Below are 55,718 nucleotides of genomic sequence, written 5' to 3' on the forward strand. Positions count from 1 at the left end.
GGTGAACCGTGCCTTCCCGGCCGCCTCGGCGGGCAGGGAGGCCGCGGTCCCCCCGCTGAGCAGGGACTCCACGGTCCACTCCGTCGTGGTGAGCGGGGCGTCCGTGGCCGCGGGCGCCGAGGTCATGGCGATGGTGCTCCCGTCGGCGGTCTTCAGGGTGAGCCGGTCGGGCCCCCGGTCGATCGCCAGCTTGCCCTGGAACAGCTTGGCGAAGGCCGTCTCGAACTCCATGTCCGCGCAGGCCATGGTGGTCGAGGCGCCGGGCGTGACGGTCACCTCGGAGGAGCCGGCGAAGGCCGCCACCGCGGTGAAGCCGTTGCAGCCGTAGTTGCCCTTGACCTGGTTGCGGCCGATGTCGAGGTGGGCCGTCTCGGGCGCGTGCAGGGTGCGGCCGCCCGTGGTCAGGGACTCGACGGCCCAGGAACCCACGGGATCGGGCAGCCGGGCGCTCCGGCCGTCCTCGGCCCGGCCGCAGCCGGCCAGGGCGAGCGCGAAGGCGAGGGCCAGGCCCGCGGAGGCGGGGACGTGCCGGAAGGTACGCATGCCACTGGGACGGACCGGGCGTCGCGGTGGTTCCACCATGATTCTTCTCCTCAGCTCATCAGCGGGAGCAGCGCCGACAGATCGGCCCGCTCGCCACTGGCCCGTACGTGCGCCTCGTCGACGGCCTCGGCCCATCCCGTACGGCCGGTCGCGAGCCGGATCCACGTCAGCGGGTCGGTCTCCACCACGTTCGGCGGGGTGCCGCGGGTGTGCCGCGGGCCCTCGACGCACTGGACCACCGCGAAGGGCGGGACGCGGACCTCGACGGAGCCGCCCGGTGCCTTGAGGGCGAGGGCGTCGGCGAGCAGCCGGGTACAGGCGGCCAGGGCCTGCCGGTCGATCGGGATGTCCAGTCCGGCGGCCCGGTTCAGGTCGTCGGTGTGGACCACCAGCTCCACGGTCCGGGTGACCAGGAAGTCGGCCAGGGTCATGTCCCCGATCCACAGGTCGAGCACGCGGTCACCCGAATTCGCCGCGAGCGCCCGCTCCATCCGGGCGGCCGCCCGGTCGTACAGCTCGGGCAGCGGCGCCCCGGTCAGGGTCTCGCGGGCCGCTTCGGAGATCTTCCCGGCGAGGGAGGCGGTGGCGAAGGGCCACTCGACCGCCGACAGCTCGGGGACGGCGGCGGGCGGCCGGGCCAGGCCCCCCGCCAGCGAGTCGGCGATCCAGGCGACGTGCCCGGCGAGTTCGGCCACGGTCCAGTCCCCGAGCCCGCTGGGCCGTGCCAGCTGTTCGGGTCCGAGGTCCGCCACGGCGCCGACGACGTGCGCGAACTGTGCGGTGACGGCCGCGCGGATCTTCGCGGGGTCGTACGTTCGGGTGCGGGTCCTGGATGCCATGCGGCGAGTCTGCCGGATCAGTCGCCGCCGCCGCAGCCGCCGCCGCAGCTGCTTCCACAACTGCTGCCGCAACTGCTGCTGCCGCAGCCGCTGGAGGAGGTCCCGCAGCCCGAACCGCCGGAACCGCTCTCGGCGGCCTTGGCCCGCTGCGCCGCCCGCTCCTCGCGTTCCTTCAGGACGGCCGAGCGCCCGGCCGCGCGCCACCGGTGGAGGCCGTGCCGGCGGCGCGGGTGCAGCGGTACGGCCAGCACGCTGGTGGTGATCCGGGTGTTGCCGTAGTAAGTCGCGAACTCCAGGACGACCTCCGCGCCCTCGAAGGGCGCGCCGTACAGGACGGCCTCGAACGGCTCGCAGAACCGGTTGATGTCGTGGTGCTCCGTGCGGAGCCGCTCCTCGGAGCCGCCGAGCAGTGTCCGTACGCCGTCGACGGTGTTCTCGATGTGGTCGCGGAAGGCGATCAGGGGCTTCCCCGACGTGTCCCGGACGTCCGCGTACAGCCAGCTGTACGTGAGGGAGTCGCCCCGGATCCCGACGCGGAGGGCGGGCTGCGGTCCGGCGTGCAGGCGCCGGGCGGCGCGGCGGGCGCCGATGCCCCGGCCGAGCAGCGCCGTCGCGGGCACCAGCAGCAGGAGGGCCAGGACCTGTTGTCCCGTGGCGTCGTACGGGTGCTCCGGGTCCGCGCCGAGGTCCCGGGCCAGCGCCCACCAGAGGAGGGCGGCCGCGGCGAGGCAGAGCCCTCCGCCGGTCAGGATCATCGGCAGGCCGCGGCGTCGGTGGCGCCGGGGCAGTTCTTCGGGGAGTTCCCGGCGGCTGTCCCCGGCGGCGGCGAGCGCGAGGGCGCACTGCGCACGGCGGGCCCGCAGCCGCAGCAGCGCCCCCGTGAAGGCGGCGCCGCAGAGGGCGACGACCAGCCAGGACCCGGCCCGGCCCGGACCGTCCGACTCCGGCAGACCGGCCAGTTCGAACAGCGTGTACCCGGCCAGTGCGGGGGTGGCCACGACGGTCGCGGCCGGGATCATCCGGTACCAGAGGGGCAGGCCGACCAGCAGAAGGGCGGCCGGGTATCCGTCCCAGGAGGTACCGCGGTCCGGCACCTGCGGATCGCTCCACCCCAGCAGGACGAGCGCGACGAGCACCGGCAGGGCCAGCGCCCACGCGCCGAAGACCGGCCCGAACACGGCCGGGACGGCCGCCTTCCGCCATCGCCCGGCGTCCTCGGCGCGCCAGACGGGAACGTCTCCGTCAGGTACGGCGGCCTCTGGCAGGTACTTCACCATGTCGCTCACGGCGTCAGTATGCGGGCGGGCTCCCGCAGGTCAGAAGGGGTTCGCGGGCCACGGAATCGCTACGGCCGCTTCCCCGCCGACCCCAACGCCGAAGCCCCGCACGGCGTTCCGTGCGGGGCTTCGGCAGGACTGTCGCCGGGGATCAGGCCAGCAGCGCCGGGATGGTCGCCTCGTGGGCCTCGCGGAGCTCGGCCAGGGGGAGGGTGAACTCGCCCTGGATCTCGATCTCCTCGCCGTCCACCACACCGATGCGGGCGACCGGCAGGCCGCGCGCACCGCACATGTCGGTGAAGCGGAGCTCCTCGCTGCGCGGGACGGCCACGATGGCGCGGCCCGCGGACTCGGAGAACAGGAAGGTGAAGGCGTCCAGGCCCTCGGGCACCACGATCCGGGCACCGTTGCCGCCGCGCAGGCAGGACTCGGTGAGCGCCTGGATCACGCCGCCGTCGGACAGGTCGTGCGCGGCGTCGATCATGCCGTCGCGCGAGGCGGAGATCAGGATCTCGGCGAGCAGCTTCTCGCGGCCCAGGTCCACCTTCGGCGGCATGCCGCCGAGGTGGTCGTGTACGACCTGGGACCAGGCCGAACCGCCGAACTCCTCGGCCGTGTCGCCCAGCAGGTACAGCAGCTGGCCGGCCTCCTTGAACGCCATCGGCGTACGGCGGTTGACGTCGTCGATCACACCGAGGACCGCCACGACCGGGGTCGGGTGGATCGCGGTGTCGCCCGTCTGGTTGTAGAGCGAGACGTTGCCGCCGGTCACCGGGGTGCCCAGCTCCAGGCAGCCGTCCGCCAGACCGCGGCAGGCCTCGGCGAACTGCCACATGACGTCCGGGTCCTCGGGGGAGCCGAAGTTCAGGCAGTCGGAGATGGCCAGCGGCTTGGCGCCGGTCGCCGCCACGTTGCGGTACGACTCCGCCAGCGCCAGCTGCGCGCCCGTGTACGGGTCGAGCTTGGCGAAGCGGCCGTTGCCGTCGGTGGCCATGGCCACGCCGAGGTTGGACTCCTCGTCGATGCGGACCATGCCCGCGTCCTCGGGCTGCGAGAGCACGGTGTTGCCCTGCACGAAGCGGTCGTACTGGTCGGTGACCCAGGACTTGGACGCCTGGTTCGGGGAGGAGACCAGTGCGAGGACCTGTGCGCGCAGCTCCTCGGAGGTCTGCGGGCGGGGCAGCTTGCCGGCGTCGTCCGCCTGCAGCGCGTCCTGCCAGGAGGGGCGCGCGTAGGGGCGGTTGTAGACGGGGCCCTCGTGGGCGACGGTGCCCGGGGGCACGTCCACGATCTGCTCGCCGTGCCAGAAGATCTCCAGGCGCTCGCCCTCGGTCACCTCACCGATGACGGTGGCGATGACGTCCCACTTCTCGCAGATCTCCATGAAGCGGTCGACGTGCTGCGGCTCGACGATCGCGCACATGCGCTCCTGCGACTCGCTCATGAGGATTTCCTCGGGCGAGAGCGTCGCGTCGCGCAGCGGCACGGTGTCCAGCTCGACCCGCATGCCGCCGGAACCGGCGGAGGCGAGCTCGGAGGTCGCGCAGGAGAGCCCGGCGCCGCCGAGGTCCTGGATGCCCGCGACCAGCTTCTCCTTGAAGATCTCCAGGGTGCACTCGATGAGGAGCTTCTCCTGGAAGGGGTCGCCGACCTGCACGGCGGGGCGCTTGGTGGGCTTGGTGTCGTCGAAGGTCTCGGACGCGAGGACCGAGACGCCGCCGATGCCGTCGCCGCCGGTGCGGGCGCCGTAGAGGATGACCTTGTTGCCGGGGCCGGAGGCCTTGGCGAGGTGGATGTCCTCGTGCTTCATCACACCGATGCAGCCGGCGTTGACCAGCGGGTTGCCCTGGTAGCAGGCGTCGAAGACGACCTCGCCGCCGATGTTGGGCAGGCCCAGGCAGTTGCCGTAGCCGCCGATGCCCGCGACGACGCCGGGCAGGACGCGCCGGGTGTCGGGGTGGTCGGCGGCACCGAAGCGCAGCGGGTCCACGACCGCGACCGGGCGGGCGCCCATCGCGAGGATGTCGCGGACGATGCCGCCGATGCCGGTGGCCGCGCCCTGGTAGGGCTCGATGTAGCTCGGGTGGTTGTGCGACTCGACCTTGAAGGTGACCGCGTAGCCCTGGCCGACGTCGACGACGCCGGCGTTCTCGCCGATGCCGACGAGCATGGCGTCGTTCTGCGGGGCCTTCTCACCGAACTGCTTCAGGTGGACCTTGCTGCTCTTGTACGAGCAGTGCTCGGACCACATGACCGAGTACATGGCGAGCTCGGCGCCCGTGGGGCGGCGGCCGAGGATCTCCCGGATCCGGGCGTACTCGTCCTCCTTGAGGCCGAGTTCCTTCCAGGGCTGGGAGGCGTCCGGGGTTTCGGTGGCGTTCTTGACGGTGTCGAGGCTCATGCGCTGACCAGCTTCTTCAGGACCGAGGTGAAGAACGGGAGGCCGTCGGTGCGGCCCGTCCCGATCAGCGGCTCGACCGCGTGCTCGGGGTGCGGCATGAGGCCGACGACGTTGCCCGCGGCGTTGGTGATGCCCGCGATGTCGCGCAGCGAACCGTTCGGGTTGCCGTCCAGGTAGCGGAAGGCCACTCGGCCTTCGGCCTCCAGTTCGTCGAGCGTGCGCTCGTCGGCGGTGTAGCGGCCGTCCATGTTCTTGAGCGGTACGGAGATCTCCTGGCCGGCGGTGTAGTCGCCGGTCCACGCGGTCTCCGCGTTCTCCACCCGCAGCTTCTGGTCACGGCAGATGAAGTGCAGGTGGTTGTTCCGGAGCATCGCCCCCGGCAGCAGGTGGGCCTCGGTGAGGACCTGGAAGCCGTTGCAGATGCCCAGGACGGGCATGCCGCCCTTGGCCTGCTCGATGATGGTCTCCATCACCGGCGAGAAGCGGGAGATGGCTCCGGCGCGCAGGTAGTCCCCGTAGGAGAAGCCGCCCGCGAGGACGACCGCGTCGACCTGGTGCAGGTCCTTGTCGCGGTGCCACAGCGAGACCGGCTCGGCCCCCGCGAGGCGGACGGCGCGCAGCGAGTCACGGTCGTCGAGCGTTCCGGGGAACGTGACGACTCCGATGCGAGTGGTCACCGTCAGGCCTCGACCTTCACGGTGAAGTCTTCGATGACGGTGTTGGCGAGGAACGTTTCGGCCATCTTGTGGATGCGGTCGAGGGCGGCCTGGTCGACCGGTCCCTCCACCTCGAGCTCGAAGCGCTTCCCCTGGCGGACGTCGGCGATCCCTTCGAAGCCCAGGCGCGGCAGTGCACGCTGCACCGCCTGGCCCTGGGGGTCGAGGATCTCCGGCTTGAGCATGACGTCGACTACGACGCGTGCCATCGGGCACTCCCGTGTGTGGTTGGTGCGAAGGCGGTTCCATCAGCGTACCCGGCGGAAATTTCTACGCGGGTAGATATCCCGGGGGCGTGATCACCGGGCCGTTTCGGCTTCACCAACGCTTCGCAAAATCCGCCGGAAAACCACGCGCCCGGCATTGCGGCGGGACACGCGGAGAGAATTAACTGGGCTTCGCAATGCAATGAGAATCGCGGTACAAAGGAATCACTCCGGATTCCGGATGAAAGTTGCATTGCCCCGAAACATCCACACAGGCGACATCGCCCCACGTCAGCACGTGGCGACGTCGCACGAAGGGACCGATATCCGTGGCGCAGCGCGTAGTAGTCACGTTCTCCGACGACATCGACGGCGGAGAAGCGGCGGAAACGGTCGTGTTCGCTCTGGACGGAAAGTCCTACGAGATCGACCTCAATGCGGCGAACGCAAAGAAACTGCGGAAGGGCCTCGCCCCCTTCGTGGCCGCCGGGCGTCGCCAGTCGCGCTCGGGCAAGGCCTTCAAGCACACCGCCGTCGCCCCGGACCCGGCGGTCGTCCGCGCCTGGGCCCGGTCGAACCAGTACGACGTGCCGCCGCGCGGGCGCATCCCCAAGAAGATCTACGAGGCCTACAACGCGGCCCACTGAGCGTCGATTTGCCATGCACCCCCATCCATCGGCTAGTGTGTGGATCACGCCAAGGGGCCAGGCCGCAGGTCAAAGCCTCCGAGGTCGTGCGGGTGTAGTTCAGTAGCAGAACATCCCTCTTCCAGAGGGAAGGCGCAGTGTGCAATTCCTGTCACCCGCTCTGCATCACTTCCGGACCACTGCTGTGGATCGGGTAGAGTGATGCACGCATCGCCTCACGGCAATGCAGTGCATGCGGACGTAGCTCAGTTGGTAGAGCACCACCTTGCCAAGGTGGATGTCGCGCGTTCGAGTCGCGTCGTCCGCTCTGTATGCAGAAGGCCCCGATCATTGCGATCGGGGCCTTCTTCGTGTTCCCCGACCCGGCACCCGGGGCGCAGGCCCCCTGACAAATGTCATCGGCGGCGGTGACAGCGCGCACTGCCGGCCCGGCCCCGGCGCCGCGAGCCTTGGATCATGACTGACACCGTGATCGAAGCCGAGGGCCTGCGCCGCGGCTACACCGGAGGGTTCGAGGCCGTACGGGGCGTCTCCTTCTCCGTGGCCCGGGGGGAGATCTTCGCCCTGCTCGGCACGAACGGCGCGGGCAAGACCTCCACCGTCGAACTGCTGGAGGGGCTGGCCGCGCCGAGCGAGGGCCAGGTGCGCGTCTTCGGGCTCGATCCGTACACGCGGCGGGCCGAGGTCCGCCCGCGCACCGGGGTCATGCTCCAGGAGGGCGGCTTCCCCTCCGACCTGACGGTGACCGAGACCGTCCGGATGTGGAGCGGGGTCACCACGGGCGCCCGCCCGGCGGCGGAGGTGCTGGAGCTGGTCGGCCTGGCCGCACGGTCCTCCGTACGCGTCAAACAGCTGTCCGGCGGTGAACGGCGGCGCCTGGACCTGGCGCTGGCCCTGCTCGGCCGGCCCGAGGTGCTCTTCCTGGACGAACCGACCACCGGAATGGACCCGGAGGGGCGCCGGGACACCTGGGCGCTGGTCCGGGAGCTGCGCGAGCAGGGCACCACGGTGCTGCTGACCACGCACTACCTGGAGGAGGCCGAGGAGCTCGCGGACCGCCTCGCCATCCTCCACGAGGGGGAACTCGTCCTCTCCGGCACCCCGGCCGAGGTGACCGCCACCCGGCCGGCCCGGATCCGCTTCACCCTGCCGGCCGGGGTGCCAGCGGCCCGGCTCCCGCTGGGGCTGCGCGCAGCGGCCTACGGGCAGCGCGTGGAGATCCGTACCGAGCACCTCCAGGCCGACCTGGCCGAACTGCTGGGCTGGGCCCGGGAGGACGGCGTGGAACTGGCCGGACTCGACGCCCGGTCCGCCTCCCTGGAGGAGGCGTTCCTGGAGATCGCGGAGAACCGCCGCACCGCCGGCGGCCGCACCGAGGACGACGCGAAGGCGGGGACCCGATGACCATGCTCACCCTGAACCCCGGCCGGCTCACCGCGCTCGGCCGCTCGGAGCTCACCCTGCTGGTGCGCAACCGGGCGGCGCTCAGCCTGGCCGTCCTGATGCCCCTGCTGATGGTGTTCATCCTGCGCTCCTCGCTGAGCGGGGCCGAGGGCGCCGAGGCGGTCGGCGTGGCGACCCTGACGGGCGGGATCGGCATGGTGCTGATCCTCGTCGTCCACATGAACCTGGTGTCCGCCTACGTCGCCCGGCGCGAGGAGCTCGTCCTCAAGCGGCTCCGGACGGGCGAGGCGACCGACCTGGAGATCATCGCCGGGACCGCCCTGCCCGCCGCCGTCCTGGCGCTCGGGCAGATCATCGTCCTCGCCGTGGCCGGAGCGGCCGTCCTCGACGTGCCCATGCCGCGGAACCCCTTGCTGCTCGCCGTGGCCGTCCTCGCCGGCATCGTGGTGCTCGCCGGGCTGTCCGCGCTGGTCAGTTCCGTCACCCGCACCGTGGAGACGGCGGGCCTCACCACGCTGCCGCTGTTCCTGGCGACCGCGCTCGGCTCGGGGCTGTTCCTCCCGGCGGACGCGCTGCCGGACGTGGTGGCCTCGCTGTGCGAACTGCTGCCGCTGAGCGGCGTGATGACCCTCGTACGGGCCGGGTGGAGCGGTGCGGGGGACGCGGACCTGGTGGGGGCCTCCCTGGTCACGCTGGCCTGGACGGTCAACTCCGTGTTTGCTGTTCCGCGGTGGTTCCGCTGGGAACCGCGCCGGTAGGCGAGTCGGGGGACGGGAACCGTGTCGAAGATGACGGGGTGGTGGAAGAACCGCAGCAGTGCGGGGAAGGTCGAGCTGTACACGCGGTGGTCGTTCCACCTGTTCGTGCTCATCGAGATCACGTCGTTCGGACTGCCGGCGTTGGGCGCCGCCGCCGAGGACCCCTCCGACCTGGCGCTGCCCCTCTCGCTCTTCCTGCTGCTGTGCGCCCATGCGGTGCTGTGCGGGGTGCTCGCCTCCCAGGCGCTCACCTGGGTGGTGGGGCGGCGCGAACGCCCCACCCGGTCGGCGGTGACCACCGCCTCCCTGACGGCCGCGGCCGTCCTGGGAATCCTCGCCCTGAAGGCGGCCGGGAAGATCGACGAGCCGGCGCTGGCTCCGATGCTGGTGCTGGGGCTCACCTGTTTCACGACCGGATCGCTGGTGCTCTGCATGCAATCGGTGCGGAGCATGCGGTACGTCGCCCCGGTCGCGGCGACCGGGACGGGGGTGACGGTGCTCGCCCTGGGCCTCCCGGCCGCACATGCTCTGGGGTACTTCCTCGGGGTGCTGCTGTGCTGCCTGTTCTTCACCGCCACCAGCGGGTTCTCGGCCTGGCTGCTGAGGACCGTCCACGAGCTCGACCGGGCCCGCGAGGTGCAGTCACGCCTCGCGGTGGCGGAGGAGCGCCTGCGGTTCGGCCGCGACCTGCACGACGTGATGGGCCGCAACCTGGCGGTGATCGCGCTCAAGAGCGAGCTGGCGATACAGCTGGCCCGGCGCGAACGGCCGGAAGCGGTGGAGCAGATGATCGAGGTGCAGCGGATCGCCCAGGAGTCCCAGCGTGAGGTACGGGACGTGGTGCGGGGCTACCGGGAGGCGGACCTCGCGGTGGAACTGGAAGGCGCGCGCGGCGTGCTCGGCGCGGCCGGGATGGACTGCCGCGTGGACTTCCTGGCGGCGCCGGGCAGGCAGCTGCCGTCCGAGGTCCAGTCGGCCCTCGGCTGGGTGGTGCGGGAGGCGACGACGAACATCCTGCGGCACGGGGACGCGCACCACTGCCTGATCCGGCTGACCGCCGCGGAGACGGGCTCCGTCACGCTGGTGGTGGAGAACGACGGGGCGCCCGAGGCCCCGGCCGGGCCGCCGGGCTCGGGGCTGGCCGGGCTGCGGGAGCGACTCGCGGCCTTGGACGGGACGTTGCAGGCGGGGCCGGTCGGCGACGGCCGCTTCCGGCTGCTGGCACAGATACCGGACCGACGACTGCAAGAACTGGAGGTGCGGGCGTGAGCCCCGTACGCGTACTGCTCGCCGACGACGAGCATCTGATCCGGGGCGCGTTGGCGGCGCTGCTCGCGCTGGAGGACGACCTGCTCGTCGTCGCGGAGGCGGCCTCGGGCCCCGAGGCGCTGGCGATGGCGCGGGCCCACCGGCCGGACGTGGCGGTGCTGGACCTGCAGATGCCGGGGGCGGACGGTGTGAGTGTCGCCACATCCCTGCGGGCCGAACTGCCCGGCTGCAAGACCATGATCGTGACCAGCCATGGCCGTCCCGGGCACCTGAAGAGGGCACTGGCGGCGGGGGTGCGGGCCTTCGCCCCGAAGACCGTTTCGGCGCAGCGGCTGGCCGAACTGATCCGGACCGTGCACGCCGGAGGCCGTTATGTGGACCCGGAGTTGGCGGCCGACGCGATCAGCGCGGGGGACTCGCCGCTGACCGCCCGGGAGGCGGAGGTGCTCGAACTCGCGGCGGACGGGGCACCGATCGCGGAGATCGCGGAGCGCGCCTCGCTGTCGCAGGGGACGGTACGGAACTACCTGTCCTCGGCGGCGACGAAGCTGGGCGCCGAGAACCGGCACACGGCAGTGCGTCTCGCCCGCGAGCGAGGTTGGGTATAGTAGTTCTCGCGTTACGGCGCACCTGCGGACATAGCTCAGTTGGTAGAGCACCACCTTGCCAAGGTGGATGTCGCGCGTTCGAGTCGCGTTGTCCGCTCTGTAACGAAGAAGCCCCCCGGTCCTCGGACCGGGGGGCTTCTCTCGTCCCTACGACCAGGACTGGCCGGTGAGGCGCTCGAAGGCCTCGATGTACTTGGCGCGGGTCCGCTCCACGACCTCCGCGGGCAGGGCCGGCGGCGGGAGCTCGCCCTTGCGGTCCCAGCCGGAGGCCGGGGAGGCCAGCCAGTCGCGGACGTACTGCTTGTCGAAGGAGGGCTGCGAGCGGCCCGGCTCCCACGCGTCGGCCGGCCAGAAGCGGGAGGAGTCCGGGGTCAGCACCTCGTCCGCGGCGACCAGGGTGCCGTCCTTCGGGTCGAAACCGAACTCGAACTTGGTGTCCGCCAGGATGATCCCGCGCTCGCGCGCGATCTCCCGGGCGCGGCTGTACACGGCGAGCGTGGTCTGGCGCAGCAGCGCCGCCGTCTCGGGGCCGGCGGTGCGCGCGACCTCCTCGTAGGAGACGTTCTCGTCGTGCTCGCCGACGGCGGCCTTGGCGGCCGGGGTGAAGATCGGGGCGGGCAGCTCGGAGCCGTCCACGAGCCCCTCGGGGAGGGCCAGCCCGCAGACCGTGCGGGTCTGGTCGTACTCGACGAGGCCGGAGCCGGTGAGGTAGCCGCGGGCCACGCACTCGACCGGGACCATGTCGAGGTTCTTGCAGATCAGGGTGCGGCCGGCCCAGTCGGCGGGGGCGCCGGCGGGCAGGTCGGTGGAGATGACGTGGTTGGGGACGAGGTCCGCGAGCTGGTCGAACCACCACAGGGAGAGCTGCGTCAGGACGCGGCCCTTGTCCGGGATCTCGGTGGGCAGCACCCAGTCGAAGGCGGACATGCGGTCGCTGGCGACCATGACGAGGCGGCCGTCCTCGTCACGGTAGAGGTCGCGCACCTTGCCGGTGTGGAGGTGGACGAGGCCCGGAACCTGAACCGGCTCGGGCTTTTCGACGAATCCGGACACGGGGTCTCCCTGTAGATCTGTATGAGCGCACCCCGATTCTCGCGCACCGGGCCCGCTCAGGCGGACCGGGGTGGTCCGGCCCCGGGTCCGCGGCGGGTCCGCTGCGGGTCAGTCGTGCTTGCAGATCCGGTCGAGGAGATTGGCCGTGGCGCGCTGCACGCGCTCGTCGACGTGGCCGGGGCGGTCGAGCGCCGGGGACCAGGCGAAGGTGCCGGAGGCGAAGACCAGCGCCCCGCTGGGCGCCCGGTAGAGGGAGGTCTCCTGGTGGCGGCGGTGGCCCTCGCTGTCGAGGTACGGGGAGTGCGCCAGCAGGATCCGGTCCTGGTGCTCGGGGAGCTGGGTGCGCGGGAAGTAGCGGTCTGCCTCACCCGCGACCAGGCCGGGCAGCTCGTCGTTCTCGCCCGCGCCGGTGGAGTCCCAGAGCCAGTGGGTGGCGTTGCGCACGATCATGGGGGCCGGTTCGGGGACCCGGCCCGCGTACTGGATGCCGAGCAGCTGCTGCTCCGGGCGGTCGACCTCGCGCCACAGGCTGGGGCGGCCCGGGCCGCGTCGTTTTCGGCAGGTGAGGAGCCGGTCGTCGACCCCGGAGGGCGACGGGCCGAGCTCGACCTGCCAGTACATGGTGTTGGCCGAGAGGAAGACGAGCGAGGTGCCGTGCCGACGGGCGCGCTCGACGGTGCGGCGCATGGGGGCCGACCAGTACTCGTCGTGGCCGGGGAAGACCAGGCCGCGGTAGCGGGTCGGGTCGACGCGGCCGGCGTGCAGGTCGCGGGTGTCGGCGTAGGCGATGTCGTAGCCGTAGCGCTCGGCCCAGCGGATGAAGTCGTAGGCGTGGCCGACGTGCAGGGGCAGGCCCGCGCCCGCGTAGGGGCGGTCGAAGGAGACGGTGACGGCGGCGTCCTGCTCGCCGAGCAGCCGGCCCTCCTCGTCCCAGGCGTGGTAGAGGCTGGCGCCGCTGCGGCCGTCCTCCGGATAGAGGTTGTAGGCCTGCCAGGTGATGTCGGGGAGCAGGAGGAGGAGGTCGGCGGGGTGGTCGTCGCGGACCGTGAAGGGGATGTGGGAGCGGTAGCCGTCGGCGGTGGTGAGAACGGCGACGTACGCGCCGACGCTCCAGTACGAAGGGACCTGCAGGCGCCAGGACAGCCACCAGTGGTGGCAGGAGACGGTGCGGTCGGCGGCGAGCGGGGCCGGCTGGACGATGCCGGAGAGCCGCGGGCTGGTGGTGATCTTGGAGGCTCCGTCGCCGCCGTAGTGGCCGATCCGGTAGACGTCGACGGAGAACTGCTGGGGCGGGTCGACGGTGATGTGGAAGTCGATGGCCTCACCGGGGGCCACGCCGCCGGTGGAGGCGAAACCCTTGATCTGGCGGTGCACGTCGTCGGCGGTGCGGGGACCGCCGTTGCCGCGGGCGCGGGGGATCTGGCCGGTGCCGGCGGCCGCGGCGGCCGGGTCCACGTACCAGGGGACGACGTGGCCGGTGTCGTCGAAGTAGAGCTCACTGCCCCGGAACCAGGGCAGGGGGCCCTGTCCGAAGGGGTCGGACACCGCGTGCGCGAGCGCACCTGACTCCCAACGCCGGATCTGGTCGGCACCCATGACCGCTCCCCTCCCTCGATCCCCCCGAACGGGCGTGCATCGCCTCGGTACGCGGCTCCTGGCCGAGCTGAAACGGTGTTTCCCGGCATCCGATTCGGGACCGCCGGCCGCGACCGGTCCCAGCACATCACATAACGCACGCAGTCCGTCACTGTTCGTCGCGAATTGACGTGATCGGAACACCGCCTCAGACCAGGCGGACCGGCTTCTCCGGGCGGACGCCGAGGGCCGAGAGCCAGTCCCGCAGCGGCTCCGGGTTCCCCTCCTCGACCAGGCACAGCACGCGCGGCGCCAGGTCGGAGCGGCGGTCGCCGCCGACCAGCAGGACCGGACCGTCGAGCCAGTCCAGCCCCGGGGTGGCCCCGGCCGAATCCACGGCCGCGCAGCACACCATCGCCGTGACGTGGTCGGCCAGCAGGTCCCGGCCACTGCGCGGCGGCTGGAGCGGGAACAGCGGGACGGTGTCCGCGCCGCGCGCCTTCCCGGCCCCGGCGGCCGGTCCGGCGGCCCGCTCCTCGCGGGCCAGCTCACCGGTGATCCGGCCGGCCAGCGCCTCGCCGGCCGCGCCCCCGCCGCCGAGGTCGGTGAGGTGGCGCAGCACCCGCTCCAGGGTGGGCCCGGCGAAGGCGTCCGCGGTGGGGGAGGGCGAGTCGGCGGCCGCGAGCGTGGCGGGGCCCGCCGCTCCGGCCGCTCCCGAGGAGCCCTTCGCGTTCGAGGAGCCCTTGGAGTTCGAGGAGCCCGAGGAGCCGGGCCGGGCCGCGGGGGCGGCCGGAGGGGGCGCCGGGGCCGGTGCGGGGGAGCCCGAAGGGCCCGCGGGCAGCCCCGCCGGGACGGCCAGTGCGTCCAGCGCCGCGTGCAGGCGGGCCGCCTCCGTCCGCCATTTGCGGTCCACGACCTCCTCCGGATACGCCGCCCAGTCCACCGGGGACCAGTCCGGCCCGGCCTCGGCCGGACCTCCGTGGAAGAGCCGCGCGGCCAGCAGCGAGGTCGCCTCGTCGATCAGCCCGGGCTGCTCCAGCAGGTCGCAGGCGGGGCGCTCGCCCAGCCGCGAGGTGAACCCCTCGGCCAGCCGGTCCCGCCGGGACAGCTCGGTCAGCGCGGAGACCACCCCGGCGTCGAGGTGCGCGGGCCAGCGGCCCATCCGCCAGGCGGGCAGCGCGACCCGGGTCAGCAGCCGGTCCCAGCCCGCGTAGGCGAGGCCGACCTGCTCCTGGGCGACGATGCGCAGCCCGTAGTCCACACCCTGTGCACGCTCCGAGGCGGCCGCGGCCACCCCGCGCTCCATCTCGGCGGCGTCCGTCCGGCACAGCCGCAGCAGCAGCCGGGCCGGCGGCGCGATCCAGCCGAGGCCGCGCCGGCCGCCCACGTCCACGGCCGCGTCCAGACCGCGTACGAAGCCGCGCGCGTCGGCTATGTCCGGGTGCGCGGAAGGGCCCGTACCGGCGACGACGGGCGCGAGGACCGCCCGTAGCTCCGCGACCCGCATCCACCACAGGAACGGCGAGCCGATCACCAGCACCGGGGCGGCGCCCGGCTCGGACTCCGGCCCGACGGGTCCGGGCCCGGTGCCGAAGACGCGGGCGGCGCCGCGGCGGTGGGCCGCGTGGCTGCGGTCCTCCAGCCAGCTGTCGCAGTCCGGCGTCAGGGCTATCGCGGAGGGCGGCGGCACGTCCATCCGGTCGGCCAGGTCCCGCACCAGCCGGTAGAGATCGGGCGCGGCGGCCTCCGAGAGGGGCACCGTCGGCGTCACGGCGGGGCTCGCCCGCAGCACCACCGCGGCGAAGGCACCGCCGACGAGCAGCACGACCGCGGCGACCACGCACACGACGAGGGTCACCGTGGGCCAGGGATCACCGGCCAGCCGCCCCGTGGCCCGGGCGGCCACCAGGACCACCGCGAGGGCGGCGGGCAGCAGCCCGACGGCCGAGGCCCTGCTGCGCACGCGCAGCACGGCCAGAGCGCGGGAACGCGCGGACGGTACGCCCGCTTCCATGATCGAACCGGTTCCGGACACGGCCGGACCTCACCCCCTCTGCCCTGCGGCGACGTTGCTCACTCCCCCACTGTGACACCCGCCACTGACATCGCAATGCCGGTGGGCCAAGTGCCGGAATGCTTGCGCCGCACCCTAGTTGGGGCACGCGCGGGCGTCAGGCAGACGGCGGGACGATCACCCGATGGAATGGCTTTGGGTAAAGGTGGATGCGTTCGAACGCGGCCGGATGCAGTCGCACGCGGACATGCCCGCGGGCCCGGGCGCACGAGATGCGCACCGGGCCCGCGGGTCTGCGGAGCCGCTGGTCAGCGGCCCTCGGCCGCCTTGGCCGCAATATCCGTACGGTGCTGCGAGCCGTCGAGACGGATGCGCGCCACCGCCTTATACGCCTTCTCGCGCGCCTGCGCCAGGTCGGAACCGGTCGCCGTCACCGACAGCACACGGCCGCCCGCGCTGACCACGGCGTCGCCCTCGTGCCGGGTCCCGGCGTGCAGCACGTAGGCGTCCGGCCCGTCCTCGGCGGCCACCTCGGCCAGACCCTCGATCGGGTCCCCGGTGCGGGGGGTCTCCGGGTAGTTGTGGGAGGCGATGACCACCGTGACGGCCGCGTCCTCGCGCCAGACCAGCGGGGGTACGGCGTCCAGGGTGCCCTTGGCCGCGCCCAGCAGCACGCCGGCGAGCGGCGTGCGCAGCCGGGCCAGGACGACCTGGGTCTCGGGGTCGCCGAAGCGCGCGTTGAACTCGATGACGCGGGTACCGCGGCTGGTGATCGCGAGGCCCGCGTAGAGCAGCCCGGAGAAGGGGGTGCCGCGGCGGCGGAGCTCGTCGACGGTCGGCTGGAGGACCAGCTCCATGACCTCGTCGACCAGCTTCGGGTCGGCCCAGGGCAGCGGGGAGTACGCGCCCATGCCGCCGGTGTTGGGGCCCTCGTCGCCGTCCAGGGCGCGCTTGAAGTCCTGCGCAGGCTGGAGCGGGACCACGGTGACGCCGTCGGTGATGGCGAAGAGGGAGACCTCGGGCCCGTCGAGGTACTCCTCGATGACCACCCGGTCGCAGCCGAGCGCGTGCGCGCGGGCGGCGGCCAGGTCCTCGGTGACCACGACGCCCTTGCCGGCGGCGAGGCCGTCGTCCTTGACGACGTACGGGGCGCCGAAGGCGTCGAGCGCCTCGTCCACCTCTTCGGGGGTGGTGCAGACGTAGCTGCGCGCGGTCGGGACCCCGGCCGCGGCCATCACGTCCTTGGCGAAGGCCTTGGAGCCTTCGAGCCGGGCCGCCTCGGCGGACGGGCCGAAGACGGGGATCCCGGCGGCGCGCACGGCGTCGGCGACACCCGCGACCAGCGGGGCCTCCGGTCCGACGACGACCAGGTCGGCTTCGAGTTCGGTGGCGAGAGCGGCTACGGCGCCGCCGTCGAGGGCGTCGACCGGGCGGAGTTCGGCCACCTCGGCGATGCCGGCGTTGCCGGGAGCGCAGTACAGCGCAGAGACGGCGGAGTCGAGGGACAGAGAGCGGCACAGGGCATGTTCGCGGGCGCCGCCGCCGATGACGAGGACCTTCACGCTGCTCAGCCTAGCCGGGACCGAGCGGTCGTCTTCGTGCGGCCACCCAATCAGGACCGGTTACTCATTTGTGTATTCCTCCACAACGGTGGCTCCGAGCTCGCGAACGATCAGGTCGTGTCCGGTCAGTGCGCTCTCGACGAGGTCGGGATCGTCCTCCTCCGCGAAGTCGTCCTCGGGAGCGACCGGCGGGGGCGCCTGCTGTACGGGGGGCTGCGGGGCGGGAGCCGACTGCTGGGGCGGCTGCTGCGGCGTGTACTGCGGGGCGGAAGGGGCCTGCGGGGCGGGCGCCTGCTGCTGCGCGGGGGCCGACTGCGGGCTGTAGGCGGGGGCGGGCGCGGCCGGGGCGCCGTACGAGGAGCCGTACGAGGAGGGCTGGACCGGGGCCGGGGCTCCGCCGCCGACGACGGCCTCGATCTTCCAGTTGACCTGGAACTGCTCGGCCAGGACCGCCTTCAGGACGTCCTCACTGCCGCTGCTGGCGAAGTTGTCGCGGGCTCCGGCGTTGGGGAAGCCCAGCTGGAGGGTGGTCCCGTCGAAGCCGGTGACCTGGGCGTTCTGGCTGAGCAGGATCCAGGTGAAGCGGCGGCGGTTCTTGACGGCCTCCAACACGCCGGGCCACATCGCCTGCACCTGCCCGGCTCCGGCGGCCATGCCGGGGGAGGGCGCGGCGGCAGCGGCGGCCGGGGCGGGGGCGGCGGCCTGGGCGGCGGGCGCGGGAGCGGGGGCCGCGGCGGACGCGCCCGTGCCGGGCCAGGCACCCGCGGCGGCCGGTGCCGCGGCGCCGGGCCAGGCACCGGGCGCGCCGCTCCCGGGCTGCGCGGCGCCGGGCCATGCGCCGGGGGCGGGGGCGGCCGGAGCGGCGGGGGCAGGTGCGGGGGCCGGGGCGGCCTGGACCGGCTCGGGAGCCTGCACCGGGGCCGGGGCGGGCGCGGGCGTCGGCGCGGGGGCGGCGGCGCGCACGGCGGCCGCACCCCCACCGGGACCGGCGGGCGCCATGGCATGCGTCTCGGGCCCGGGCACGTACCCCATGGCGGGCGCGGCGGCCGGCGGCGCGTCGAAGGCCGCGGCGGCGGGCGGGCCGCTGCGCTCCAGCCGGTCGAGCCGGGCCTGGAAGGACCGCTCGTCGTCGAAGGCGGCGGGCAGCAGCACCCGGGCGCAGATCAGCTCCAGCTGCAGCCTCGGCGAAGTCGCGCCCCGCATCTCGGTGAGCCCGCTGTTGACCAGATCGGCGGCGCGCGACAGCTCGGCGGCCCCGAACACGGACGCCTGGGCCTGCATCCGCTCCACGACATCGGCGGGGGCGTCGATCAGCCCCTTCTCCCCGGCGTCCGGCACGGCGGCCAGGATCACCAGGTCGCGCAGCCGCTCCAGCAGGTCGGCGACGAACCGGCGCGGGTCGTTCCCGCCCTCGACGACCCGGTCGACGACCTCGAACGCGGCCGCCCCGTCCCCGGCGGCGAAGGCGTCGACGACGGAGTCGAGCAGCGAGCCGTCGGTGTAGCCGAGCAGCGAGGTGGCCATGGCATACGTCACACCGTCGTCGGCGGCGCCGGCCAGCAGCTGGTCCATGACGGACATCGAGTCACGCACGGACCCGGCACCGGCGCGCACGACCAGCGGCAGCACGCCGTCCTCGACCTTGGCGCCCTCGCGCCCGCACACCTCGCCCAGGTACTCCCGCAGGGTGCCGGGCGGCACGAGCCGGAAGGGATAGTGGTGCGTCCTGGACCGGATGGTCCCGATCACCTTCTCCGGCTCCGTGGTGGCGAAGATGAACTTGAGGTGCTCCGGCGGCTCCTCGACCACCTTCAGCAGGGCGTTGAAGCCCGCCGAGGTGACCATGTGGGCCTCGTCGATGATGTAGATCTTGTAGCGGCTGGACGCCGGCCCGAAGAAGGCCTTCTCGCGCAGGTCACGGGCATCGTCCACGCCACCGTGCGAGGCGGCGTCGATCTCGATGACGTCGATGGACCCCGGCCCGTTCCTGGCCAGGTCCCGGCAGGACTGGCACTCCCCGCAGGGGGTGGGGGTGGGACCCTGCTCACAGTTCAGACACCGGGCGAGGATGCGCGCACTGGTGGTCTTGCCGCAGCCGCGCGGCCCGCTGAACAGGTACGCGTGATTGACCCGGTTGTTCCGCAGGGCCTGCATCAGCGGGGCAGTGACATGCTCCTGCCCGATGACCTCGGCGAACGACTCGGGGCGGTAGCGGCGGTACAGCGCAAGGGACGACACGTATACGAGGTTATCCGGGCCCACCGACATCAGCGGCCCGCCGAAGCCCCGCGGGCCATCCCGTACGGCGCCCGGAACGCAAAGCGCCCCCCACGCACCCGCCAGAGCCCACTTACCCTTGCTGCCTTCCGGCCCTGGGGGAGTTGGGTGAGATAGCGCCACGTGAGGGGCTGGCCCCACCCTAGCGGATGGAAGGCCCCGGAATCGAGCCGGACCCCGACCGGCCCTCCGCCCGACGATCACGTTCGCGAGCACCCCTCAACGTCTTGTATTGTTTGCGGCGGAGGATTCGCCTAGTGGCCTAGGGCGCACGCTTGGAAAGCGTGTTGGGGGCAACCCCTCACGAGTTCGAATCTCGTATCCTCCGCCAGTGCCTCACCGGGCACGTTGTCGAAGGGCCCCACCGCTTGCGGTGGGGCCCTTCGACGTTGTCCGGTCGTGATGGTCCGCGTTCGCGCCCAGCGGGCCCGACCCGCACCGGCCGGAGGATCCCGAGGTTCCTGCAAGTCTCCGTCGGAGGAGGCAACCACGGGCCGCACGAAGGCGTCACTTGCGGTGACCGAGCCCCTGTCGCCTCCTTGGAGGGCCTCCGTTGCCACCACCATCTCAACCGCCTCTGCCGCCGTCCTTGCCACCGCTGCCCGGGCAGTCCGTGGCGGTGTGGATACGGCGTACGTTCCGCTCGCGCAAGGCACTGTCGGGCGTCACACAGTGGTTCATCGACTGGGGCATACCGATCGCCCTGCTCATCGGGGTCGTCTGGGTGTTCGGTGCCAGGCGGTCCGAAAAGGGCTGGAGCGGCATCTACAGGACGTTCACGCTCATCGATCCGCCCGCGCACGTGTCGTCGTGGGTCGCATCGGTACTCGGCTGGCTGCTGGTGCCCGCCCTCATCGGTGGAGTGGCCGGTCATGTGATCGCCGCCCGGATGCAGCGGGTCAAGGAGATCGCCACCAATCACCTCTTTCAGCAAAGGGGCCTCGGCCGCCGGCTCAAGCTGCCGGGAAGGATCACCTTTCTCGAGTCGCTGCACCTGAAGAGCGCCGAGGACCAGGAGTTCCTGGACCGCTATGTGAGGCGGGCCCACCGGGGAGACTGGAAGAAGGCCCAGGACCACTGGGAGGTCCTGGTCCGGGACGTGCTCTGCACGGTCGACCTCGCCGAACTGGACCGCACCGAGGCGCTCGAATCCGCCGAGAGCTTCGCCCGCGCGGTGATGTGGATGACCGGCTACCAGGACAAGTGCCTCGTGTGCACCGCGCGCACCGACCACCCGTGACCCCTCAGGAAGGACCCTGACGATGCAGACACGAAGCGCCGTGGAGATCGCTCGCGCCGCCCTGCGCGAAATCTTTCCCACCGCCCCCGAGGACGGCCTGGACGAGGGGGCACGTCACCTCGCCCGCTGGGGAGTCGAAGGTCACGGAACTCAGCTCGGCAGCTCGGCCGCCGCGCTCATGTACATCGATCTGGCCCGGGCATCCCAGGAGAGGCAACTGCCGGGCGACGTCACTGCGGCCGTCGAAATGAGTGCCGCCGAACGGACCTGGCGTGCGCCGTCACGGCGGGGCTGACCATGAACCGCGTGCGTTCCGAGCCGCTCACCGTCCTGGTCTTCGTCCGGTGCACCGACGGGCGCCACCGTTCACCGACGTACGCGCACTCCGTCTGACCTGCCCGAAGGACCCGGCCGCTCAGCGGCCGGGTCCTTCGGCGTTCCCGGGTCGCGGCGCCCGACCGGCATGATCGGGTCGCCTTTGGCCGGAACCTCCCTGGAGTTCGGCGGACCCGCTGTCTCCTTCGCCGTCCTCGGTGCGGTCGCCGCGGCACTCGCGGGCCTGGCCCACCTCTGCGACCAGCGCTTGCGGAGCAGGCAGACCGGTCTTCCCGCCGGGCGGGACGGACAGTTGGAGGCCTCGGGAGCCCCCCGCTGAAGACCGCGGTCGTCGGCGGCTGCGTGCCGGGGCGGGGGTGCCTCGGCCCGCAGGACGGCCGGAACACCCGCGCCACAATGGCCCGATGACGGACGAGGTGTTTCTGATACCGGCCCGGCCGACCGCCACGGCCGGGCTGCTCGCCGAGGCAGCCGCCCGCCGGGGGATGGCCGTCCGGGCCCTCGGCCCCGGCTTCGGCGAACTGGCCGGCCGGGCCGTGCACTGGTGCGGTGGTCCGCACGCCGCCGCGCGGGTGGCCGGGACGCTCGGGCTGGGGCTGCTGGAACCGCCCGACGACTGGCTCACGCGGCTGCCCGAGCGGTTCACGGGGCGTCGGATCGAGCTGACCACCCTGGGCCGGGCGGCGCGGGAACTGGCCGGCTCCGGACGGCCGGCGTTCGTGAAGCCGCCGCGCGAGAAGTCCTTCCCGCCCGCCGTGTACGGGCCCGGCGCGCCGCTGCCCCGGTCCCTGCCCGCCGCCACCCCCGTGCTGGTCTCGGAGGTGGTGGACTTCGCCGCCGAGTACCGGCTGTTCCTGCTCGACGGGGAGATCGCCGCCGGGAGCCGGTACGCCGTCCACGGGCGCCTGGACCCCGCCCCCCTCGACGAGGACGCGCACGGGGCGGACGTACGCGGCTTCGCGGCCGCGCTGCTCTCCGCGACCGGCACGGACCTGCCCAGCGCCGTCACCGTCGACGTCGGCCTCGTCGGCGCGACGGGCCGGTACGCCGTGGTCGAGGCCAACATGCCGTGGTTCTCGCACAGCTACGCCGCCCGGCCCGAGGCGGTCCTGGACGTGGTCCTGCGCGCGGCCGGACCGCTGCACCGCGTGCGCGCCGCCGACCTGCCGTACGTGACCCCGTAGGGGGAGGCCCCGGGCCGGCCTCCCCCGCTCCGCTCAGCCGGTGAAGCCGAGGGCCAGGGCGACGACCGCCGGAGCCGCGTAGATCACCGGGAAGGCCACGTGGGCGTAGGACTTCGCCCGCAGCACCGTGATCACGGCGCCCGCGAAGTACAGGGCGACCCCGATCGCCGCCGCGATGCCGATCGCGGGGACGAAGACACCCACCGCCAGGCCCACCGCGCCGGCCGCCTTCGCGGTGGCGAGCCAGGTCCACCACGAGCGCGGAACCCCGTACTCGGCCAGCGGCTCCACGACCCACTTCGCCCCGAGGAACATCGAAGCCGCCGAGAATCCGACCATGAACGCGCCGACCAGGGCGAAGACAACAGCGGTGGTGGACATCCGAGCTCCCTCTCGGGCGGGCGCCGGTGCGGACTCGCTCCGGTCTGTCTCCCGCCTGCTTCACTCCTCTGACCCGCCCCGCCGCACCGATGTGACAGGCCGCGCGGAAAACTTTCGCCCGCGCTCAGGGGCTGCCGGGGACGTAGACGTCGAGGGCCGGGAAGCAGACGGCGTTGTCCGCGCTGCAGATCTCCCGGTCGCCCGGCGAGAGTTGGCGGCCGGGACGTTCGTACGTGAGCAGGCTCAGCGTCCGGCCCGAGGCGAAAGCGGCCGTGGCATCGCGGACCGGGCCCATGCCCGGGCTCTGCGGCCCGGGTCCGGTGTACCCGTACGGGGCGTGGCCGCCGTCCACGACGGCGAAGTAGACCGTGGGCCCCTCGTGGTACCGGACGCCCTCGGTCACCAGCCGGATCCCGATCCGCGCCCAGGACGTCGGCAAGGGGTTGCAGGTGGTGCTCGCGCGGGCGTCACGGACGACGGCCAGGCAGTAGTTCCGATCGTCGGGCAGCCAGGCGAGCTCGCCCGCGTCGCCCGCCGGTTCGCGGTGGATCACGATGACGGATCCGTCGTCCGGAACACGGGCCCCGGAGTCCGCGCGGGCGGCCTCCAGCAGGCGGTCGTCGGCGGCCGTGACCCTCGCGTCCCCGACCGGCTCCGCGGGCCCGGACGATCCCGACGGCCCGGACGACCCCGACGCGCGCGGCGGCTCGGACGCCGACGGGGAAGGTGCCGCGGGCGGCGGCACGGACGACGACGCCGCGGGCGCCGGCGGTGTCCACGACGGCGCCGCTGCGGGCTGCGCCGGGACCGCGGGCGGCGAGAGCGCCGGCGCGGGCGGCAGGGTGCACGCTCCCGTCGCGAGAATCGCCACCGCGCATCCCGCGGCGGCCGCCATCGTCCCGTGTCTCATCGAAATCCGCCCCCGTGCAGCTGGAACCCGTGTGCCGGGGGCAGTCTGCCGTGTCGCCGAGTCCGGCAACACGGCAGGGGCGGCGCTCAGCCGAAGCTCGGCATCTCACCCACTGTTGTCGACATGTCGATCACTGCGAAAGCGGCGCCCTGCGGGTCCGTGACCGCCGCGAACCGGCCGAACGGGCTGTCCATCGGACCGAAGTGCAGCTTCCCGCCGTGCTTCTGAGTCTTCGCCACCGCATCGTCGCAGTCCGGCACCCCGAAGTAGACCTGAATGTACGGCGGCACCTCCGGCGGGAAGTCGTCGTTCATCTTCATCCGGCCCAGCACCGGGTTCCCGGCGCCGCCGACGCTGAAGACCTTGAAGTCCATGCCGGCCATCTCGGGGTCCTCGCCCGGGTCCATCTGCTGGGCGCCGTACGGGAAGACCTTCGGCAGGAAGGCGTCCGCCTTGGCCGGGTCCCGGGTGAAGACCTCCGCCCACGCGTACGAGCCCGCCTCGCCCATCTTCTCGAAGCCCTTGTGCTCGCCCGGCTGCCAGACGCCGAACACCGCGCCGCTCGGCTCCTTCGCGATCAGCATGGTGCCGAAGGCGCCCACCTGCATCGGGCCCATCAGCACCTCGCCGCCGTTGGCCGTCACCTTCTCGGCGGTGGCCGCCGCGTCGGACGAGGCGAAGTACAGACACCACTGCGAGGGTGCGTCGGCCCCCGGCATCGGCGGGACCACGGCCGCGACGGCCTTGCCGTCGGAGTAGGCCTGCGTGTAGTTGCCGTACTCGCTGCTGGCCTCGCCGAAGGTCCAGCCCAGCACGTCCGCGTAGAAGGTCTTGGCCCCCTCCACGTCGGCGAACATCGCGTCCACCCAGCACGGAGCGCCTTCGGGGAACTCAGACATGATCGATCGACTCCTCGTCTCGTACCTGCTGTCGTCGTAGACGGTCGTACTCACGCTAGGCGCGCGGTGCGGCGACCGCGCGGGGAGCGCGCCCAGGCGGGACGCTGGAGCCATGGACAAGGACATCACCATCCGGCTGGCACAGCAGCCGGAGGCCGACGCGCTGCTCGGCCGGAGCCCGCTCGCCGCACTCGTGGGAATGCTGCTGGACCAGCAGGTGCCGATGGAGTGGGCGTTCTCGGGGCCCTGGACGATCGCCCAGCGGCTGGGCGCCGACGATCTCGACGCGCACACCATCGCCGCGTACGACCCGGAGGCCTTCGCGGCCCTGCTCTCCGAGAAGCCCGCCGTCCACCGGTACCCGGGGTCGATGGCGACGCGCGTCCAGCAGCTGTGCGCGTACCTCGTCGAGCACTACGACGGGAACGCGGAGGCGGTGTGGGCCGACGCGGCCACGGGTCAGGAGCTGCTGAAGCGCCTCAAGGCGCTGCCGGGCTTCGGGGAGCAGAAGGCGCAGATCTTCCTCGCCCTGCTGGGCAAGCGGTTCGGCGTACGTCCCACGGGCTGGCGGGAGGCCGCGGGCGGGTACGGCCAGGCCAACGTCTACCGTTCGGCGGCCGACATCACGGGCCCGGAGTCCCTGGCCAAGGTGCGGGCGCACAAGCAGGAGATGAAGGCCGCCGCGAAAGCCGCCAAGGCCTCGGGCGGCTCGTGATCCCGGCCGGTCCCGGCGGGTCCGGGTGGGCCCCGGTCGGCCCCGGCCGGTCCCAGTCGGACCGGCCGCGGAATTGACCGGCGTCACAGGCCTTCGATTGACCCCTGATTTCGGTCGCTCAAGATCGTAGATTGGTGGACATGACAGAGATCGCGACCCGCGCCGCCACCGCCGAAGCCATCCACGACGCCCCCGGCAGCCTCATCACCCTGCTCACCGACACTGCCGAGCTCACCTGCAACACCGCCACCTTCGACGAGGGTGCGGCGGGCGCCCCGGTGCACTTCCACACCAAGGCCACCGAGTTCTTCCACGTCACCGCCGGCCGGCTCGACATCCTCGTCGACGACGAGATCCACACCCTGGGCGCCGGCGACTTCATCGCGGTCCCGCCGGGCGTGAAGCACGCCTTCGCCCCCGCCCCCGGCCACACCGCCGCCGTCTTCGTCGGCTTCACCCCCGGCATGGGCCGCTTCGACTACTACCGGCTCCTCGGCCGGGTCAACGCGGGCGAGGCCACCGTGCAGGACATCAAGGACAGCTCGGCGACCTACGACAACCACTACGCGGAGAGCCCCGTCTGGAGCGGCCGCCGCCGCAGCGCGGAGCCGTAGACCACGTCCGCGTCGAGGCGGCGCAGTTCCTCCGCGATCAGTTCGGCGCCGCTGCGGATCTTCAGGGCCACCTTGCGGTCGGGGCTCTCCGGCAGGCTCAAGGTGGCCAGCACGCCCGCGGGCCGGTCCACCCGGATCTCCCCGCCCGCGGTCTGCAGGCTGACCCCGGTGATCACCGGGCCCTCGGTCGCCACCCGGGCCACCGGCACCCCCAGCCGGTCCTCCAGCCAGCGCGCCAGCAGCTCCGCGCTCGCGTTGTCGGGCTCGCTCTCCACCGCCGCGCCGGTCACCGGCAGCGGCTTCTGGTCCAGGGCCGCGGCCAGCAGCGAGCGCCACGGCGTGAGGCGGGTCCAGGCCAGGTCGGTGTCGCCGGGCTGGTAGCCGGCGGCCCGCTCGTCGAGCACGCCGACCGGGTCGAAGGCGGCGGCCGCGTCCGTGATCCGGCGCTGCGCGAGCGCGCCCAGCGGATCCCGCGCCAGGTCGGTGGGCGCGTCGGCCGGCCACCAGGCCACCACCGGCGCGTCCGGCAGGAGCAGCGGCAGGACGACCGAGCCGGCCTGCTCGGTCAGCGCGCCGTGCAGGCGCAGCAGCACGATCTCGCCGGTCCCGGCGTCGGAGCCGACCCGCAGTTCGGCGTCGACGCGGTCCGCGCGGAGCTTGTGCGGGCCGCGTGAGGTCCGTCTGATCACCGCGATGATGCGGCAGGGGTGTTCACGCGAGGCCTCGGAGGCCGCGCGTACGGCGTCGTAGGCGTTCTCCTCGTCGGTGGCGAGGACGAGGGTCAGCACCAGCCCCATGGTCGGGCTGCCTATCGCCCGGCGGGCTTCGAGCAGGGCCCGGTTGACCTTGCTGGACGTGGTGTCGGTGAGTTCGGTCCGCATGCACCGAGTCTGTCACCGCGTCACCGGCGCCTGCGCGCCGTCCCGAAGATCGAGCGCGAGATCTCCCGGCCCACCTGTGTCCCGATCGACCGGGCCAGCGAGCGGAACAGCCCGCTCCCCACCACCTGCTCGGCCAGTGAGGGGTCCGGCTTCGGGGTGCTGCGCGCGGCCCGCGCGGCCTGCTTCTGCGCCTCCTCGGCCTGCTTCTCGGCCTCGGCTGCGGCCGCGGCGGCCTCCGCCCGCGCCTCCGCGGCGGCCTGTTCGGCGCCGATCTTCTCGTACGCCGACTCGCGGTCGACCGGCGCCGCGTAGCGCGACCAGAGCGGGGAGGACTTCACGGCCTGCTCCAGGTCCGCCGCCGCGATCGGTCCCATCAGCGACTGCGGGGCCCGCAGCCGGGTCGCCGCGACCGGGGTCGGGGCGCCGTTCTCGCTGAGCACGGTGACGACCGCCTCGCCGGTCCCCAGCTGCGTGAGCAGCTCCTCCAGGTCGTACGCGGAGCGGGGGAAGGTCTTCACGGCCGCCTTCAGCGCCTTGGCGTCGTCGGGGGCGAAGGCGCGCAGCGCGTGCTGCACCCGGTTGCCGAGCTGGGCGAGGACGTCCGACGGCACGTCCTTGGGGGTCTGGGTGACGAAGAAGACGCCGACGCCCTTGGAGCGGATGAGCCGGACCGTCCGGGTGATGGCCGCGAGGAAGGCTTTGGAGGCCCCGTCGAAGAGCAGGTGCGCCTCGTCGAAGAAGAAGACGAGCTTGGGCTTCTCCAGGTCGCCGACCTCCGGCAGGTCGTTGTAGAGGTCGGCGAGCAGCCACATCAGGAAGGTGGAGAAGAGCTGCGGCTTGTCCTGGACCGCCGGGAGTTCCAGTACGGAGACCAGGCCGCGCCCGTCGGCGGCCGTCCGCAGGAACTCGCCCGTGTCGAACTCGGGCTCGCCGAAGAACTCCGAGGCGCCCTGCTGCTCGAAGGCGGTGAGCGCCCGCAGGATCACCCCGGCCGTCACCGTGGACAGTCCGCCGATCCCCTTGAGTTCGGGTCTGCCCTGGTCGGAGACGAGGAAGGCGACGACCGCGCGCAGGTCCTTGAGGTCGATCAGCTCCAGGCCCTTGGTGTCGGCGTAGTGGAAGATCAGGCCGAGGGACTGCTCCTGCGTCTGGTTGAGCTGGAGCACCTTCGACATCAGCACCGGACCGAAGCTGGTGACCGTGGACCGCAGCGGGATCCCCGGGCCGATCCCGCCCAGCGAGTAGAACGCGCAGGGGTATCCGGTGGGCTCCCACGACTGGGCCACGTCCCGGGCCCGTTCGCCGACCCTGTCGCCCGCCGTCCCGGGCACCGAGATCCCCGAGAGGTCGCCCTTGACGTCGGCGAGGAAGACGGGGACGCCGCCTGCCGACAGCTGTTCGGTGATGAGCTGGAGCGTCTTGGTCTTGCCGGTTCCGGTGGCTCCGGCGACCAGTCCGTGGCGGCCCAGCATCGCCAGGGGGATGCGGATCTGACGGTCGGGCAGGCAGTCGCCGTCCCAGAGGAGGGCCCCGAGGTCGAGCGCGGGTCCGGTGAACGCGTACCCGGCGGCGATCTCCCCGGCCGGGCCCGCCGGGTCCGGCCGGTCCGCCGGAGGGGCGGGGTCGGTGCTCTCGCTCATGCTTCACTCCCGAAATAGCGCTGTTCATCACTTTTGCACCGCCGTCACGAGGCTGCGCCCGCACGCACCGGCCCGGTAGGCTTTCCGTGTGATCTTCAAGCGCATCGGAAGCGGACGGCCCTACCCCGACCACGGCAGGGAAACCACCCGGCAGTGGGCGGACGTCGCGCCGCGCCCGGTCCGGCTCGACCAGCTCGTGACGACCAAGGGCCAGCTGGACCTCGAAACGCTGCTCGCCGAGGACTCCACCTTCTACGGCGACCTGTTCGCGCACGTCGTGAAGTGGCGGGGCGACCTCTACCTGGAGGACGGGCTGCACCGCGCCGTGCGCGCCGCCCTCCAGCAGCGCCAGGTGCTGCACGCGCGCGTCCTCGAGATGGACTGACGGCTTCGCCCGTATTGCGCCTTTCGGGTCACCATTGACCTATCAGCAGATCATTTAGTAGGCATCGACACCGGGCCGCACTACGCTGCGCCCATGAGCATGCTCACTCCCCCCGGCATGGGCGGAAAGTACCGCGTCACGGGAGCCGCCTACCCCCGTATGAGTCGTAAGCGGAGCCGTACCCGGATCGTCCTCGCTGTGCTCGGCTCGATCCTTGCGCTGGCCCTGGTCGGCTACGGGGCCCTGCAGCTCATCGACGTGTTCCGGGGCGACAGCCCCAAGCGGAATACGGCTGCGGGGGCCAAGGACTGCCCGACGACGCCTCCCGGTACCGCCGCCAAGGGCGGCCCCGGCGCCGCCTCCACCGCCCCGGCCGCCGGCAAACCGGCGGTCGTCCTCCCCCCGCCCGGGGAGATCGCGGTCAACGTCTACAACGCGACCCCGCGCGCGGGCCTGGCCAAGGCCGTCGGTGACGAGCTGGCCAAACGCGGCTTCGTCATCGGCAAGGTGGGCAACGCACCGGCCGACTTCGACAAGAAGGTCCCCGGCACGGGGATACTGCTCGGCTCCCCGACGACCGACAAGGCGGTCTTCGCCGTACTCGGCACGCAGCTCGCCGGCACCACCCAGCAGACCGACACCCGCGAGACCGCGGACGTCGACCTGATCCTGGGCGACGCCTTCAAGGAGCTGAGTACGAAGGAGGACGCGGACAAGGCGCTGGCCCTGTTGGCCAACCCCGTGCCCGCGCCCAAGAACTGCTGACGTGCGAGGCGGTCCGGACGCACCGGACCGCCGCGCGGCCCTGCTGCGCCGAGCCCTACTCCGCCGAGCCGTACATCCGGTCGCCGGCGTCACCCAGACCCGGCACGATGTAGCCGTGCTCGTTGAGCCGCTCGTCCACCGCGGCCGTCACCACCGTCACCGGCGTGCCCGCCAGCTCGCGCTCCATGATCTCGACGCCCTCGGGCGCGGCCAGCAGCACCACGGCCGTGACGTCGTCGGCGCCGCGCTTGATCAGCTCCTGGATCGCCGCGACCAGCGTGCCGCCGGTGGCGAGCATCGGGTCGACGACGTAGACCTGGCGTCCCGAGAGGTCCTCCGGCATGCGCGTCGCGTACGTGGAGGCCTCCAGGGTCTCCTCGTTGCGGACCATGCCCAGGAAGCCCACCTCGGCGGTCGGCAGCAACCGCACCATGCCGTCGAGCATGCCGAGGCCGGCGCGCAGGATCGGAACGACCAGCGGGCGCGGGTGCGAGAGCTTCACGCCGGTGGTCGGGGCAACCGGGGTCTCGATGTCGGCCTGCTCCGTGCGCACGTCCCGGGTGGCCTCGTACGCGAGCAGGGTCACCAGCTCGTCGGCGAGCCGCCGGAAGGTGGCGGAGTCGGTGCGCTTGTCGCGCAGGGTGGTGAGTTTGTGCGCCACCAAGGGGTGATCGACGACCTGCAAACGCACAACATCCTCCAAAACTCAGCCTGCGACCTGCAAAAACGGTCGCACGACGCGACCTGCACCCAAAAGGCTACGCGCTGAGGCGGCTCCTTCGCGTCCGAAGCGGCGGCCGGGCCCGCCGCTCCCCTGCGGATGCGACCCGCGCGGACGCCCAGCAGGCTGGACGGATGAGCAATACACCGGTGATCGCGGCCGTCGACGGTTCGGAACACAGCCTGCGGGCCCTGGAGTGGGCTCGGAAGGAGGCCGTCCGGCACGACTGCGGGCTGCTGGTCGCCCATGTACTGCCCGACCATGCCCAGTTGTACGCCGGGCGCCGGGCCTCGCTGCACGACGCCTCCGAGCCCGAGGAATTCGCCGACCCCGTGCGCGACTGGGTCCGGTCCCTCCTGGGTGCCGACGGCCCCGGGCTGCCCGAGGGGGTCACGTACGAGGCCCTGGAGGGCTCCGTGCCCGAGGCGCTGCGGGTGATCGGCTCGCAGGCCCGGATGCTGGTGATGGGCTCCCGGGGCCGCGGCGGCTTCGCCAGCCTGCTGCTCGGCTCCAGCAGCCGGGCGGTGGCCAGCACGGCCGCCTGCCCGGTGGTCGTGGTCCCGCACGCGGAGCGCGGCGCCATCCCCGACGCCGATGCCGACGCCGAGCAGTCGGCCGGGCGGGTGGTGGTCGGGCTGCACGCCGCCGAGACGCCCGACGACGTACTGACCTTCGCGTTCACCGAGGCCGCCGTGCGGGCGACCACCGTCCAGGTGGTCTCCGCGTACGCCATCCCGCCCTCGCCGAACCTGGTGATCGACAGCCCCTTCGCGGTGATCCCGCCGGAGGGGCTGGCCGACGAGGGGGACGGCGTACCGGCCGAACGGGAGATGCTGCGGTCCCAGACGGAGCGGCTGGCGCCGCTGCGCGAGCGGTTCCCGGACGTCCCGGTCGAGCAGGCCGCGGTGCCCGGGGACGCGGCGGGCCGGCTGGTCATCGCCTCCAGGGCGGCGGCGCTGATCGTGGTGGGCCGCCACCACCCGCGGCGCACCGCCATGTCGCTGGCGATCGGCTCGGTGGCCCATGCGGTGCTCCACCACGCGCACGGCCCGGTGGCGGTGGTCCCGACCCTCAAGGACGACGTCTGACCTGCGGCGGGGTGGCATCAAACGCGCCGTCCGGGGGAAGGTGGGTGCAGGGGGGACGACCGACCAGCCAGGGTGGTGGCCGATGCCCGACAGGCAGCCGAAGGACGAGGTGCCGGAGACCGCGGCACAGCGCCGAGCACGCCGCGCGCAGTTCCTGCGCGACCTGATGGAAGCGCGCGAGCTGCGCGATCGCGTCCAGCCCCGCCGCGCCCGGGCGGCCCGTATGCGCCAGCAGATGCGCATGCGCACCTTCCGCTGGTGATCCGGGACCCCGGCACGCCGCGACACGTCCGGGACGCACCACCCGCCCCACACCCCTCCCCGCGACCCCGCCGCCCCCGCGCCGCAACCCCGGACAGCCCCCGCCGGTGCACGGCGCGGCACGACGCAAGCGCGGAAGACCTCTCGCAAAGCCGCTGTTTCTGCCACGATGCCGATTGGGCGGGGTACGGACGGCGAGCAGCACGGCCGCTGTGCCCCAACCTCCGGCCGGGGGGACCTCCAACCGGCACGCCTAAGACCAGTGGGAGAGTCACGGTGTATTTCGCCGCACTGCTCGCGCGCACCGAAGACGGGTGGGAAGCGAGCGACATGGAACTCGACGACGTCGAGTCCCTCAGTGATCTGATCGATCTCGCCCGGTCCGCCGCTGTCGACGACGACACGGTGGTCGCCCTCATCGAGCAGGAGGACGCCTGGTTCGGCGTCGTCCGCGTGGACGGGGAGGAGGACCCGCGGTACTTCGTGTCGAACGCCTCCGCGGCCGCCCGCAGCTCCTACGGCTCGATGCTGACCAAAGAGCTGCTGGGCAGCGACGAGGAGGACGACGAACTCGACGACCTGGACCTGGACGGCACCGAGGACGGCGAGGAGGATGCCGTCGCCGCGTTCGCGGACGAGGACGCCGACGAGGACGAGGTGGGCGGGACCGGTGCGGAACCGGTACCGGCCGGTCCGCTCGGTGACCCCCGGCTGCTGGACGATCTCGGGGTGACCAACAAACAACTGATGACCCTGGACGGGGACGCCCTCTCGGAGATCGCCGACTCCCTCGGCGCCACCGAGGTCCTGGAGGCCGTCCGCTAGTGCTCCCTGCCGACAACGACGAGCCCGATCCCGTACGGGACCCGTGGCGGGACTCCATGCGCCTGGCGCTCCAGGAGGCCGCCCGGGCGGTGCCGGCCGGCGATGTGCCGGTCGGCGCCGTCGTGCTGGGCCCGGACGGGCGGATCCTCGCCACCGGGTACAACGAACGCGAGGCGACCGGCGACCCCACCGCGCACGCCGAGGTCGTGGCACTGCGCCGGGCCGCCGCCGAGCTCGGGGAATGGCGCCTTCCGGGGTGCACCCTCGTGGTGACCCTGGAGCCGTGCGTCATGTGCGCGGGCGCGCTCGTCCAGTCGCGCGTCGCCCGGGTCGTCTACGGCGCGGACGACGAGAAGGCGGGCGCCGCCGGGTCGCTGTGGGACCTCGTACGCGACCGCAGGCTCAACCACCGTCCCGAGGTGGTCCGCGGTGTCCTGGCCGACGAGTGCGCGCGGCAGCTGACGGACTTCTTCCGCGACCTCTGAGCCGCCGGGTCCGGAAAAGGCCTGCGTACGGCCGCCGCGACGCCCCCGGGCATACCGATTTCAGCGGATGGGGTTCCTTAGGCTAGGATCCATCTCGGTAGTGTGTCCGAGTGGCCGAAGGAGCTCGCCTCGAAAGCGAGTATGGGGCAACCCATCGGGGGTTCAAATCCCTCCACTACCGCTTCGATCGAGAGCCCCGCCCCGCAAGGGTCGGGGCTCTCGGCGTATTCCGATCGCCTCTCCGGAGGACACCCGCGTGACCGCCCGCCCGTTCGGCCGTTGTCACGGCATGACCAAGACCCAGCGCATGCTCGCCGCCCTCGCCCTCGCGGGGGCCGCCGCGGGCCTCGCCGCACCCGCCGCATCGGCCGCCCCGGTCTCCCCCCTCACCCTGCCGGACCTGCCGGCGGCCGCCCCGGGGATGCCCGCCGGGGCCCAGCCCACGTCGGTCCAGGAGATCGGATCGAAGCTCAGCGCCGGGGCGAACCAGCTCAACGCGCTGATGGAGCTGCCCGACCAGCTGGCCCCCGTCATCGCGCCCGTACAGCCCCTCACGGACCTCGCCGGCGCCGTGCAGTAGCCGCGGGGGCCGCAACCGCCGCCGTACGCCTCCCGTACGCCCCCTGTGCGCCCCCGAGCGCGGCCGAGCCCCCGTACGCCCCGCGGCCCCTGCAGGCCCGCGTCGCGGGCGCCGCGGGGACAACGCGAAGAAGGCCCCGACCGGAGCCGGGACCTTCGACACGTGGCACGGGGGAAGTGGCATCGGGGGACAAGCCACTTCCCCCGACGAGGACGGGACCTGCCGGTCCGGAGCGCGGTCAGGGGGAAGCTCGCGGCCCGGACCCCGCAGTGAGGCCCTGTCCCTCACCCACCGGTTTCCTGCCAGAACCGGTGGGCTCACCCCCATCCTGCGCCCACCGCAACCGCACGCTCCACGGCAAAGGACCCGGAGTACCGGGCCATTGGTCCTTAAAGGACAGGTGAGTGTCCAATCTTGACCGGTTAGACTCACCCGACTTGCTCGGACCGGTTGGGGAGGCCGCCCGCACGTGGACACCAAGAAGCTCATCACGGGTGCCCTCACCGTGTTCGCCCTCTTCGTGATCATCACCCAGCCGAAACGAGCGGCCGAGATCGTGGAAATAGGCTTTCAGGGGATATCGGATGCCGCATCCGGCATCGGCGAGTTCATGACCGAACTGGTGCGCTGACCCGTACGCTGAAGCGGTTCCCGGACTTCCGACCCCCCACTCCGACGGGTGGGGGGCTTTTGTATACCCACCACTGGCCGTATTGCCCCAATATGCCCAACTTGCCGTCAACACGGCGATATACGGTGCTTGCACACAGTGCACATCTCTTGTGATGCTATGACCGCTTTTGATGGATGAGATGACTGAAGGGGTGGCGTGACCGTGCCGGCCAGTACTGCGCCTCAAGTGCCGCCCCAGCAGGACCCCCAGGTACCGCCCCAGCCGGAGCCCCAGCGGGAACACCGCCAGGAGCCGCCCGAGGAGCCCCCGGCCGCGCCGAGACCGCCGAGCAGGGGCGCGGACACCCGGGCGCTCACCCAGGTCCTCTTCGGCCAGCTGAAGGGCCTCCAGCCGGGCACCGGCGAGCACAGCCGGGTGCGCGGGGCCCTCATCGAGGCCAACCTCCCGCTCGTCCGCTACGCGGCCGCCCGCTTCCGCAGCCGCAACGAGCCCATGGAGGACGTGGTCCAGGTCGGCACCATCGGCCTGATCAACGCCATCGACCGGTTCGACCCGGACCGGGGCGTGCAGTTCCCGACCTTCGCGATGCCGACCGTCGTGGGCGAGATCAAACGGTACTTCCGCGACAACGTCCGCACCGTCCACGTGCCGCGCCGCCTCCACGAGCTCTGGGTCCAGGTCAACGCCGCCACCGAGGACCTCACCACCCTCCACGGCCGCACCCCGACCACCGCCGAGATCGCCGAGCGGCTGCGCATCACCGAGGACGAGGTGCTGTCCTGCATCGAGGCCGGCCGCAGCTACCACGCGACCTCCCTGGAGGCCGCACAGGAGGGCGACGGCATGCCCGGGCTGCTCGACCGCCTCGGCTACGAGGACCCGGAGCTGGCCGGGGTCGAGCACCGCGACCTCGTCCGCCACCTCCTCGTACAGCTGCCCGAACGCGAGCAACGGATCCTGCTCCTGCGGTACTACAACAATCTGACGCAGTCACAGATCAGCGTGGAGCTCGGCGTCTCCCAGATGCACGTCTCCCGACTCCTCGCCCGGAGCTTCGCCCGACTGAGATCCGCAAACAGGATCGAGGCGTAACCGGAACGAGTGGAGATCATTCACGCGTTTCCCGACATATGGGGCTAATCGCCCTTCGACCTCCTCTGTCGCTGGAGATATATGTCGACATGGCGCTACAGCGCGTTGCCGACATGTGACATTCTGCGTGAACCGCGTTTGCCGCAGCCCCGCCTCCGGTATTCAGGTGGAGGCTGCGTTCCTCCGACGGGCGCGCAGTACGCGACCGTCCGCGACCTCAAGGGGGTGGCATGTCCGTAGACCAGGGCAGCTCCAAGGTGCTCACGCTCGTCAAGAGCGCGCCTGCGCCCACAGCACCTGTAGCGTCCGACCGCTCGGAAGCCATCGACACCCGCACCCTCTCCCGCTCCCTCTTCCAGCGGCTCGCCGCCCTGGATGCGGACAGCCCCGAACGGGCGTACGTACGCGACACCCTGATCGAGCTGAACCTGCCTCTCGTGCGCTACGCAGCCGCCCGATTCCGCAGCCGCAACGAGCCGATGGAAGACATCGTCCAGGTCGGAACCATCGGCCTGATCAAGGCGATCGACCGCTTCGACTGCGAACGCGGCGTCGAGTTCCCGACGTTCGCGATGCCGACCGTCGTGGGCGAGATCAAACGATTCTTTCGGGACACCTCCTGGTCCGTCCGCGTCCCGCGCCGACTCCAGGAACTGCGCCTGGCGCTGACCAAGGCCAGCGACGAGCTCGCCCAGAAGCTGGACCGCTCGCCGACCGTGCCGGAGCTCGCCGCCGTGCTCGGGGTCTCGGAGGAGGACGTCGTCGACGGCCTCGCCGTCGGCAACGCCTACACCGCCTCCTCGCTCGACTCGCCCTCCCCCGAGGACGAGGGCGGCGAGGGCTCCCTCGCGGACCGCCTCGGCTACGAGGACACCGCACTGGAGGGCGTCGAGTACCGCGAGTCCCTGAAGCCGCTGCTGGCCAAACTCCCGCCCCGGGAACGGCAGATCATCATGCTGCGCTTCTTCGCGAACATGACGCAGTCGCAGATCGGCGAGGAGGTCGGCATCTCCCAGATGCACGTCTCCCGGCTGCTGACCCGCACCCTCGCGCAACTGCGCGTAGGACTCATCGGAGAGTGAACCGGCGCCTCGCGCTTCCCAATTGACGATCCGTCAGGAAAACTGGCGCGATGCGAAAGGGAGCGCGAGCGTCCGCCGCCACCACCCTGCTCGCCCTGTGCTGCACGGCCGCCGCCGGCCTCACCGGCTGCGGCGGCCCGGCGCGGGACGGCTATGTCGCCGTGGGCGCCGCGCCCCCGGGCCCCGAACGCGGCCCGGGGGAGAACGTGGCACCGCGGGGTCGGGTGGAGTTCCAGCAGCTCGGCGGCCCGGACGTGGCGGGCGGAGCCGGGCAGTCGTCCACGACCTCCAGTACGTCGACCGGTACCGCGGGATCCGGGACCCCTGGCGGCTCCGCCCCGGGCGGAGCCACGACCACCGGCCCCGGCGGCTCCGCGGGCACCCCCGGCACCTCCGCGGGGCCGGGCAGGACCCCGCCGCCCGGCGCGCCGGGTACGCCGACGACGCCCGCGCCGCCCGGCGCACCGACCTCGCCGACCCCACCGGCCTCGCCGGGCACCCCGACGAGCCCGCCCGGCAGGCCCGGGACGACACCGCCGGCCCCGCCCGCGTCCACACCGGCCCGGCTGACGCTGTCCGCACCGGTCAGGGCGGCCGCGGCCGACCGGTGGTGCGAGCGGGTCACCGTGACCTTCACCAACACCGGGACCACCCCGGCCCGCTCGGGCACGGTCGGCTTCGCGACGCACATCATCGGCGCCCTCGGCGTCGACTGGGCCACGATCTCCACGAGCCAGGCCCTTCCGGTGCCGCTGGCGGGCGGGGCCTCGAAGGCGCAGACCTACACGGTGTGCGTGGAGTCCTGGCGGGTGCCGCCGGGCATGCACGTGGACACCCGGCAGGTCACCGCGACCTGGAGCTGAGGCGCCCGCCACCCACGGCCCGCGCCGGGTGCGGGGCGGGCCGGGCGGCCGGGCGCCATCAGTGCAGTACGACCCAGGCAGCCGCGCCGATCACGAGGACGAGCGCGATGACCAGTGCGATCTTCGCGGTCGGGTTCGAGGACCCGGCCTGCTGCTCGGCGCGCCGCTGCTGCCGGGCGCCCGGACCCGCCTGGCGGGCGGGTGCGGCCTCCTCCACGAAGGCCTTGAACATCTGCGTGCTGCCCGCGGGGTCGTAGTTGCCCTCGGGGACCTGTGAGTTGCGGTTGTCAGCCATGGAGCAGGACCCTAGCCGGTTTTCCGATTCCTTTACCGCCCCACCCCCCGGATTCATTTGCCTGTAGCAACCATGCGCTTCTATGGTTGCCTCAAGCAACGAGATGGGGGACCCCGGTGACCGTGCAGACCGCTCCGACCCTGCAGAACACCCCTAACACCCCGAGCACCCCGAGCGCCCCGGCCGCTCCGTACGCGGAGCTGGCCCGCCAGCTGACCGGAATCGGCGCGGTCCGGCGCGAGCTCGCCCGCAGCCTGCCCCCGGACTGCCCGCCCGGCGCCGCCGTCGTCCTCACCCTGCTCGACCGGCACGGGGAGATGCGGCTGAGCCGGCTGACGGAGTTCATGGGGGTCGACATCTCGGTGACCAGCCGGCACGTCACGCACATCGCCGACCGCGGCTGGATCGAGCGCGAGACCGACCCGGGCGACGCGCGCTGCCGGATCCTGCGGCTCACCCCGGCCGGCCGGGCCCTGCTCGCCGAGCTCGGCGCCCGCTGCACGGCCTCACTGGAAAGAGCCCTCCACGACTGGTCCCCCCAGGACATCGACGTACTCAACACCCTGCTGGCCCGACTCCGATCGAGCTTCTAGAGGTAAGGAAAGACATGGCCCAGTCGGAGACGACGACCGACACCCCACCCGCGTCCACGGGCACCTCCGTGCCCATGACCCACCCACAGATCATGAAGGCACTGTCCGGGCTGATGCTCGGCATGTTCGTGGCGATCCTGTCGTCCACGATCGTCTCCAACGCCCTCCCCCAGATCATCAGCGACCTCGGCGGCACCCAGTCCTCGTACACCTGGGTGGTCACCGCCGCGCTGCTGTCGATGACGGCCGCCACCCCGCTGTGGGGCAAGCTGTCCGACCTCTTCAGCAAGAAGCTGCTGGTCCAGATATCCCTCGTGATCTACGTCCTCGGATCCGTGGTCGCGGGCATGTCCCAGAACACCGGCACGCTGATCGCCTGCCGCGTGGTCCAGGGCATCGGCGTCGGCGGCCTCTCCGCCCTGGCGCAGATCGTGATGGCCGCGATGATCTCCCCGCGCGAGCGCGGCCGGTACAGCGGCTACCTGGGCGCGGTCTTCGCCGTCGCCACCGTCGGCGGCCCGCTGCTGGGCGGTGTCATCACCGACACCGAGTGGCTGGGCTGGCGCTGGTGCTTCTACGTCGGCGTACCGTTCGCGATCATCGCGCTGATCGTGCTCCAGCGCACCCTGCACCTCCCGGTCGTGCGCCGCGACGTCAAGGTCGACTGGCTGGGCGCCTTCCTGATCAGCGGCGCCGTCTCGCTGCTGCTGATCTGGGTCACGCAGGCCGGTGACTCCTACGCGTGGATCTCCTGGCAGACCTGGGCGATGACGGGCGGCGCGCTCGTGCTCGGCCTGCTGTTCATCCTGGTCGAGTCCCGCGCGAGCGACCCGATCATCCCGCTGCGGCTGTTCCGCAACAAGACCATCAGCCTGGCCTCGGCGGCCTCCCTGTTCGTGGGCATCGCGATGTTCTCGGGGACCGTGTTTTTCAGCCAGTTCTTCCAGTTGGCCCGCGGTGAGTCCCCGACGATGTCCGGAATCCTCACGATTCCGATGATCGCCGGCCTCTTCGTCTCCTCCACCCTTTCCGGTCAGGTGATCACCAAGACCGGTAGGTGGAAGGCCTGGCTCGTCTCCGGCGGCGTCCTGCTGACGGCCGGTCTGGGTCTGCTCGGCACCCTCCGCCACGACACCCCGTACTGGCACATCGCGATCTACATGGCGGTGACCGGCCTCGGTCTCGGCATGATGATGCAGAACCTGGTCCTCGCCACCCAGAACCAGGTGGCCCCCGAGGACCTGGGCGCGGCCAGCTCGGTCGTCACCTTCTTCCGCTCCCTCGGCGGCGCCGTGGGCGTCTCCGCGCTGGGCGCGGTCATGGCCAACCGGGTCACCCACTACGTCCAGGAAGGCCTCGCCGCCCTCGGCCCGAAGGCCGCGGCCCTGGGCCACGGCGGCACCGCCGGGGGCGGGATCCCCGACCTGGACAAGCTGCCCGCGCCGTTCCGCGAGGTCATCGAGTCCGCGTACGGGCACGGCGTCGGCGACGTCTTCCTCTACGCCGCCCCGTTCGCGCTGCTCGGCCTGGTCCTGGTGGTGTTCATCAAGGAGGTCGCCCTGAAGTCGAAGCCGGCGGCCCACGCCCCGGCCGCGGTGTCGGACGAGGCGGCCCCCGCCGAGAGCGCCGTCAAGGCCTAGCCGGCGCCCGACGGGCCGCGGCCTTGGCCTCGATGCCCGAGATCAGGACGTCGAGCGCGAGGCAGAAGTCGCCCTCCGGCGCCCGCCGGACCGTCCCGCCGCAGCCGTGCAGGAACTGCGAGACGGCCAGGTGGGCGCCGGTCCGTGCGGCGTCCACCAGGCCGGTGGCGTCCAGCAGCCGCTGGAGGGCGGCGTCGAAGGCCCGCGCGTGCGGGCCGATGTTCGGGAACGCGGCGGTGAGCGGGGCCACCCACGGGTGGTCCGCCACCACCCGCCGGTAACCGCGGGCCAGCGCCTGCAGCTGGCCCGGCCAGCCCGCCCCGCCGCCGCCCTCCGCCGCGCCTTCGGCCGCCCTCTCCCCGGCACCCTCCGCCGCCGCGGTCGGCGGCCTCAGCTCGCCGAGCACGCGGTCGAGGGCGAGTTCGAGCAGATCCTGCTTGGTGTCCACGTACCAGTACAGGGACATCGCGGTCACCCCCAGCCCCGCGGCGAGCCGCCGCATCGAGAACCGGGCCAGCCCGTCGGCGTCGAGCAGCCGCACGCTGGCGGCGGTGATCCGGTCCCGGTCCAGCCCGGAGGATGCCTCGCTGCGGCGTCTGGCGGGTGCGGCGGGTCTGGCAGCCAGCCACACACTGGTCCGGGTCTCGCCGGGATCGGCCGCGGTCACCATGCAGGCACCCTCCTCACGACAGGTGGATCAGTCCGGAATGCCCGGTCCGCCCTCTTGATGCTAGGGGGTGTCCTGTCGATCGGGCCGGATCAGGCCGTCGGGGCCGTCGGGGCCGTCAGGTCGTAGAAGGTGGCTCCGCCGACCGTGGACTCCTTGAAGTTGGCCTTGATCCAGGTCTCGATCTCCGTACTGGTGCCACCTCCCGGACCGCCGGGGCCGCCCCGGCCGCCACCCCCGGGCATGCCGCCCTCGGTGTCGCCGGCGCCGGTGCTCTGGCCGATGAACCAGTGGATCTTCCCTTCCCGCACGTACTTCTGGAACTGCTCCAGGGTCGGCGAGGGGTCGCTGCCGTTGAAGCCGCCGATCGGCATGACGGGCACCCCGGAGGCCAGCTGGTAGCTCGCCGCGTTCTGGGAGCCGATCGCGGCCGCCGCCCAGGTGTACTCGTCGGCCCCGGTGGTGAGGGCCTTCTTGGCTGCCGCGCTCACCCGGGCGCCGTTCAGCAGGCCGCCCGGACCACCCTGGCCGCCGCCACCGAACCGCTCGCCGCCACGTCCGCCCTGCCCCTGCGGCATCCCGCCCGGAGCCATCCCGCCCGGCGCCGTTCCGCCCGGCGGCATCGCGCCCTGGGGCGGCATCCCGCCCTGCTGCCCGCCGCCCTGTCGGCCGCCGGTCGGCATCCCGCCCTGGCGGCCCTGCCCGCCCTGGAGCATCTCGCCGAACCGGCCCGTGCCACCCGGCCCACCGGGGCCGCCCATCATCCCGCCGGGTCCGCCCCGGCCGCCCGCCACCGCCGGTCCGGCGGTCACGATGGAGCCGGTGTGCGCGGTACTCACGGTGGTCAGGCAGTACGCGAACGGCCCGGCCAGCGCCGCCGCCACGCCCAGCGCCGCGGTGGCCTGCAGCGCCCGGCGCCCGGCCCGCGCGGCGAACGGCAGCGCGACCGCGGCGAGCAGCCCGCCCACCAGGACCGCCCAGCGCAGCCACGGCAGGTAGCCGGTGGCGCGGCCGAGCAGCACGAACGACCAGACCGCCGTCAGCGCGAGCGTCCCGGACAGGGTGAGCGCGGCGGCCTTGCCGCCCCGCTCCTCCCACAGCACGGCGGCCCCCATGCCGATCAGCGCCGCCACGAACGGCGCCAGCGCCACGGTGTAGTACTCGTGGAAGATGCCCTGCATGTAGCTGAAGACGACCGCGGTGATCAGCATCGAGCCGCCCCAGGCCAGGAACGCCGCCCGGGCCATGCCCTCCAGGGAGTCCGTGGCCCGGCGGGCCCGCCAGGTGATCAGCAGACCGGCCACCAGCAGGACGAGGGCCGCCGGCAGCAGCCAGGCGATCTGGCCGCCGATGTTCCCCGAGAAGAGCCGGTCGATACCGGTCTCGCCCCAGCCGCCGCCACCGCCCCCACCGGCGCCGCCCCGGCCACCGCCGCCGACGCTGCCGGTCTCGTTGCCGCTGATCCGGCCGAGGCCGTTGTAGCCGAGGGTCAGCTCCAGGAAGGAGTTGTTCTGCGAGCCGCCGATGTACGGGCGGGAGGAGGCCGGCCACAGTTCGACGACGGCCACCCACCAGCCTCCGGCCACCACCATCGCGAGCCCCGCCAGCAGCAGCTGGCCCAGCCGCTTGCGCAGCCGGGTGGGCGCGCAGACGGCGTAGAGGAGGGCCAGCGGCGGCAGGATGACGAAGGCCTGCAGGGTCTTGGTGAGGAAGGCGAAGCCGACCGCCACCCCGGCCCAGACCAGCCACCGGGTGCGGGCCCCGTCGAGGGCGCGCAGCACGCAGTACACGGTGACGGTCAGCAGCAGGGTCAGCAGCGCGTCGGGGTTGTTGAAGCGGAACATCAGCGCGGCGACGGGCGTCAGGGCGAAGGCGGCGCCGCTCAGCAGCCCGGCCCCGGGACCGAACTGGCGGCGCACGGCGGCGTACAGCACGCCGGTGGTCGCAACGCCCATCAGGGCCTGCGGCACGAGGATCTGCCAGGAGCCGAGCCCGAAGAGCCGGACGGACAGCATCATCGGCCACAGGGCCGCAGGCGGCTTGTCGACGGTGATGGAGTTGCCGGCGTCGGAGGAGCCGAAGAAGAAGGCCTTCCAGCTCTCGCTGCCCGCCTGCACGGCGGCGGAGTAGAAGGAATTGGCGTAGCCGGAGGAGCCGAGGTCCCACAGGAGCAGGGCGGCGGTGGCGATCAGCAGCCCGGCCAGGGAGGGAAGTTCCCAGCGGGGGCGGTCGGCCGCCGCGCGGCCGGCGGTACCGGCGCGGGCCTCGGGGACCGGGAAGAGCGAGGGTGCTGCCGTGGTCATCGGATGTCGTCCTTCGCGGGAGTGTCGCGCCGCTCGGGGAAGACCCAGGCGCGGAAGAGCAGGAAGCGCAGCACGGTGGCGGCGAGGTTGGCGGTGATCAGCACGGCCAGTTCGGTGCTGTGCGCGGGATCGGCGGTGGCCGCCCCGAGCGCGGCGAGGGAGCCGCTGGTGAGGGCCAGGCCGATGCCGAACACCACGAGGCCTTGGGCCTGGTGGCGCACGGCGCGGTCCCGGCCGCGCACCCCGAAGGTGAGCCGGCGGTTGGCGGCGGTGTTGGCCAGCGCGGAGAGCAGCAGTGCGGCGCCGTTGGCGAACTGCGGGCCGGTCCCGGCGCGGAAGGCGGAGTACAGGAGCAGGTAGAGCACGGTGGAGAGCGCCCCGACGGCGCAGAAGCCGAGCAGCTGGCGGGCGAGTCCGCCCTCCACTCCGGGCAGTGCGGCGCGGTCGCGCGGATCGTCGCCGAAGGGGCGGGCGAGCCGGTCCAGCGGGAGCGCGCCGACCGCCAGGGCCCGGCCCACGCGCCAGACGCCCTTGAGGTCCTCGGTGGCGGTCCGGACGATGTGGACGGTGGAGTCGGGGTCGTCGACCCAGTCCACCGGCACCTCGTGGATCCGCAGCCCGGCCCGTTCGGCGAGTACGAGCAGTTCGGTGTCGAAGAACCAGCCCGTGTCCTCCACCAGCGGCAGCAGCCGCTCGGCGACCTCGCGCCGGATCGCCTTGAATCCACACTGCGCGTCGCTGAACCGGGCGGCGAGGGAGGACCTCAGGAGGAGGTTGTAGGCACGCGAGATGAACTCGCGCTTCGCGCCCCGCACCACCCGTGAGGACCGGGCCAGGCGGGTGCCTATGGCGAGGTCGGAGTGGCCGGAGATCAGCGGTGCGACCAGCGGCAGCAGGGCGTTGAGGTCGGTGGAGAGGTCCACGTCCATGTAGGCGAGGACGGGGGCGTCGGAACCGGACCACACCTGGCGCAGGGCCCGGCCCCGGCCCTTCTCCTCCAGGCGTGTGCTGCGTACGCCGTCCAGCGCGGCGGCGAGCCCGCGCGCGACCTCAGGGGTGCGGTCGGTGCTCGCGTTGTCGGCGACCGTGATCCGGAAGGGATAGGGGAAGGTCCGGCTGAGGTGCTCGTGCAGTCTGCGGACGCACGGGCCGAGGTCCTTCTCCTCGTTGAAGACAGGGATCACCACGTCGAGGACGGGCTCGCCGGGCACGGGCGCGAGGGGCGCCCGTGCCGGAAGGGCTCCGGGAGAGGTGTCGGTTCGCATGGTCCGACCTTCGCCGGGCGCCCTGTCACCGCCGTGTGCTGAGCCTGTGCCCCGCCTGTGAGTCCGTACGGTCCGCCTGCGCGTGCGGCAGCAGGACCTCGAAGCAGGTCCGTCCGGGCTCGCTCCGTACGCCGACCCGCCCGCCGTGCGCGGTGACCACGGCCTGGACGATGGCCAGCCCGAGCCCGGTGGAGCCCGCCGCGCGGGAGCGGGAGGCGTCACCGCGGGCGAAGCGCTCGAAGACGCGGGGAAGCAGGTCGGGGGCGATGCCGGGCCCGTCGTCCTCGATCCGCAGCCGGACGGCGGATGTTTCACGTGAAACGTGCGCGGTGACGGTGGTCCCCGGAGGGGTGTGCGTACGGGCGTTGGCGAGCAGGTTCACCAGGACCTGCTGGATCCGGGCCGGATCGGCCCGGATCGGGGCCGGTTCCTCGGGCAGGTTCAGGCGCCAGTGGTGCTCGGGGCCCGCGGCCCGGGCGTCGCTGACGGCGTCGATGACGAGCGGTGCCAGGTCGGTGTCGGAGTCACCGGTGGGCAGCGGGCGTCCCGCGTCGAGCCGGGCCAGCAGGAGCAGGTCCTCGACCAGCCCGGTCATCCGGGTGGCCTCGGATTCGATCCGGCCCAGGGCGTGCCGGGTGTCGGGGCCGGGTTCCTCCCGTCCCCGGCGGGTCAGTTCGGCGTAGCCGCGGATGGAGGCCAGCGGGGTGCGCAGTTCGTGGCTGGCGTCGGCGACGAACTGCCGGACCTGCATCTCGCTCTGCTGGCGGGCGGTGAGGGCGGAGGAGACATGGCCCAGCATCCGGTTGAGCGCCGCGCCGACCTGGCCCACTTCGGTACGGGGGTCGGCCTCGGCGTCCGGGACCCGCTCGTGGAGGGCGGGCTCGCCCTTGTGCAGGGGAAGTTCGGAGACGCGGGTGGCGGTGGCGGCCACCCGGCGCAGCGGGCGCAGGGCGACCCCGACCAGGGCCTGACCGGCGAGGGAGGCCGCGATCAGCCCGGCGAGCGTGACGCAGAGCTCCACGCCGATCAGGGTGCGCACGGTGGAGTCGACGTCGCTCAGCGGGAAGCCGAGGGCGAGGCTCCCCTCGTGGGAGATCAGCACCCGGTAGCTGCCGAGACCCGGGAGCTCCGCATCCACCGGCCCGGGCGTACCCTGCGCGGACTTCCGCGCGGCCTGGGCGAGGGCTTTGCCCTGGGCCTCGGTCAGCGGCGGCGGCTGGTCGACCGACCATCCCTCGGCGCGGACGTTGCGGGCCGTCCCGAGGACGGTCCCGGCGGGATCGAGCCGGATCCCGGCAGCGTCCAGCGGGCTGCCGGGAGCCATGACGAAGCCGGCACCGCTCTCCCGGGCCGGCTTCCCGCCGGGCGCCCGGACGGCCATCCTCACGGAAGCCTTCAGCTGATCGTCGAGCTCGGTGACCAGGTACGAGCGCAGGGCGAAGGTGGTGACGGTCCCGATGGCCGCACCCACGACGGCGATCAGCGCCACCGCCGAGACGACGAGCCGGGTGCGCAGCGACCAGGGCCGGCGGCCAGGTGGTCGCCGGTTCCTGCGGAGTGCCACTACTCGCCCGGCTTGATCAGGTAACCGGCGCCGCGTCGCGTGTGGATCATCCTGGGCAGACCGGGGCCGCTCTCCAGCTTCCTGCGCAGGTAGGAGATGTAGAGCTCGACCACATTGGCCTGGCCGCCGAAGTCGTAGGACCACACCCGGTCCAGGATCTGCGCCTTGCTCAGCACGCGCCGGGGGTTGCGCATCAGGTAGCGCAGCAGCTCGAACTCGGTGGCGGTCAGGTGGATCTCCTGGGCGCCCCGCACCACCTCGTGGCTGTCCTCGTCCAGCCGCAGATCGCCGACGGCCAGCACCGAACCGCCGCGCGCGGCCTGTGCCGCGCCGGAGCGCCGGACCAAGCCGCGCAGCCGGGCCACGACCTCCTCCAGGCTGAAGGGCTTGGTGACGTAGTCGTCGCCGCCTGCCGTGAGGCCCGCGATCCGGTCCTCCAGCGAGTCCTTGGCGGTCAGGAACAGCACGGGGACCTGGGGGATCTCGCGGCGCAGGCGCCCCAGGACGGCCAGGCCGTCCATGTCGGGAAGCATGATGTCGAGGATGACCACGTCGGGCCGGAACTCCCGGGCCGCCCGCACCGCGCCCGCCCCGTCGCCGGCGCTGCGGACCTCGCAGCCCTCGTAGCGCAGGGCCATGGACAGCAGCTCGGAGAGCGAGGCCTCGTCGTCGACGACGAGCACCCGGCAGGGGCCGCCGTCGGGCCGCACCAGGGCCGTGGGGTGGTTGGTGGACGTGGACGCATGGGAGGTGGTCGTCGCAGTCATACCGAACACGCTGTCCCGGGCCTCTGAGAGCGTTCTTGTGCCTACCTGTGAATTTCCTGAGAAAGGGAATCCGCGGAGAGAGGCGGGGCGCCGGGGCCGGGGGGCGTCAGCCGTCGAGGCGGAACAGCCGGGCGCCGTTGTCGTGGCAGACCGCCCGCAGCCAGTCGTCACCGAGGCCGAGCCGTTCGAGCGCGGCGAGCTGGTGCTCGTAGGGGTAGGGGATGTTCGGGAAGTCGGTGCCGAGGAGGATCCGGTCGCCGAGATCCCCGAGGCGTCCGAGATCCCCGGGCGGAAAGCCGTGCATCTGCTCGGAGAAGTCGGTGAAGGCCATGGTGGTGTCCAGGCGCACCTCGGCGTACCGGTCGGCGAGGTCGAGGAAGTCGGTGTACTCGGGCATGCCCATGTGCGCGATGACGAGCGGCAGCCTCGGGTGGCGGGCCAGCAGCCGGGCGATCGGCTCGGGCCCGGTGTGCTTGCCCGGGACGGGACCGGAGGCGCAGTGGATCACGATCGGGAGGCCGGCCTCGGCGAGCAGCCCCCAGACGGGGTCGAGCCGGTCGTCGTTCGGGTCGTAACCTCCGACCTGGAGGTGGGACTTGAAGACCCGGGCTCCGGACTCGACGGCTTGGCGGACGTACGCGTTCACTCCCTCCTCCGGGAAGAACGTCGCGGTGTGCAGGCAGTCGGGGGTGCGGGCGGCGAAATCGGCGGACCAGGCGTTGAGCCAGGCGGCCATCGCCGGTTTGTGCGGGTAGAGCATGGCGGTGAACGCCCGTACCCCGAACTCCCGCAGGAGCCCGACGCGCTGCTCCTCCTCGTGCCGGTAGGTGATGGGCCACTCGACACCGGTCAGCGGGCCGACCGCGTCGAAGTAGTCCCACACCTTGTCCAGGACCCGCTCGGGCATGAAGTGGGTGTGTACGTCGACCAGTCCGGGCAGCCCGAGCCGCTCCCGGAAGGCACGTACCGCCTCAGCCGTTGCGGACAAAGCCGTGGCTCCGTTCGACGGTCGCGACGTGCAGGGTGTAGCTCTCGTACCAGTCGGCGCGGCCCTGCTTCATGGCCGCCTGGTGCTCCAGGTCCTTGCGCCACACGGTGAGGGACTCGTGGTCGCGGAAGTAGGCGACGGTGATGCCGAGCCCTCCGGGGGTGCGCGCGGATTCGTAGCCGAGGTATCCCGGGTTCGTCCGGACGATCTCCTTCATCCGCGCGAGGGTCTCGGGATATCCGCTGTCGTCGTCGGTGCGGATATTGCTGAAAACGGCCATGACATAAGGCGGTTCGAAGGCCTGTACCGGCTGAGTGGTCATGTCGAACACCCTCGGCGGAGCGCCCCCGGCATGTCCACCGGAATCGGCCCCGAAAGGCCAAAGGGATCCAAGTTTTGACCATGGCCGCCACGATCGCAGCCGTGCTCCGCGCCATGGTCCGAGCCTCGGTCCACCGGTGTCAGAACAGCCCGCCCTGCTCGGCTGGAGTCGCGGAGGCGGACGGGATCGGCGCCGTCGGGACCGAGGTCACGGCCTCGTCCCCCGGAGCGGTGAGCTCCCATCCCGCCAGCAGCCGGGTGTCCACCACGAGTCCGTCCGCGAGGTGGAGATCGGGACCGGCCGCGCCCGCCAGCCGGCCCACCACGGACCCGCCGGACACCATCTCGGTGAGCACCCGCGCCGGCCCGGGCAGGCCCGGCAGGGAGTCCAGCCCGAACGCCCCGGCGTGGTCGGCCACTTCGCACTCCACCCGCTCCAGCGACTCCGGCCACCCGGCCAGCGCCGCCGCCCGTGCGTGCAGTTCGGCGACCTCCCGGGCCCGATCGGTGGCGGCCGGCAGGTGGGCCCGTACTCCGCGCTTGCGGGCGTACGCGATCCGGTCGGGCACCCCGAGCGCCGCCCGCAGCAGCTCCTCGGTGCGCCGGGTGGCCATCAGAGGACCGCGCCCGAGCCAGGCCCATGCCACCGCCCCCTGCTCCAGCAGCCGGGCCGAACCACGCTCCTCGGCGGTGATCCCGACCTTGACCATGCCGGGACCGAACCAGGCCAGGTAGACCCGGTAGGTGCGCGGATCGGCGGCGTTGGTGTCGGCCGCCACGGAGAACGACCGGTCGAGGCGGGCGCACTCGGGGCACTGCGCGTTCCCGGCGCGGCCCGGCACGGTGTCCGCGGTGGGGCAGGGCGTCCGCTTCCCGGCCCGCCGCACACCGAGGCAGTGCCGCTCCCCGCGAGCGGCGAAGGCGATCCGCTGCCCGTACGCGAGCTCGCTCACCCGCTCGCCGCGCCCGTCCCCGTACCAGCCGATGGCGGGGCGGCCGTCCGTCCACCGGATGCCGGTGCACCACCAGGTCACAGCGGGAGCGGCCGCTCGAAGAAGGTGTCCAGGACGACGGTGGCGTGCGTACCGCTGACACCGTCGATGGCGTAGAGGCGGCGCAGCACGTCCTGCAGCTGTCCGGTCGAGGCCGTACGCACCTTGACCAGCACGGACGCGCTGCCCGCGATGATGTGCGCCTCCTGGATCTCGGGGATCGCGGCGAAGTCGGCACCCGACTCGCCCATCCAGGCGTTGGAGTCGACCATCACGTAGGCCAGGACTCCACTGCCGACGGCCTCCGGGTCGACGTCAACGGTGGTCCGCCGGATCACCCCGCGCTCGCGCAGTTTCCGTACCCGCTCGTGGGTGGCCCCCGCCGAGAGCCCGACGGCCGTGCCGAGAGCGGCGTACGACTGGCCGGCGTCCTGCTGCAGGCGCAGGACGAGCGCACGGTCGATGTCGTCCACGCAATCTTCCTCTCATGGGTCTGTCGACCCTTGCGAAGACAGTACCGGATCCTGCAATGTCACCATCAGACCGAACAGAATTCGGCAAATCCTTTCCAGGGGGAATCATGTCTGCCATCGCCGACCTCACCTTGTACGAGATTCTGGACGAACGCTTCCGGACCGGCCGCTGCGCCAACGGCGACGCCCGGCTGGACCGGCTCTACGACGGCTGCCGCTGGGCGGAGGGCCCGCTCTACCTGCCCGCCTGGCGGCAACTGGTGTGGAGCGACATCCCCAACGACCGGATGCTGCGCTGGGACGAGGCGACCGGCACGGTCTCCGTCTTCCGCTCCCCAGCCGGCCACTCCAACGGCAACACCCTGGACCGCGAAGGCCGCCTGATCACCTGTGAGCAGGGCAACCGGCGCGTCACCCGCACCGAACCGGACGGCAGCCTCACCGTCATCGCCGACCGCATCGACGGCAAGCGGCTCAACAGCCCGAACGACGCGGTCGTCCGCTCGGACGGCTCCATCTGGTTCTCCGACCCGGACTTCGGCATCACCAGCGACTACGAGGGCCACCGCGCACCCAGCGAGATCGGCGCCTGCAACCTCTACCGGGCCGACCCCTCGACCGGCGAGGTCCGGACGGTCGCCGACGGCTTCCTCGGACCCAACGGCCTCGTCTTCTCCCCGGACGAGAGCGAGCTGTACGCCGCGGACACCCGGGCCGGCCACATCCGCGCCTTCAAGGTCACCGACGACGGCACCCTCACCGGCGACCGCGTCTTCGCCACCTGCCCCGGCGTGGACAACATCCGCTTCGACGACGAGGGCCGGCTGTGGGCGGCCGCGATGGAGGACGGCGTCCGCTGCTACGCCGCGGACGGCACCCTGATCGGCCGGCTCCGCATCCCCGAACCGGTCTCGAACATCGCCTTCGGCGGCGCCAAGAACAACCGCCTCTTCATCACCGCCACCACCTCTCTCTACTCCCTGGTGATGTCGGTGACCGGCCTGCCCCGGGTCCTGTGAGGACCGGGCCGCCTACCGGGCGACGAACTGGGTCAGGATCGCCTGCACCTCGTAGATGTCGACGCCCTTGGTGAAGGTCTTCGCGATCGGCGCCGAGCCGCCGGATATCCATATCTTGAGCTCGGCGTCGAGATCGAAGTGCCCGGCGGTCTCGACGGAGAAGTGCGTGATGCTCCGGTACGGGATGGAGTGGTATTCCACCTTCTTCCCCGTGAGCCCCTGCTTGTCGACGAGCACCAGCCGCCGGTCGGTGAACAGGATCGTGTCGCGGATCAGCAGGTACGCGGCATGCACCTGCTCCCCCTGCCCCAGCAGCCGCGCGTAGTCCCGCTGCGCCGACACGGGGTCGACGGTGTGCGCGTTCCCGAACAGTCCCATGAGTGCCCCCGTTTTCCAGCGCCGGACTTCCGGCTTCGAACGATCTCCGAAAACCGTACCGAGGCCGGCCCCTCGTCCACGTCCCCCGCCAGAGCCATCCCACCCCTGACATCCTCCGGGGGACCCCGTCCCCATCAAGGAGGAGACGGCACACCGTCAGGACATACGACAGAGGCCCCCAGGATTTCTCCTGGGGGCCTCTGTCCTGCTGTGCACTCGGCAGGATTCGAACCTGCAACCTTCTGATCCGTAGTCAGATGCTCTATCCGTTAAGCTACGAGTGCTTGGGCTTCTCGGGGTTTTGCGCCCCGTTGGCCTTGCGAGAACAACAATACATGGACCTCGCCGGGACGCGAAATCCATTACCCAAACCGCTTCTGACCTGCGGAAACGAGCCGGATGGAGATCATCCGGATGGGTTCGCGCAGAGGGCGGAGCGGACCGGATCGTCCCGGAACGCATCGAAGCCCCGGTCCGTCAGGACCGGGGCTTCGATGAGGTGCGGAGGCGGAGGGATTTGAACCCTCGATGGGTGGTAAGACCCAAACCGCATTAGCAGTGCGGCGCCATAGACCGGACTAGGCGACGCCTCCAGCACACCCCCGCGTACGAAGGTGCGTGCAGATGATGACACAGGCGCAGGGCCCCTCACCAATCCGCTCCCACGGTACTAGGCGGGACGGCCGGAGGGCAAAGCCTTAAAGCGGCCGTGGCACGCAACGTCGGCGCCCCCGCGTCGTTGGGCAGGCGTACGACGTGTTCGGACGACCTGGAGTGCCCCATGCTGCGTCTCGCCGCCTTCGCCGTCACCTCCGCCCTGGCCGCAACGGTGGCCGGGCCGCTGCCCCCGCTCCCGCTGGGCCGGCTGCTGGCGACGCCCGACCGCCTCACCATCTCCATGGCCGACACCGGAAACCGCCGGCTGGACCGGGAGTACCGGCTCGAATGCGGCCCCGTCGGCGGCGACCACCCGGAGGCGGAAGGTGCCTGCGCCCGGCTGGATCAGCTCGCCCGCGAGGGGAAGGACCCCTTCGCCCCCGTCTCCAAGCGGCAGATCTGCACCATGCAGAACGGAGGTCCCGCCACGGCCCGGATCACCGGAACGTGGAACGGCTACAAAGTGGACGCCACGTTCCGGCGGACCGACGGATGCGAAATCCGCCGCTGGGACGAGTTGGAACCTCTGCTTCCGAGTGGGCGTTCCTGACCTGCGAGGATGCGCGGGATGGGCGGTATCCGCCACACATCGGCCACCCCATCGCGGGCCTGTGGCCTTAGACTCCTCCCGTGACTTGCCGGTAGTTGTTGGTCAGGGAGGAAGCTCGTCGTGAGCAGCAGGCCATCCCGAGGCGCTGCTCGCCTCGCAGCAATACTCGATGCCCTTCCGGACGCGCTGTTGCTCGTCAACGCCAACGGCACGGTCGTCAACGCCAATTCGATCGCGCTCGAGATCATGGAGAGCCCCGGCACCGGGCTCGTCGGCCGGGGCGTGCTCGACCTCCTGCCCGAGTTCGACTCCAAGCTGATCCCCGGCTCCATGCGCCGGCCCGGCGAGGACGACGGCGGGCGCACCAAGCCCAAGCGGATGATCGCGCGCCGTACCGACGGCTCCGAGTTCCCCGTCGAGCTCACCAGCGCCCATCTCGACGGACGCGACGCCTACCGCGAGCCGCAACCCTCGTACACGGGCGACGAGCTGCTGATGCTCGTGGTCCGCGACCTCTCGCAGACCGTGGACACCGAGGCCGAGCTGGCCCGCTCGCAGCGGCAGACCGAGATGATCCTGCGCGCCGCCGCCGAGGGCGTCGTGGGCACCGACACCGACGGACGGGTGGTCCTGGTCAACCCGGCCGCCGCCCAGATCCTCGGCTACCGCGCCACCGACCTCGGCAACCGCGAACTGCACGGCCTCATCCAGCACTCCCGCGCCGACGGCTCCCCCTTCCCCTTCGAGGAGTCCCCGCTCGCCGACACCCTGCGCAGCGGGCGCAAGCACCGCGTCCGCGGGCAGGTGCTGTGGAACAAGGCCGGACAGCCGGTCGCCGTCGACCTGACCACCTCGCCCGTACGGGACGGGGAGCAGCTCGTCGGCGCCGTGATGACCTTCACCGACCGGCGGCCCTACGACGCCCTCGCCGCGCGGCACGCCCAGCTGATGGCCGTCCTCGGCGAATCCCTGCGGGGGCCGCTGGACGAGCTGCGCGGTGAGCTCGCGACGCTGGCCGCCGACGACGCCGGACAGCTGTGGCCCGAGGCCAACCAGCTGCTGCACCACCTGGCCGCCGGGTACTCGCGGATGACCACGCTGGTGGACAACGTCCTCGGCTACCAGCGCCTGGACACCGGCCGGGACCGGCTCACGAAGAAGAACGTCCTGATCAACACCGTCGTCACGGCGGGCGTCGACGGGGCCGTCGAGCTGATCGGTCCGGGCCGCGTGCAGTTCGCCGTCCACGCGCCGACCATCGAGGCCGAGGTGGACGCGGACCGGATCTCGACCGCGCTCGCCCACCTGGTCGCGGACGTCGCCGGGGTGGACGCGACCGGCAAGACCCGCCAGGGCAGCGGCTACAGCGACTCGACGATCGTGGTGGCCGCCGCGCAGCGCGGCGACGTCGTACGGATCGAGGTGCGCGGGCCGTACGAGGGCGGTAGCCCGGTCCACGAGCCGATCGTGCGGGGGATCGTGGCCGCACACGGCGGCGTGCTGCAGACGGTGGAGGTCCCGGGCGCGCCCGGCGGGGCGTACGTGCTGGAGCTCCCGCTCGGCTCGGGTGCCGGGACGGTGACCCTGCCCGAGCCTGCGGAGGAGCCCCCGGCCGGTCCGGCCTCGGACGGTGCGGGAACGGCCGGGGGCGCGGCTCCCGGAAAGGTCTCCGGCGGCCGGCGCGGCCGCCGCGGGGTGGACGCCTTCCTGGACGACGGGCCCACCGGTCCCGAGGCGGCGCAGGCCGCACAGGCCGCACAGGCCGCACAGGGTGGTGGCGCACTGGCGCTGCCTTCCGGGCGGCGGCGCGCTGGCGAGGCCGGCGACGCTCCCGAGACGGGCCCCGAACTCGCTCAGTCCCCGGTGAACCCGGCTGGACTCGGCACCGGTCGCAGGCGCGGCCGGGCCGGTGACGGCAGCGGCGAGGCCGAAGGCGCCGGCGGGCACGACGGCCCCGGCCGGCCCGTGCCCCCGCAGGGCACCGCCATGCCCGCGCTCCCGCCCGTCCCCACAGTGCCCCCGGTTCCGGTCACCGAGCATCCCGCCGGGCGGCGCCGGGCCCTGGGTCCGGCCGGTCCGGCGCAGCCCGGCGGCCCCGTCCCCGCGACGGGGCTCGGGCCGGCTCCCGTTCCCGCGCGGCCCATCGCTCCCGAGGGCGGTTTCGCGCTGCCGGCGGGCCCGACACCGGCTCCCGCCGCGGCCGACTCCGACGCCGACGCATCGGCCGGGCGGCGTGGCCGCCGGGTGCTGGGCGCCCCGGGCGCCGAGCCCGAGGCCGCAACCGCCGCCGCGCCCGCCGCCGCTGCCGCCCCTGCGGCGCAGCCCGACGCGTCCGCCGAGAACCCGACCGGGCGGCGCCGCGCGCTGGCCGGTCCCCCGGCGTGGCCGGTTCCGGCGGCCCGTACCGCTCCCGAGGACGACGAGGCCTCCGGCCAGGTCGCACTCCCCGGTGCGCGTCGACCGCAGGACACCCCTGCGGAGGGCCAGGCCGCGCAGCCGATCAGCGTGCGCGCCCTCGGCACCCTCGGCCAGGGCATCTCCGTCGACCCGGGTGGCTCCGGCCCGGCTTCCGGGGCCGGTGCGGCTTCCGGTTCCGGCCGGCGTCGCCGGCTCGCCGAGCCCGCCCCGCAGGGCCGCGCCTTCGCGATAGGGGCGCCCGAGGCGGGCGCCGACGAGGGCCCAGAGCCGCTGGACGGCCCGGGAGGCGCCGTCGAGGTCGTCAACCGGCCCGTGCCGCGGCCCGTGGACGACGAGCTGCCGCCGGAGCCCCTGGACAACCCGCGCCGGCTCCTGGTGTGGCCCGCGCCCGATGTGCAGACGCAGCAGGCGCTCAGCAACCGCGGCTACCGGCCGGTGATCGTGCACTCCCGCGAGGAGGTGGACGCGCAGATCGCCGCGTTCCCCGCCGCGCTGTTCGTCGACCCGCTGACCGGGCCGATCACCCGGACGGCCCTGCAGTCCCTGCGTCAGGCCGCGGTGGCCGCGGAGGTCCCCGTACTGGTCACGGCCGGGCTGGGGCATGCCACGCGCGAGGCGGCGTACGGCGCCGATCCGGCCGTTCTGCTGAAGGCCCTGGCGCCGCGTGACAGCGAACAGCACCCCTCCCGGGTGCTGCTGATCGAGGAGCGCGACGAGATCGCGACCGCGCTGACCGCCGCCTTGGAGCGGCGCGGCATGCAGGTCGCACGGGCGGGTGCCGACACCGACGCCGTGGAACTGGCGACGCGGATGCGGCCCAACCTGGTGGTGATGGACCTGATGCAGGTACGCCGTCGGCGGGCCGGGATCGTGGACTGGCTGCGTGCCAACGGGCAGCTGAACCGCACCCCCCTGGTCGTCTACACCGCGACCGGCATCGACCCGGCCGAACTGCCGCGGCTCGCCTCCGGCGAGAGCGTCCTGTTCCTCGCGGAACGGTCCACCACGGCGGACGTCCAGGGCCGCATCGTGGACCTGCTGGCCAAGATCGGCACCAACTAGTAATCCTGGGCCGATGGCCATCATCAACACGAGCGAGCACACCGTCCCCGCCGACAACGGAGAGGTGAATCTGCTCATCGCACGGCAGGTGGAGCCCGGCCACGAGGAGACCTTCGAGGCCTGGGCCCACGGCATCCTGGAGACGGCCGCGGGCTTCCCGGACCACCTCGGGTACGGGCTCTTCCGGCCGGCGACGGAGGGCGGGCCGTGGTTCCTGGTCCACCGCTTCCGCAATCAGGCCGCGTTCCAGCGCTGGCAGGACTCCCCGGAGCGGGCGCAGTGGTTCGCCAACTGCCTCGGACACCACCACACGGAGATAGCCCGCCGGGAACTGCACGGCATGGAGACCTGGTTCGCCAAGCCGGGTACGACCCGGCCCGCGCCGCCGCGGTGGAAGATGGTGATCAGCTCTGGGCTGGCGATCTTCCCGATCTCGCTGATCGGCAACGCGGTGCTCGGGCCGTACCTGGTGGATCTGCACTTCGTGCTGCGGACGGCCGCCTTCGCCGTCGTGTTCAGCACCCTGATGACCTACGTGGCCATGCCCGCGGTCAGCAGGCTGCTGCGGCCATGGCTCACCCGGGGTTAGGCGCCCGCGGTCGTCAGTCGAGCTTGGTGACGTCCAGCGCGCCGTCCGCGTACTGCTTGCGGATCACCTTCTTGTCGAACTTGCCGACACTGGTCTTCGGCACCGTCTCGATGAACGTCCAGCGCTCCGGCAGCTGCCACTTGGCGATGGTCAGGGAGAGGAACTCGCGCAGACCCGTGTAGTTCACGCTCGCGCCCTCCTTGAGGACGACCGTGGCCAGCGGGCGCTCTCCCCACTTCTCGTCGGGGACGGCGACGACGGCGGCCTCGGCGACCTCGGGGTGCGCCATCAGCGCGTTCTCCAGGTCCACGCTGGAGATCCACTCGCCGCCGGACTTGATGACGTCCTTGGCGCGGTCGGTGAGGGTGAGGAAGCCGTCGGCGCTGATCACGCCGACATCGCCGGTCTTGAGCCAGCCGTCGGCGCTGAACTTGTCCTCGGGCCGGA

General features: G+C 72.5%; 56 protein-coding genes, 7 tRNA genes, 1 other RNA gene and 1 pseudogene (2 of these 65 only partly in view). 33 read left to right on the forward strand and 32 right to left on the reverse strand.

What is annotated here, in order from left to right; translation table 11 throughout:
• The 6 genes from JYK04_RS21015 to purS form a co-directional block, all read right to left on the reverse strand.
• Positions 1-582, reverse strand: partial view of an META domain-containing protein gene (locus JYK04_RS21015; protein WP_189737624.1) — the 5' portion only. The gene continues 264 nt to the left of window position 1, outside the view; only the first 582 of its 846 coding nucleotides appear in the window; the start codon lies at positions 580-582; its stop codon lies off the left edge, out of view.
• Between the two features lie 11 nt (positions 583-593).
• Positions 594-1,382, reverse strand: a complete 789-nt coding sequence (locus tag JYK04_RS21020; RefSeq protein ID WP_189737628.1) for a maleylpyruvate isomerase family mycothiol-dependent enzyme — start codon at positions 1,380-1,382, stop codon at positions 594-596.
• 17 nt (positions 1,383-1,399) lie between these two features.
• Positions 1,400-2,668, reverse strand: a complete 1,269-nt coding sequence (locus tag JYK04_RS21025; protein ID WP_189737631.1) for a hypothetical protein — start codon at positions 2,666-2,668, stop codon at positions 1,400-1,402.
• 142 nt (positions 2,669-2,810) lie between these two features.
• Entirely contained in the window at positions 2,811-5,060 is a 2,250-nt protein-coding gene (gene purL, locus JYK04_RS21030; protein ID WP_189737634.1) for a phosphoribosylformylglycinamidine synthase subunit PurL, read from the reverse strand.
• Positions 5,057-5,737 (reverse strand): phosphoribosylformylglycinamidine synthase subunit PurQ, encoded by a 681-nt coding sequence (purQ, locus tag JYK04_RS21035; protein ID WP_030768819.1) that lies wholly within the window; start codon positions 5,735-5,737, stop codon positions 5,057-5,059. The genes purL and purQ overlap by 4 nt, the downstream gene beginning before the upstream one ends.
• Before the next feature lie 2 nt (positions 5,738-5,739).
• Entirely contained in the window at positions 5,740-5,985 is a 246-nt protein-coding gene (gene purS, locus JYK04_RS21040; RefSeq protein ID WP_030009438.1) for a phosphoribosylformylglycinamidine synthase subunit PurS, read from the reverse strand.
• Positions 5,986-6,311: 326 nt separating this feature from the next.
• On the opposite strand from purS, the gene JYK04_RS21045 reads away from it, so the two are divergent.
• The 8 genes from JYK04_RS21045 to JYK04_RS21080 all read left to right on the forward strand — a co-directional run bounded on the left by JYK04_RS21045 (position 6,312) and on the right by JYK04_RS21080 (position 10,765).
• A complete protein-coding gene (locus JYK04_RS21045; RefSeq protein ID WP_189737637.1) occupies positions 6,312-6,629 on the forward strand; it encodes a histone-like nucleoid-structuring protein Lsr2 in 318 nt (105 codons plus the stop codon).
• 88 nt (positions 6,630-6,717) lie between these two features.
• Positions 6,718-6,789: transfer RNA gene (locus tag JYK04_RS21050), tRNA-Gly, on the forward strand.
• Positions 6,790-6,863: 74 nt separating this feature from the next.
• Positions 6,864-6,936 (forward strand) — tRNA-Gly (locus tag JYK04_RS21055).
• Between the two features lie 149 nt (positions 6,937-7,085).
• Positions 7,086-8,033, forward strand: a complete 948-nt coding sequence (locus tag JYK04_RS21060; protein ID WP_189737640.1) for an ABC transporter ATP-binding protein — start codon at positions 7,086-7,088, stop codon at positions 8,031-8,033.
• On the forward strand, positions 8,030-8,791 hold the full coding sequence (locus JYK04_RS21065) for an ABC transporter permease (RefSeq protein WP_189737643.1): 762 nt from the start codon (positions 8,030-8,032) through the stop codon (positions 8,789-8,791). Before JYK04_RS21060 ends, JYK04_RS21065 begins: the two co-directional genes overlap by 4 nt.
• A gap of 30 nt (positions 8,792-8,821) precedes the next feature.
• Positions 8,822-10,060: a sensor histidine kinase gene (locus JYK04_RS21070; RefSeq protein ID WP_308431043.1), complete on the forward strand. Its 1,239-nt coding sequence runs from the start codon at positions 8,822-8,824 to the stop codon at positions 10,058-10,060.
• Positions 10,057-10,668 (forward strand): response regulator transcription factor, encoded by a 612-nt coding sequence (locus tag JYK04_RS21075; RefSeq protein WP_030009443.1) that lies wholly within the window; start codon positions 10,057-10,059, stop codon positions 10,666-10,668. The genes JYK04_RS21070 and JYK04_RS21075 overlap by 4 nt, the downstream gene beginning before the upstream one ends.
• A gap of 24 nt (positions 10,669-10,692) precedes the next feature.
• Positions 10,693-10,765 (forward strand) — tRNA-Gly (locus JYK04_RS21080).
• A gap of 50 nt (positions 10,766-10,815) precedes the next feature.
• Here JYK04_RS21080 and JYK04_RS21085 read toward each other — a convergent pair.
• From JYK04_RS21085 to ffs, 6 genes are all read right to left on the reverse strand, one after another.
• Positions 10,816-11,721: a phosphoribosylaminoimidazolesuccinocarboxamide synthase gene (locus JYK04_RS21085; protein WP_189737649.1), complete on the reverse strand. Its 906-nt coding sequence runs from the start codon at positions 11,719-11,721 to the stop codon at positions 10,816-10,818.
• A 108-nt stretch (positions 11,722-11,829) separates the two neighbouring features.
• The gene (locus tag JYK04_RS21090) at positions 11,830-13,317 is read right to left on the reverse strand and encodes a N,N-dimethylformamidase beta subunit family domain-containing protein (protein ID WP_189737652.1); all 1,488 of its coding nucleotides are present in this window, start codon (positions 13,315-13,317) and stop codon (positions 11,830-11,832) included.
• A 187-nt stretch (positions 13,318-13,504) separates the two neighbouring features.
• Entirely contained in the window at positions 13,505-15,331 is a 1,827-nt protein-coding gene (locus tag JYK04_RS21095) for a M48 family metalloprotease (protein WP_229875315.1), read from the reverse strand.
• A gap of 287 nt (positions 15,332-15,618) precedes the next feature.
• On the reverse strand, positions 15,619-16,872 hold the full coding sequence (gene purD / locus JYK04_RS21100) for a phosphoribosylamine--glycine ligase (RefSeq protein ID WP_189737654.1): 1,254 nt from the start codon (positions 16,870-16,872) through the stop codon (positions 15,619-15,621).
• Positions 16,873-16,932: 60 nt separating this feature from the next.
• Positions 16,933-19,110, reverse strand: a complete 2,178-nt coding sequence (locus JYK04_RS21105) for a DNA polymerase III subunit gamma and tau (RefSeq protein WP_189737657.1) — start codon at positions 19,108-19,110, stop codon at positions 16,933-16,935.
• Between the two features lie 76 nt (positions 19,111-19,186).
• An RNA gene (gene ffs, locus JYK04_RS21110) (signal recognition particle sRNA small type) lies at positions 19,187-19,285 on the reverse strand.
• Positions 19,286-19,392: 107 nt separating this feature from the next.
• Here ffs and JYK04_RS21115 point away from each other — a divergent pair.
• From JYK04_RS21115 to JYK04_RS21135, 5 genes are all read left to right on the forward strand, one after another.
• Positions 19,393-19,480, forward strand: a tRNA-Ser gene (locus JYK04_RS21115).
• 288 nt (positions 19,481-19,768) lie between these two features.
• Complete coding sequence (locus tag JYK04_RS21120; RefSeq protein WP_229875323.1) at positions 19,769-20,389, forward strand: DUF6313 family protein; 621 nt, start codon at positions 19,769-19,771, stop codon at positions 20,387-20,389.
• A 22-nt stretch (positions 20,390-20,411) separates the two neighbouring features.
• Complete coding sequence (locus tag JYK04_RS21125) at positions 20,412-20,684, forward strand: hypothetical protein (protein ID WP_189737660.1); 273 nt, start codon at positions 20,412-20,414, stop codon at positions 20,682-20,684.
• Positions 20,685-20,867: 183 nt separating this feature from the next.
• Positions 20,868-21,044 carry a hypothetical protein gene (locus tag JYK04_RS21130; RefSeq protein ID WP_189737662.1) on the forward strand — a complete coding sequence of 59 codons (177 nt, stop codon included), beginning with the start codon at positions 20,868-20,870 and terminating at the stop codon, positions 21,042-21,044.
• A gap of 85 nt (positions 21,045-21,129) precedes the next feature.
• Positions 21,130-21,909 (forward strand): ATP-grasp domain-containing protein, encoded by a 780-nt coding sequence (locus JYK04_RS21135; protein WP_189737665.1) that lies wholly within the window; start codon positions 21,130-21,132, stop codon positions 21,907-21,909.
• Positions 21,910-21,942: 33 nt separating this feature from the next.
• Here the strand turns inward: JYK04_RS21135 and JYK04_RS21140 are convergent, their stop codons facing one another.
• The 3 genes from JYK04_RS21140 to JYK04_RS21150 all read right to left on the reverse strand — a co-directional run bounded on the left by JYK04_RS21140 (position 21,943) and on the right by JYK04_RS21150 (position 24,099).
• Positions 21,943-22,290, reverse strand: coding sequence for a DoxX family protein (locus JYK04_RS21140; RefSeq protein WP_189737668.1), 348 nt, complete (start codon positions 22,288-22,290; stop codon positions 21,943-21,945).
• Positions 22,291-22,414: 124 nt separating this feature from the next.
• Complete coding sequence (locus JYK04_RS21145; protein ID WP_189737671.1) at positions 22,415-23,161, reverse strand: hypothetical protein; 747 nt, start codon at positions 23,159-23,161, stop codon at positions 22,415-22,417.
• Between the two features lie 125 nt (positions 23,162-23,286).
• On the reverse strand, positions 23,287-24,099 hold the full coding sequence (locus JYK04_RS21150) for a VOC family protein (protein ID WP_189737674.1): 813 nt from the start codon (positions 24,097-24,099) through the stop codon (positions 23,287-23,289).
• A 112-nt stretch (positions 24,100-24,211) separates the two neighbouring features.
• On the opposite strand from JYK04_RS21150, the gene JYK04_RS21155 reads away from it, so the two are divergent.
• The gene (locus tag JYK04_RS21155; RefSeq protein ID WP_189737677.1) at positions 24,212-24,814 is read left to right on the forward strand and encodes an HhH-GPD-type base excision DNA repair protein; all 603 of its coding nucleotides are present in this window, start codon (positions 24,212-24,214) and stop codon (positions 24,812-24,814) included.
• 140 nt (positions 24,815-24,954) lie between these two features.
• Positions 24,955-25,428 (forward strand): cupin domain-containing protein, encoded by a 474-nt coding sequence (locus JYK04_RS21160; protein ID WP_189737681.1) that lies wholly within the window; start codon positions 24,955-24,957, stop codon positions 25,426-25,428.
• Here JYK04_RS21160 and opcA read toward each other — a convergent pair.
• Together opcA and JYK04_RS21170 are read right to left on the reverse strand one after the other, a co-directional pair.
• The gene (opcA, locus tag JYK04_RS21165) at positions 25,377-26,309 is read right to left on the reverse strand and encodes a glucose-6-phosphate dehydrogenase assembly protein OpcA (protein ID WP_189737683.1); all 933 of its coding nucleotides are present in this window, start codon (positions 26,307-26,309) and stop codon (positions 25,377-25,379) included. The genes JYK04_RS21160 and opcA overlap by 52 nt on opposite strands.
• Before the next feature lie 20 nt (positions 26,310-26,329).
• Positions 26,330-27,949, reverse strand: coding sequence for a helicase HerA-like domain-containing protein (locus JYK04_RS21170; protein ID WP_189737686.1), 1,620 nt, complete (start codon positions 27,947-27,949; stop codon positions 26,330-26,332).
• An 88-nt stretch (positions 27,950-28,037) separates the two neighbouring features.
• Here JYK04_RS21170 and JYK04_RS21175 point away from each other — a divergent pair, with 88 nt between their 5' ends.
• Both JYK04_RS21175 and JYK04_RS21180 read left to right on the forward strand, forming a co-directional pair.
• Positions 28,038-28,334, forward strand: a complete 297-nt coding sequence (locus tag JYK04_RS21175) for a type II toxin-antitoxin system VapB family antitoxin (protein ID WP_030010424.1) — start codon at positions 28,038-28,040, stop codon at positions 28,332-28,334.
• A 93-nt stretch (positions 28,335-28,427) separates the two neighbouring features.
• Positions 28,428-29,099 carry a LytR C-terminal domain-containing protein gene (locus JYK04_RS21180; protein WP_229875326.1) on the forward strand — a complete coding sequence of 224 codons (672 nt, stop codon included), beginning with the start codon at positions 28,428-28,430 and terminating at the stop codon, positions 29,097-29,099.
• 55 nt (positions 29,100-29,154) lie between these two features.
• On the opposite strand, the gene upp is transcribed toward JYK04_RS21180, so the two are convergent.
• Positions 29,155-29,790 carry a uracil phosphoribosyltransferase gene (gene upp, locus JYK04_RS21185; protein WP_030010426.1) on the reverse strand — a complete coding sequence of 212 codons (636 nt, stop codon included), beginning with the start codon at positions 29,788-29,790 and terminating at the stop codon, positions 29,155-29,157.
• Positions 29,791-29,954: 164 nt separating this feature from the next.
• Between upp and JYK04_RS21190 the strand changes: the two genes are divergently transcribed.
• The 10 genes from JYK04_RS21190 to JYK04_RS21235 all read left to right on the forward strand — a co-directional run bounded on the left by JYK04_RS21190 (position 29,955) and on the right by JYK04_RS21235 (position 36,730).
• A complete protein-coding gene (locus tag JYK04_RS21190) occupies positions 29,955-30,908 on the forward strand; it encodes a universal stress protein (RefSeq protein ID WP_229875328.1) in 954 nt (317 codons plus the stop codon).
• Between the two features lie 82 nt (positions 30,909-30,990).
• Entirely contained in the window at positions 30,991-31,170 is a 180-nt protein-coding gene (locus JYK04_RS21195) for a hypothetical protein (protein WP_030768873.1), read from the forward strand.
• A 275-nt stretch (positions 31,171-31,445) separates the two neighbouring features.
• Entirely contained in the window at positions 31,446-31,994 is a 549-nt protein-coding gene (locus tag JYK04_RS21200; RefSeq protein WP_189737689.1) for a tRNA adenosine deaminase-associated protein, read from the forward strand.
• 56 nt (positions 31,995-32,050) lie between these two features.
• Positions 32,051-32,479 (forward strand): tRNA adenosine(34) deaminase TadA, encoded by a 429-nt coding sequence (tadA, locus tag JYK04_RS21205; RefSeq protein WP_030010608.1) that lies wholly within the window; start codon positions 32,051-32,053, stop codon positions 32,477-32,479.
• Between the two features lie 96 nt (positions 32,480-32,575).
• Positions 32,576-32,660, forward strand: a tRNA-Ser gene (locus JYK04_RS21210).
• Positions 32,661-32,768: 108 nt separating this feature from the next.
• The gene (locus tag JYK04_RS21215; RefSeq protein ID WP_208809276.1) at positions 32,769-33,059 is read left to right on the forward strand and encodes a hypothetical protein; all 291 of its coding nucleotides are present in this window, start codon (positions 32,769-32,771) and stop codon (positions 33,057-33,059) included.
• Between the two features lie 469 nt (positions 33,060-33,528).
• On the forward strand, positions 33,529-33,690 hold the full coding sequence (locus JYK04_RS21220) for a hypothetical protein (RefSeq protein ID WP_167745563.1): 162 nt from the start codon (positions 33,529-33,531) through the stop codon (positions 33,688-33,690).
• A gap of 204 nt (positions 33,691-33,894) precedes the next feature.
• A complete protein-coding gene (locus tag JYK04_RS21225) occupies positions 33,895-34,785 on the forward strand; it encodes an RNA polymerase sigma factor SigF (protein ID WP_373297433.1) in 891 nt (296 codons plus the stop codon).
• A 230-nt stretch (positions 34,786-35,015) separates the two neighbouring features.
• Complete coding sequence (locus tag JYK04_RS21230; protein ID WP_030768885.1) at positions 35,016-35,867, forward strand: RNA polymerase sigma factor SigF; 852 nt, start codon at positions 35,016-35,018, stop codon at positions 35,865-35,867.
• Positions 35,868-35,917: 50 nt separating this feature from the next.
• Positions 35,918-36,730 (forward strand): hypothetical protein, encoded by an 813-nt coding sequence (locus JYK04_RS21235; RefSeq protein ID WP_189737700.1) that lies wholly within the window; start codon positions 35,918-35,920, stop codon positions 36,728-36,730.
• Between the two features lie 58 nt (positions 36,731-36,788).
• On the opposite strand, the gene JYK04_RS21240 is transcribed toward JYK04_RS21235, so the two are convergent.
• Positions 36,789-37,025: a hypothetical protein gene (locus JYK04_RS21240; protein ID WP_189737703.1), complete on the reverse strand. Its 237-nt coding sequence runs from the start codon at positions 37,023-37,025 to the stop codon at positions 36,789-36,791.
• Positions 37,026-37,165: 140 nt separating this feature from the next.
• Between JYK04_RS21240 and JYK04_RS21245 the strand changes: the two genes are divergently transcribed.
• Complete coding sequence (locus tag JYK04_RS21245) at positions 37,166-37,618, forward strand: MarR family winged helix-turn-helix transcriptional regulator (protein ID WP_189738582.1); 453 nt, start codon at positions 37,166-37,168, stop codon at positions 37,616-37,618.
• Between the two features lie 74 nt (positions 37,619-37,692).
• A pseudogene (locus tag JYK04_RS21250) lies at positions 37,693-39,237 on the forward strand (MDR family MFS transporter); the annotation flags it as partial.
• A 10-nt stretch (positions 39,238-39,247) separates the two neighbouring features.
• On the opposite strand, the gene JYK04_RS21255 reads toward JYK04_RS21250, so the two are convergent.
• The 9 genes from JYK04_RS21255 to JYK04_RS21295 form a co-directional block, all read right to left on the reverse strand.
• Positions 39,248-39,928 (reverse strand): TetR/AcrR family transcriptional regulator, encoded by a 681-nt coding sequence (locus tag JYK04_RS21255; protein WP_189737709.1) that lies wholly within the window; start codon positions 39,926-39,928, stop codon positions 39,248-39,250.
• Between the two features lie 89 nt (positions 39,929-40,017).
• Positions 40,018-42,228, reverse strand: coding sequence for an ArnT family glycosyltransferase (locus JYK04_RS21260; protein ID WP_189737711.1), 2,211 nt, complete (start codon positions 42,226-42,228; stop codon positions 40,018-40,020).
• A complete protein-coding gene (locus JYK04_RS21265) occupies positions 42,225-43,493 on the reverse strand; it encodes a bifunctional glycosyltransferase family 2/GtrA family protein (protein WP_189737714.1) in 1,269 nt (422 codons plus the stop codon). The genes JYK04_RS21260 and JYK04_RS21265 overlap by 4 nt, the downstream gene beginning before the upstream one ends.
• 25 nt (positions 43,494-43,518) lie before the next feature.
• Entirely contained in the window at positions 43,519-45,057 is a 1,539-nt protein-coding gene (locus JYK04_RS21270) for a sensor histidine kinase (RefSeq protein ID WP_202186075.1), read from the reverse strand.
• Complete coding sequence (locus JYK04_RS21275) at positions 45,057-45,824, reverse strand: response regulator transcription factor (RefSeq protein ID WP_272933166.1); 768 nt, start codon at positions 45,822-45,824, stop codon at positions 45,057-45,059. The genes JYK04_RS21270 and JYK04_RS21275 overlap by 1 nt, the downstream gene beginning before the upstream one ends.
• A gap of 106 nt (positions 45,825-45,930) precedes the next feature.
• Positions 45,931-46,812, reverse strand: a complete 882-nt coding sequence (locus JYK04_RS21280; protein WP_189737717.1) for an amidohydrolase family protein — start codon at positions 46,810-46,812, stop codon at positions 45,931-45,933.
• A complete protein-coding gene (locus JYK04_RS21285) occupies positions 46,796-47,134 on the reverse strand; it encodes an antibiotic biosynthesis monooxygenase family protein (RefSeq protein ID WP_189737719.1) in 339 nt (112 codons plus the stop codon). The genes JYK04_RS21280 and JYK04_RS21285 overlap by 17 nt, the downstream gene beginning before the upstream one ends.
• 139 nt (positions 47,135-47,273) lie before the next feature.
• Complete coding sequence (locus tag JYK04_RS21290) at positions 47,274-48,167, reverse strand: DUF2797 domain-containing protein (protein WP_189737722.1); 894 nt, start codon at positions 48,165-48,167, stop codon at positions 47,274-47,276.
• Positions 48,164-48,598, reverse strand: a complete 435-nt coding sequence (locus JYK04_RS21295) for an Lrp/AsnC family transcriptional regulator (RefSeq protein WP_189737725.1) — start codon at positions 48,596-48,598, stop codon at positions 48,164-48,166. Before JYK04_RS21295 ends, JYK04_RS21290 begins: the two co-directional genes overlap by 4 nt.
• Positions 48,599-48,705: 107 nt before the next feature.
• On the opposite strand from JYK04_RS21295, the gene JYK04_RS21300 reads away from it, so the two are divergent.
• Positions 48,706-49,617: an SMP-30/gluconolactonase/LRE family protein gene (locus tag JYK04_RS21300; protein ID WP_189737728.1), complete on the forward strand. Its 912-nt coding sequence runs from the start codon at positions 48,706-48,708 to the stop codon at positions 49,615-49,617.
• 12 nt (positions 49,618-49,629) lie between these two features.
• On the opposite strand, the gene JYK04_RS21305 is transcribed toward JYK04_RS21300, so the two are convergent.
• The 3 genes from JYK04_RS21305 to JYK04_RS21315 form a co-directional block, all read right to left on the reverse strand.
• Positions 49,630-49,995, reverse strand: a complete 366-nt coding sequence (locus JYK04_RS21305) for a PH domain-containing protein (protein ID WP_189737731.1) — start codon at positions 49,993-49,995, stop codon at positions 49,630-49,632.
• Positions 49,996-50,206: 211 nt separating this feature from the next.
• Positions 50,207-50,279, reverse strand: a tRNA-Arg gene (locus tag JYK04_RS21310).
• A gap of 218 nt (positions 50,280-50,497) precedes the next feature.
• Positions 50,498-50,588: transfer RNA gene (locus JYK04_RS21315), tRNA-Ser, on the reverse strand.
• 188 nt (positions 50,589-50,776) lie between these two features.
• Here JYK04_RS21315 and JYK04_RS21320 point away from each other — a divergent pair.
• The 3 genes from JYK04_RS21320 (at position 50,777) to JYK04_RS21330 (ending at position 55,271) form a co-directional block, all read left to right on the forward strand.
• Complete coding sequence (locus JYK04_RS21320) at positions 50,777-51,202, forward strand: SSI family serine proteinase inhibitor (protein ID WP_189737734.1); 426 nt, start codon at positions 50,777-50,779, stop codon at positions 51,200-51,202.
• A gap of 120 nt (positions 51,203-51,322) precedes the next feature.
• Positions 51,323-54,682, forward strand: a complete 3,360-nt coding sequence (locus JYK04_RS21325) for a response regulator (RefSeq protein WP_189737737.1) — start codon at positions 51,323-51,325, stop codon at positions 54,680-54,682.
• Positions 54,683-54,695: 13 nt separating this feature from the next.
• Positions 54,696-55,271, forward strand: coding sequence for an antibiotic biosynthesis monooxygenase (locus JYK04_RS21330; RefSeq protein WP_189737740.1), 576 nt, complete (start codon positions 54,696-54,698; stop codon positions 55,269-55,271).
• Positions 55,272-55,284: 13 nt separating this feature from the next.
• Here JYK04_RS21330 and JYK04_RS21335 read toward each other — a convergent pair whose 3' ends face one another.
• Positions 55,285-55,718 carry the 3' portion of a long-chain fatty acid--CoA ligase gene (locus JYK04_RS21335; protein ID WP_189737743.1) on the reverse strand. It continues 1,216 nt past the right edge of the window, so only the last 434 of its 1,650 coding nucleotides appear in the window; the start codon falls outside the window, past its right edge; the stop codon is at positions 55,285-55,287.

This window comes from Streptomyces nojiriensis (assembly GCF_017639205.1).
In the GTDB taxonomy this organism is placed as follows: domain Bacteria; phylum Actinomycetota; class Actinomycetes; order Streptomycetales; family Streptomycetaceae; genus Streptomyces; species Streptomyces nojiriensis.

Coding starts and splice junctions, on each gene's coding strand:
- JYK04_RS21020 (WP_189737628.1), bottom strand. CDS start 1,382: ATGGCATCCAGGACCCGCACCCGAACGTACGACCCCGCGAAGATCCGC.
- purL (WP_189737634.1), bottom strand. CDS start 5,060: ATGAGCCTCGACACCGTCAAGAACGCCACCGAAACCCCGGACGCCTCC.
- purS (WP_030009438.1), bottom strand. CDS start 5,985: ATGGCACGCGTCGTAGTCGACGTCATGCTCAAGCCGGAGATCCTCGAC.
- JYK04_RS21060 (WP_189737640.1), top strand. CDS start 7,086: ATGACTGACACCGTGATCGAAGCCGAGGGCCTGCGCCGCGGCTACACC.
- JYK04_RS21065 (WP_189737643.1), top strand. CDS start 8,030: ATGACCATGCTCACCCTGAACCCCGGCCGGCTCACCGCGCTCGGCCGC.
- JYK04_RS21070 (WP_308431043.1), top strand. CDS start 8,822: ATGACGGGGTGGTGGAAGAACCGCAGCAGTGCGGGGAAGGTCGAGCTG.
- JYK04_RS21090 (WP_189737652.1), bottom strand. CDS start 13,317: ATGGGTGCCGACCAGATCCGGCGTTGGGAGTCAGGTGCGCTCGCGCAC.
- JYK04_RS21125 (WP_189737660.1), top strand. CDS start 20,412: ATGCAGACACGAAGCGCCGTGGAGATCGCTCGCGCCGCCCTGCGCGAA.
- JYK04_RS21135 (WP_189737665.1), top strand. CDS start 21,130: ATGACGGACGAGGTGTTTCTGATACCGGCCCGGCCGACCGCCACGGCC.
- JYK04_RS21140 (WP_189737668.1), bottom strand. CDS start 22,290: ATGTCCACCACCGCTGTTGTCTTCGCCCTGGTCGGCGCGTTCATGGTC.
- JYK04_RS21150 (WP_189737674.1), bottom strand. CDS start 24,099: ATGTCTGAGTTCCCCGAAGGCGCTCCGTGCTGGGTGGACGCGATGTTC.
- JYK04_RS21155 (WP_189737677.1), top strand. CDS start 24,212: ATGGACAAGGACATCACCATCCGGCTGGCACAGCAGCCGGAGGCCGAC.
- JYK04_RS21160 (WP_189737681.1), top strand. CDS start 24,955: ATGACAGAGATCGCGACCCGCGCCGCCACCGCCGAAGCCATCCACGAC.
- opcA (WP_189737683.1), bottom strand. CDS start 26,309: ATGCGGACCGAACTCACCGACACCACGTCCAGCAAGGTCAACCGGGCC.
- JYK04_RS21170 (WP_189737686.1), bottom strand. CDS start 27,949: ATGAGCGAGAGCACCGACCCCGCCCCTCCGGCGGACCGGCCGGACCCG.
- JYK04_RS21180 (WP_229875326.1), top strand. CDS start 28,428: ATGAGCATGCTCACTCCCCCCGGCATGGGCGGAAAGTACCGCGTCACG.
- JYK04_RS21190 (WP_229875328.1), top strand. CDS start 29,955: ATGAGCAATACACCGGTGATCGCGGCCGTCGACGGTTCGGAACACAGC.
- JYK04_RS21195 (WP_030768873.1), top strand. CDS start 30,991: ATGCCCGACAGGCAGCCGAAGGACGAGGTGCCGGAGACCGCGGCACAG.
- tadA (WP_030010608.1), top strand. CDS start 32,051: ATGCGCCTGGCGCTCCAGGAGGCCGCCCGGGCGGTGCCGGCCGGCGAT.
- JYK04_RS21215 (WP_208809276.1), top strand. CDS start 32,769: ATGACCAAGACCCAGCGCATGCTCGCCGCCCTCGCCCTCGCGGGGGCC.
- JYK04_RS21230 (WP_030768885.1), top strand. CDS start 35,016: ATGTCCGTAGACCAGGGCAGCTCCAAGGTGCTCACGCTCGTCAAGAGC.
- JYK04_RS21235 (WP_189737700.1), top strand. CDS start 35,918: ATGCGAAAGGGAGCGCGAGCGTCCGCCGCCACCACCCTGCTCGCCCTG.
- JYK04_RS21240 (WP_189737703.1), bottom strand. CDS start 37,025: ATGGCTGACAACCGCAACTCACAGGTCCCCGAGGGCAACTACGACCCC.
- JYK04_RS21255 (WP_189737709.1), bottom strand. CDS start 39,928: ATGGTGACCGCGGCCGATCCCGGCGAGACCCGGACCAGTGTGTGGCTG.
- JYK04_RS21260 (WP_189737711.1), bottom strand. CDS start 42,228: ATGACCACGGCAGCACCCTCGCTCTTCCCGGTCCCCGAGGCCCGCGCC.
- JYK04_RS21265 (WP_189737714.1), bottom strand. CDS start 43,493: ATGCGAACCGACACCTCTCCCGGAGCCCTTCCGGCACGGGCGCCCCTC.
- JYK04_RS21275 (WP_272933166.1), bottom strand. CDS start 45,824: ATGACTGCGACGACCACCTCCCATGCGTCCACGTCCACCAACCACCCC.
- JYK04_RS21285 (WP_189737719.1), bottom strand. CDS start 47,134: ATGACCACTCAGCCGGTACAGGCCTTCGAACCGCCTTATGTCATGGCC.
- JYK04_RS21300 (WP_189737728.1), top strand. CDS start 48,706: ATGTCTGCCATCGCCGACCTCACCTTGTACGAGATTCTGGACGAACGC.
- JYK04_RS21305 (WP_189737731.1), bottom strand. CDS start 49,995: ATGGGACTGTTCGGGAACGCGCACACCGTCGACCCCGTGTCGGCGCAG.
- JYK04_RS21320 (WP_189737734.1), top strand. CDS start 50,777: ATGCTGCGTCTCGCCGCCTTCGCCGTCACCTCCGCCCTGGCCGCAACG.
- JYK04_RS21330 (WP_189737740.1), top strand. CDS start 54,696: ATGGCCATCATCAACACGAGCGAGCACACCGTCCCCGCCGACAACGGA.